The 56,191-nt window shown below is 73.1% G+C and carries 48 protein-coding genes and 3 pseudogenes (1 of these 51 only partly in view); 23 read left to right on the top strand and 28 right to left on the bottom strand.

The window, feature by feature from the left end; translation table 11 throughout:
- The first annotated feature begins 7 nt into the window (after window positions 1-7).
- Entirely contained in the window at window positions 8-1,810 is a 1,803-nt protein-coding gene (locus tag ACXNSR_RS03915) for a galactose oxidase-like domain-containing protein (protein ID WP_458640736.1), read from the top strand.
- Here the strand turns inward: ACXNSR_RS03915 and ACXNSR_RS03920 are convergent.
- From ACXNSR_RS03920 to ACXNSR_RS03930, 3 genes are read right to left on the bottom strand one after another with little or no spacing between them, the layout of a single operon-like run.
- On the bottom strand, window positions 1,807-2,406 hold the full coding sequence (locus ACXNSR_RS03920; RefSeq protein WP_458640737.1) for a HutD/Ves family protein: 600 nt from the start codon (window positions 2,404-2,406) through the stop codon (window positions 1,807-1,809). The genes ACXNSR_RS03915 and ACXNSR_RS03920 overlap by 4 nt on opposite strands.
- A complete protein-coding gene (locus ACXNSR_RS03925) occupies window positions 2,403-2,774 on the bottom strand; it encodes a DUF4180 domain-containing protein (protein ID WP_458640738.1) in 372 nt (123 codons plus the stop codon). The genes ACXNSR_RS03920 and ACXNSR_RS03925 overlap by 4 nt, the downstream gene beginning before the upstream one ends.
- A 16-nt stretch (window positions 2,775-2,790) precedes the next feature.
- Window positions 2,791-3,231 (bottom strand): MarR family winged helix-turn-helix transcriptional regulator, encoded by a 441-nt coding sequence (locus tag ACXNSR_RS03930; protein ID WP_458640739.1) that lies wholly within the window; start codon window positions 3,229-3,231, stop codon window positions 2,791-2,793.
- Window positions 3,232-3,385: 154 nt separating this feature from the next.
- Between ACXNSR_RS03930 and ACXNSR_RS03935 the strand changes: the two genes are divergently transcribed.
- Complete coding sequence (locus tag ACXNSR_RS03935) at window positions 3,386-4,882, top strand: MFS transporter (protein WP_458640740.1); 1,497 nt, start codon at window positions 3,386-3,388, stop codon at window positions 4,880-4,882.
- Between the two features lie 84 nt (window positions 4,883-4,966).
- Entirely contained in the window at window positions 4,967-5,485 is a 519-nt protein-coding gene (locus ACXNSR_RS03940) for a mycothiol transferase (protein WP_458640741.1), read from the top strand.
- Window positions 5,486-5,553: 68 nt separating this feature from the next.
- Here the strand turns inward: ACXNSR_RS03940 and ACXNSR_RS03945 are convergent, their stop codons facing one another.
- Complete coding sequence (locus ACXNSR_RS03945; RefSeq protein ID WP_458640742.1) at window positions 5,554-6,915, bottom strand: FAD-dependent oxidoreductase; 1,362 nt, start codon at window positions 6,913-6,915, stop codon at window positions 5,554-5,556.
- A 208-nt stretch (window positions 6,916-7,123) separates the two neighbouring features.
- Between ACXNSR_RS03945 and ACXNSR_RS03950 the strand changes: the two genes are divergently transcribed.
- The 3 genes from ACXNSR_RS03950 (at window position 7,124) to ACXNSR_RS03960 (ending at window position 8,958) form a co-directional block, all read left to right on the top strand.
- Window positions 7,124-7,315 carry a DUF5302 domain-containing protein gene (locus ACXNSR_RS03950; protein ID WP_458640743.1) on the top strand — a complete coding sequence of 64 codons (192 nt, stop codon included), beginning with the start codon at window positions 7,124-7,126 and terminating at the stop codon, window positions 7,313-7,315.
- A 169-nt stretch (window positions 7,316-7,484) separates the two neighbouring features.
- On the top strand, window positions 7,485-7,898 hold the full coding sequence (locus ACXNSR_RS03955) for a rodlin (protein WP_458640744.1): 414 nt from the start codon (window positions 7,485-7,487) through the stop codon (window positions 7,896-7,898).
- Window positions 7,899-8,043: 145 nt separating this feature from the next.
- Window positions 8,044-8,958, top strand: coding sequence for a glycoside hydrolase family 19 protein (locus ACXNSR_RS03960; RefSeq protein WP_458640745.1), 915 nt, complete (start codon window positions 8,044-8,046; stop codon window positions 8,956-8,958).
- Window positions 8,959-8,976: 18 nt separating this feature from the next.
- Here ACXNSR_RS03960 and ACXNSR_RS03965 read toward each other — a convergent pair whose 3' ends face one another.
- The 4 genes from ACXNSR_RS03965 to ACXNSR_RS03980 form a co-directional block, all read right to left on the bottom strand.
- Complete coding sequence (locus ACXNSR_RS03965; protein WP_458640746.1) at window positions 8,977-11,745, bottom strand: helix-turn-helix transcriptional regulator; 2,769 nt, start codon at window positions 11,743-11,745, stop codon at window positions 8,977-8,979.
- A gap of 213 nt (window positions 11,746-11,958) precedes the next feature.
- Complete coding sequence (locus ACXNSR_RS03970) at window positions 11,959-13,725, bottom strand: S8 family peptidase (RefSeq protein ID WP_458643555.1); 1,767 nt, start codon at window positions 13,723-13,725, stop codon at window positions 11,959-11,961.
- 459 nt (window positions 13,726-14,184) lie between these two features.
- A complete protein-coding gene (locus tag ACXNSR_RS03975) occupies window positions 14,185-14,934 on the bottom strand; it encodes a DUF1838 family protein (RefSeq protein ID WP_458640747.1) in 750 nt (249 codons plus the stop codon).
- 75 nt (window positions 14,935-15,009) lie between these two features.
- The gene (locus ACXNSR_RS03980) at window positions 15,010-15,552 is read right to left on the bottom strand and encodes a GNAT family N-acetyltransferase (RefSeq protein WP_458640748.1); all 543 of its coding nucleotides are present in this window, start codon (window positions 15,550-15,552) and stop codon (window positions 15,010-15,012) included.
- Between the two features lie 373 nt (window positions 15,553-15,925).
- Here ACXNSR_RS03980 and ACXNSR_RS03985 point away from each other — a divergent pair, with 373 nt between their 5' ends.
- Complete coding sequence (locus ACXNSR_RS03985; protein WP_458640749.1) at window positions 15,926-17,092, top strand: DNA gyrase subunit B; 1,167 nt, start codon at window positions 15,926-15,928, stop codon at window positions 17,090-17,092.
- A gap of 53 nt (window positions 17,093-17,145) precedes the next feature.
- Here ACXNSR_RS03985 and ACXNSR_RS03990 read toward each other — a convergent pair whose 3' ends face one another.
- Entirely contained in the window at window positions 17,146-18,102 is a 957-nt protein-coding gene (locus tag ACXNSR_RS03990) for a phosphotransferase family protein (RefSeq protein ID WP_458643556.1), read from the bottom strand.
- 151 nt (window positions 18,103-18,253) lie between these two features.
- Here ACXNSR_RS03990 and ACXNSR_RS03995 point away from each other — a divergent pair, with 151 nt between their 5' ends.
- The 3 genes from ACXNSR_RS03995 to ACXNSR_RS04005 all read left to right on the top strand — a co-directional run bounded on the left by ACXNSR_RS03995 (window position 18,254) and on the right by ACXNSR_RS04005 (window position 20,675).
- Complete coding sequence (locus ACXNSR_RS03995) at window positions 18,254-19,252, top strand: DUF1996 domain-containing protein (protein WP_458640750.1); 999 nt, start codon at window positions 18,254-18,256, stop codon at window positions 19,250-19,252.
- Between the two features lie 83 nt (window positions 19,253-19,335).
- Window positions 19,336-19,947 carry a sigma-70 family RNA polymerase sigma factor gene (locus ACXNSR_RS04000; protein WP_030725819.1) on the top strand — a complete coding sequence of 204 codons (612 nt, stop codon included), beginning with the start codon at window positions 19,336-19,338 and terminating at the stop codon, window positions 19,945-19,947.
- A complete protein-coding gene (locus ACXNSR_RS04005) occupies window positions 19,944-20,675 on the top strand; it encodes an anti-sigma factor (RefSeq protein ID WP_458640751.1) in 732 nt (243 codons plus the stop codon). The genes ACXNSR_RS04000 and ACXNSR_RS04005 overlap by 4 nt, the downstream gene beginning before the upstream one ends.
- A 444-nt stretch (window positions 20,676-21,119) precedes the next feature.
- Here ACXNSR_RS04005 and ACXNSR_RS04010 read toward each other — a convergent pair whose 3' ends face one another.
- The gene (locus ACXNSR_RS04010; RefSeq protein ID WP_458640752.1) at window positions 21,120-21,851 is read right to left on the bottom strand and encodes a DUF7873 family protein; all 732 of its coding nucleotides are present in this window, start codon (window positions 21,849-21,851) and stop codon (window positions 21,120-21,122) included.
- Between the two features lie 9 nt (window positions 21,852-21,860).
- Window positions 21,861-23,273, bottom strand: a complete 1,413-nt coding sequence (locus tag ACXNSR_RS04015; RefSeq protein WP_458640753.1) for a hypothetical protein — start codon at window positions 23,271-23,273, stop codon at window positions 21,861-21,863.
- Between the two features lie 150 nt (window positions 23,274-23,423).
- Here ACXNSR_RS04015 and ACXNSR_RS04020 point away from each other — a divergent pair, with 150 nt between their 5' ends.
- The 4 genes from ACXNSR_RS04020 to ACXNSR_RS04035 all read left to right on the top strand — a co-directional run bounded on the left by ACXNSR_RS04020 (window position 23,424) and on the right by ACXNSR_RS04035 (window position 27,192).
- Window positions 23,424-24,335 carry an ATP-grasp domain-containing protein gene (locus ACXNSR_RS04020; protein ID WP_458640754.1) on the top strand — a complete coding sequence of 304 codons (912 nt, stop codon included), beginning with the start codon at window positions 23,424-23,426 and terminating at the stop codon, window positions 24,333-24,335.
- A complete protein-coding gene (locus ACXNSR_RS04025; protein WP_458640755.1) occupies window positions 24,332-25,129 on the top strand; it encodes an ATP-grasp domain-containing protein in 798 nt (265 codons plus the stop codon). The genes ACXNSR_RS04020 and ACXNSR_RS04025 overlap by 4 nt, the downstream gene beginning before the upstream one ends.
- Window positions 25,130-25,239: 110 nt before the next feature.
- Complete coding sequence (locus ACXNSR_RS04030; RefSeq protein WP_458640756.1) at window positions 25,240-26,094, top strand: DMT family transporter; 855 nt, start codon at window positions 25,240-25,242, stop codon at window positions 26,092-26,094.
- Window positions 26,095-26,136: 42 nt separating this feature from the next.
- The gene (locus tag ACXNSR_RS04035) at window positions 26,137-27,192 is read left to right on the top strand and encodes a zinc-dependent alcohol dehydrogenase family protein (RefSeq protein ID WP_458640757.1); all 1,056 of its coding nucleotides are present in this window, start codon (window positions 26,137-26,139) and stop codon (window positions 27,190-27,192) included.
- A gap of 284 nt (window positions 27,193-27,476) precedes the next feature.
- On the opposite strand, the gene ACXNSR_RS04040 is transcribed toward ACXNSR_RS04035, so the two are convergent.
- The 8 genes and pseudogenes from ACXNSR_RS04040 to ACXNSR_RS04075 all read right to left on the bottom strand — a co-directional run bounded on the left by ACXNSR_RS04040 (window position 27,477) and on the right by ACXNSR_RS04075 (window position 36,438).
- Entirely contained in the window at window positions 27,477-28,205 is a 729-nt protein-coding gene (locus ACXNSR_RS04040) for a maleate cis-trans isomerase family protein (RefSeq protein WP_458643557.1), read from the bottom strand.
- A gap of 79 nt (window positions 28,206-28,284) precedes the next feature.
- Entirely contained in the window at window positions 28,285-29,193 is a 909-nt protein-coding gene (locus tag ACXNSR_RS04045) for a fumarylacetoacetate hydrolase family protein (RefSeq protein ID WP_458640758.1), read from the bottom strand.
- A 51-nt stretch (window positions 29,194-29,244) separates the two neighbouring features.
- Entirely contained in the window at window positions 29,245-30,357 is a 1,113-nt protein-coding gene (locus ACXNSR_RS04050; protein WP_458640759.1) for a cupin domain-containing protein, read from the bottom strand.
- On the bottom strand, window positions 30,354-31,385 hold the full coding sequence (locus ACXNSR_RS04055) for a carbon-nitrogen hydrolase family protein (protein WP_458640760.1): 1,032 nt from the start codon (window positions 31,383-31,385) through the stop codon (window positions 30,354-30,356). The genes ACXNSR_RS04050 and ACXNSR_RS04055 overlap by 4 nt, the downstream gene beginning before the upstream one ends.
- Before the next feature lie 20 nt (window positions 31,386-31,405).
- Entirely contained in the window at window positions 31,406-33,709 is a 2,304-nt protein-coding gene (locus ACXNSR_RS04060; protein WP_458640761.1) for an oxidoreductase, read from the bottom strand.
- On the bottom strand, window positions 33,691-34,068 hold the full coding sequence (locus ACXNSR_RS04065; protein WP_458643558.1) for an acyl-CoA thioesterase: 378 nt from the start codon (window positions 34,066-34,068) through the stop codon (window positions 33,691-33,693). The genes ACXNSR_RS04060 and ACXNSR_RS04065 overlap by 19 nt, the downstream gene beginning before the upstream one ends.
- 132 nt (window positions 34,069-34,200) lie before the next feature.
- Window positions 34,201-35,841 (bottom strand): annotated as a pseudogene (locus ACXNSR_RS04070) (AMP-binding protein); the annotation flags it as partial.
- A 15-nt stretch (window positions 35,842-35,856) separates the two neighbouring features.
- Complete coding sequence (locus tag ACXNSR_RS04075) at window positions 35,857-36,438, bottom strand: ATP-binding protein (RefSeq protein WP_458640762.1); 582 nt, start codon at window positions 36,436-36,438, stop codon at window positions 35,857-35,859.
- Between the two features lie 318 nt (window positions 36,439-36,756).
- Here ACXNSR_RS04075 and ACXNSR_RS04080 point away from each other — a divergent pair, with 318 nt between their 5' ends.
- Window positions 36,757-37,707, top strand: a complete 951-nt coding sequence (locus ACXNSR_RS04080) for an alpha/beta hydrolase fold domain-containing protein (RefSeq protein WP_458640763.1) — start codon at window positions 36,757-36,759, stop codon at window positions 37,705-37,707.
- 118 nt (window positions 37,708-37,825) lie between these two features.
- Window positions 37,826-38,587, top strand: coding sequence for a phosphatase PAP2 family protein (locus ACXNSR_RS04085; protein WP_458640764.1), 762 nt, complete (start codon window positions 37,826-37,828; stop codon window positions 38,585-38,587).
- A 54-nt stretch (window positions 38,588-38,641) separates the two neighbouring features.
- On the opposite strand, the gene ACXNSR_RS04090 is transcribed toward ACXNSR_RS04085, so the two are convergent.
- A complete protein-coding gene (locus tag ACXNSR_RS04090) occupies window positions 38,642-39,484 on the bottom strand; it encodes a MerR family transcriptional regulator (RefSeq protein WP_458640765.1) in 843 nt (280 codons plus the stop codon).
- Between the two features lie 124 nt (window positions 39,485-39,608).
- Between ACXNSR_RS04090 and ACXNSR_RS04095 the strand changes: the two are divergent.
- Window positions 39,609-40,841 (top strand): annotated as a pseudogene (locus ACXNSR_RS04095) (serine hydrolase domain-containing protein).
- Between the two features lie 76 nt (window positions 40,842-40,917).
- On the opposite strand, the gene ACXNSR_RS04100 reads toward ACXNSR_RS04095, so the two are convergent.
- The 3 genes from ACXNSR_RS04100 to ACXNSR_RS04110 all read right to left on the bottom strand — a co-directional run bounded on the left by ACXNSR_RS04100 (window position 40,918) and on the right by ACXNSR_RS04110 (window position 44,460).
- A complete protein-coding gene (locus ACXNSR_RS04100; RefSeq protein WP_458640766.1) occupies window positions 40,918-41,925 on the bottom strand; it encodes a LacI family DNA-binding transcriptional regulator in 1,008 nt (335 codons plus the stop codon).
- 126 nt (window positions 41,926-42,051) lie between these two features.
- Window positions 42,052-43,596, bottom strand: coding sequence for a carboxylesterase/lipase family protein (locus ACXNSR_RS04105; RefSeq protein ID WP_458640767.1), 1,545 nt, complete (start codon window positions 43,594-43,596; stop codon window positions 42,052-42,054).
- Window positions 43,597-43,710: 114 nt separating this feature from the next.
- Entirely contained in the window at window positions 43,711-44,460 is a 750-nt protein-coding gene (locus tag ACXNSR_RS04110) for a phosphatase PAP2 family protein (protein WP_458640768.1), read from the bottom strand.
- A gap of 667 nt (window positions 44,461-45,127) precedes the next feature.
- Here ACXNSR_RS04110 and ACXNSR_RS04115 point away from each other — a divergent pair.
- The 4 genes from ACXNSR_RS04115 (at window position 45,128) to ACXNSR_RS04130 (ending at window position 49,973) form a co-directional block, all read left to right on the top strand.
- Window positions 45,128-46,381 (top strand): MFS transporter, encoded by a 1,254-nt coding sequence (locus tag ACXNSR_RS04115; protein ID WP_458640769.1) that lies wholly within the window; start codon window positions 45,128-45,130, stop codon window positions 46,379-46,381.
- Between the two features lie 128 nt (window positions 46,382-46,509).
- Window positions 46,510-47,415 (top strand): 5'/3'-nucleotidase SurE, encoded by a 906-nt coding sequence (surE, locus tag ACXNSR_RS04120; protein ID WP_458640770.1) that lies wholly within the window; start codon window positions 46,510-46,512, stop codon window positions 47,413-47,415.
- Between the two features lie 136 nt (window positions 47,416-47,551).
- Complete coding sequence (locus ACXNSR_RS04125) at window positions 47,552-49,174, top strand: carboxylesterase/lipase family protein (protein WP_458640771.1); 1,623 nt, start codon at window positions 47,552-47,554, stop codon at window positions 49,172-49,174.
- A gap of 61 nt (window positions 49,175-49,235) precedes the next feature.
- Window positions 49,236-49,973 carry a class I SAM-dependent methyltransferase gene (locus ACXNSR_RS04130; protein ID WP_458640772.1) on the top strand — a complete coding sequence of 246 codons (738 nt, stop codon included), beginning with the start codon at window positions 49,236-49,238 and terminating at the stop codon, window positions 49,971-49,973.
- Between the two features lie 2 nt (window positions 49,974-49,975).
- Here ACXNSR_RS04130 and ACXNSR_RS04135 read toward each other — a convergent pair whose 3' ends face one another.
- Window positions 49,976-51,418, bottom strand: coding sequence for an amidase (locus ACXNSR_RS04135; RefSeq protein ID WP_458643559.1), 1,443 nt, complete (start codon window positions 51,416-51,418; stop codon window positions 49,976-49,978).
- 657 nt (window positions 51,419-52,075) lie between these two features.
- Here ACXNSR_RS04135 and ACXNSR_RS04140 point away from each other — a divergent pair.
- Window positions 52,076-52,156 (top strand): annotated as a pseudogene (locus ACXNSR_RS04140) (barstar family protein); the annotation flags it as partial.
- 201 nt (window positions 52,157-52,357) lie between these two features.
- On the opposite strand, the gene ACXNSR_RS04145 reads toward ACXNSR_RS04140, so the two are convergent.
- Complete coding sequence (locus tag ACXNSR_RS04145; RefSeq protein WP_458640773.1) at window positions 52,358-53,446, bottom strand: DUF2330 domain-containing protein; 1,089 nt, start codon at window positions 53,444-53,446, stop codon at window positions 52,358-52,360.
- An 86-nt stretch (window positions 53,447-53,532) separates the two neighbouring features.
- On the opposite strand from ACXNSR_RS04145, the gene ACXNSR_RS04150 reads away from it, so the two are divergent.
- Window positions 53,533-54,042, top strand: coding sequence for a hypothetical protein (locus ACXNSR_RS04150; protein ID WP_458640774.1), 510 nt, complete (start codon window positions 53,533-53,535; stop codon window positions 54,040-54,042).
- A gap of 9 nt (window positions 54,043-54,051) precedes the next feature.
- Here the strand turns inward: ACXNSR_RS04150 and ACXNSR_RS04155 are convergent, their stop codons facing one another.
- The 3 genes in view from ACXNSR_RS04155 to ACXNSR_RS04165 are tightly spaced (at most 26 nt apart) and all read right to left on the bottom strand, a layout consistent with a single transcriptional unit that may run on beyond the window.
- The gene (locus ACXNSR_RS04155; protein WP_458643560.1) at window positions 54,052-54,681 is read right to left on the bottom strand and encodes an HAD family hydrolase; all 630 of its coding nucleotides are present in this window, start codon (window positions 54,679-54,681) and stop codon (window positions 54,052-54,054) included.
- Window positions 54,682-54,707: 26 nt separating this feature from the next.
- Window positions 54,708-55,811 (bottom strand): ABC transporter ATP-binding protein, encoded by a 1,104-nt coding sequence (locus ACXNSR_RS04160; RefSeq protein ID WP_458640775.1) that lies wholly within the window; start codon window positions 55,809-55,811, stop codon window positions 54,708-54,710.
- 4 nt (window positions 55,812-55,815) lie between these two features.
- On the bottom strand, window positions 55,816-56,191 hold the 3' portion of the coding sequence (locus ACXNSR_RS04165) for an ABC transporter permease (protein WP_458640776.1). The gene runs 566 nt beyond the window's last position; only the last 376 of its 942 coding nucleotides appear in the window; the start codon falls outside the window, past its right edge; its stop codon occupies window positions 55,816-55,818.

A 56,191-nucleotide genomic window follows, 5' to 3' on the forward strand; every position in this document is an offset into this window, starting at 1 on the left:
GAGTCCCATGCCCCGCCCACGCGCCGCCCTGTCGGCACTGGCGCTCGCCACCGCCCTGGCCTTCGCCGTCTCCGGCCCCGCCCCCGCCTTCGCGGCGGCCCACCACACCGGCGACGAGGCCGGGGTGCTCGGCGAGGAACACGCCCGCGCCCACCAGCGGCTGCGCGAGGCGACCAAGGGCCCCCAGGGCTACCCGCAGTCGAAGCGCACGTCGAGCCTGGCCTCCCTGGGGGAGTCCCAGCGCAAGGGCAACGCGAAGTTCGACGCGGCCCGGTTCGGCCGGTTCACCCGGTTCTTCCCCTCCCCCGATTTCGGCGTCCACGTGGCCCTGCTGCCGACGGGCAAGGTGCTGCTCTTCTCCTTCGAACGCGTGGAAGCCGATCCCACCAAGGAGACCGGGCCCACCAACACGGTCGGCCGGACCAACGCGGGCCGCGCCTATCTCTGGGACCCCACCCGGGGGACCGGGGCCGGGGCCTTCACCAACGTGCCGCCGCCGGTGGTGCTGATGCCCGACGGCGCCTACGCCCCGCGCCCGGCGCCGTTCTTCTGCGCCGGCCACTCCTACCTCCCCAACGGAATGGTGGGGGTGTTCGGCGGCAACGTCGGCGGGAAGGGCGGCAGCGGCGCCAAGCTGTCCTTCGTGTTCGACCCGTGGACCGAGAAGTGGTTCCGCAACCGCGACATGGCCGTGGGCCGCTGGTACCCCTCGGTGGTGACCGGGCCGGACGGCCGGCAGATCATCATGTCCGGCCAGTCCGAGCGCGGTACGGGCACACCCACTCCGGTGGTGGAGCGCTTCCCCGCGCTCGGGCGGCCGGTGCCCTGGCGTTCCTACGACATCCCGGCGAACGTCCCCGCGGAGCGGCTCCGGTCACAGGCCCCCTTCCGCAACGACTACCCTCACCTCTTCTCGCTGCGGGACGGGAAGATCTACGGGCTCGGCCGCGACGCCGACCAGCAATGGCTCTTCGACCCGGTCGCGGACACCCGCACCGACCTGCCCCGGCGGCCCGCCGACTTCCGCGGCTACGGTTCGGCCGTGCCGCTGCCGGCCGGTTTCCGGGGCCCGGACTCCGTCCTGGTGCTCGGCGGCGACCCGCGCGACCCGCTCACGTACCGGCTGTCCGGCGGCCGCTGGAGCATCGAGGAGCCGAGGGCCTTCGGCCGGACCCAGGACGGGACGCTGATCCTGCCCGACGGGACCCTGCTCACGGTGAACGGCGCCCTGGACACCCGCGACTACGGCAACGGTCCCTTCAACCCGAAGGCCGACCTGAAGTACCGGCAGATCGAACTGCGCGACGCGCGCGGTCACTGGCAGCTGGGGCCGGCCCAGCGGCTGCCCCGCGGCTACCACTCCAACGCCCTCGTCCTGCCGGACGGCCGGATGATGGTCACCGGGGACGAGCTCCAGCAGATCGCCAACGACCCCGACATCAAGGACGGGATGGACGGCAGCATCGAGCTCTACGAGCCCGCCTACCTGCACCGGGGCGCGCGGCCGGCGCTCGACCGGGTCCCGGCGGGCGATCTCGGCCACGACACGGCCTTCCAGGTCACGAGCTCGACGGCGAAGGACGTCGCGCGGGCCGTGCTGCTGGCGCCGACGACCGTCACCCACTCGGTGAACACCAGCCAGCGCCATCTGGACCTGCGGATCACCGGCGTCCACGGCTCCACGATCGGGCTCCGCACGCCACCGGGCGCGGCCGACGCCCCACCCGGGTACTACATGCTCTTCCTGCTCGACGCCAAGGGCGTGCCCAGCACCGCGAAGTGGATCAAACTGGGCACCCGCACCCGCTAGGCCGGGGCCGGGGCCGGGGCCGGGGTGAACCGTACGACTGCCGCGCGCCCGCCCGTACGGACCCGGCAGTCGGCCGGTCCCGTCAGCAGGGCCGCGTCGTACGGGAGCAGCTCCGCGCGGTCACCGGCCCGTTCGAGGACCGCCGGCCCGTCCAGCGCGGCCACCAGCAGCGTCCCGCCCCGCGGGACCGCGAGGGCGAGCTCGCCCCGCACGACGGCGGTCTGCGCCTCCACGGCGCCCCTGCGGTACATCACGTTGAAGTTCACGACGGGCCCGGAGAGCAGTCGGCAGTCGGTCGGCTCGTCCCCGGGGAAGTCCTGCGGCGCGAACCGCTCGTCCACGATCCGGCGCACGCCCGCCACCGTGAGGTCCATGCCCGCTCCCTCGGCGAGGGTCAGGGTGCGTGCGATGCCGGGGAAGGCCGAGAACGGGCCGTCGGCAGCGACCTCGGCCAGGCTCACGCGCCAGCCGAAATCCTCCATGCCCGCACCCTCGGGCCAAGCCGCGATCTCCCGGGTGACTCCCCCGCCGTTCTTCCAGACGGTGGCGGTCCGGTCGGCCGCCCGAAGGACGCACAGCGCGCCGGCTCCGCTCATGCCGCCGGCCCGGCCAGTCGCTCGCCCAGCTCTGCGGCATCGGCGAGGAACCACGTCTGGGTACCGCGGTTGCACTCGCGGACGAAGTCGCGCAGCGCCGGACTGTCCTCCGTGTGGCGCGAGATGTCGCCCAGGACGACGATCCCGACCCGGTACTGGACGAACTTCTGGATGATCGCGCCGGCGACGCGGGTGCTCAGCCGGAAGAACGCGTCGTCGAACCGCCCGGCGGGGATGACGACCCACTGGGCACCCTGGTAGCCGGCGTCGCCGATGCAGTCGAGCGCCTCGCGTTCACCGGCGATGACCTCGCCCTCCGCCTCGCACATCAGCACGGACACGTCGTTGATCGTCTGCAAGGTACTCATGGAGGCCGAGGCTACTTCAGGCGCCCTTCTCCATCGAGGGGCGCAGGCGTCCCAGCAGTGCGTAGAGCGTCGCGCTCTCGGCCTCGTCGAGGGTGTCCAGCGCGCCGTGCATGGCTTGCATCTCCTCGCGCACGCGCCGGATGACCTCGCGGCCCGCGTCCGTCGCGACGACGTTCTTGACGCGGCGGTCGGCGGGGTCCGGCTCCCGGCGCACCAGCTCGCGGGCCTCCAGCCGGTCGACGATGCCGGTCACGTTGGAGGCGTCGCACACCAGCAGGGTGGCGAGGCCGCGCATGGGCACGGGACCGTCGAGCTGGGCGAGGACCCGGGCCTGGGTGGAGGTCAGGCCGTGCTGGGCCGCGGCGGCCGCGAACTCGCGCCATTGGGCGGTGCCGATCGCGGCGAGCAGCTCCAGCAGCTGGAGCTTGGTGGGGGTCTGCGTGACGGTGTCGCTCATACCCGGAGCGTACTCAGGATGCTTCACATTATCAATTGTTTACTTGACCACCTTAACTATCCACGTCTACCGTCGGTCGAGTTACTTGAGAAGGTCAAACATCTGCGTTCCGAAGCTCTTCAGCTCCGAAACACGAAGAAGGTTCACCCCAGCCATGAGCACCCCCTCCCCCGCCACCCCGGCCTCCGGGCACCGCAACGAGACGGTCATCGTCTTCGCGCTGAGCCTGGCCGCCATGGTCGTGTCGATGATGCAGACCCTGCCGGTCCCGATCCTCGGCCTCATCCGTGAGGACCTCGGCACCACCACGGCCAACGTGAGCTGGGTGACCACCGCCACCCTGCTGTCGGCCGCCGTCTTCACGCCGCTGCTGGGCCGGTTCGGTGACCAGCACGGCAAGAAGCCCACCCTGGTCGCCGTGCTCGGCGTCATGGTCGCCGGATCCGTCATCGCCGCGCTGGCGACCTCGCTGCCGCTGCTGATCCTGGGCCGGGTGCTCCAGGGAGCCGCCACCGCGATCTTCCCGCTGGCCCTGTCGGTCCTGCGCGAAGAGGTCCGGCCGCAGAAGCTGCCGGGTGCGATGGCCCTGGTCAGCGGCACGCTCGCGTTCGGCAGCGGGCTCGCGCTCGTCGCGACCGGGCTGCTCACCTCCGGCTCCGGCGCGGACTACCGCAACGCCTTCTGGATGGCGACCGGCTTCGCGCTCCTCGCCCTGCTCGCGGTGGTCTTCCTGGTCCCCGCGACCCGCCACAAGACCGGCGGACGCACCGATTTCCTCGGCGCGCTGACCCTGGGCATCGCACTGCTGCTGCTCCTGCTGCCGATCTCCCAGGGCCACGAGTGGGGCTGGGGCTCCGCCCGCACCCTGGGCAGCTTCGCCGGCGCCGCCGTCATGGCCGCCGTCTGGGTGCTCGTCGAGCGCAAGGTGCGCGAGCCGCTCGTCGACATGAAGATGTTCGTCCACCGCCCCGTGCTCATGGCCAACCTGGCCGGGGTCCTCGTCGGCTTCGGCATGTTCGCGAACTTCCTGGGCGTCTCGTACCTCGTCCAGATGCCCGAGGCCCTCACCGGCTACGGCTTCGACGCGTCCATCCTGCGCGCCTCGGTGCAGTTCCTGCTGCCCGGCGCCATCGTCTCCCTGCTCGCCTCGCCCGTCGGCGGTCAGATCGTGCGCCACCGGGGGCCGCGTACGGCACTGGCCCTGGCCGCGGCCCTCGGTGCGGCCGGCTTCGCCTGGCTGGTCCTGGACCACCAGCACAGCCTCTCGGTGATCGGCGCCGGCCTCGTCGTCGGCGCGGCCGTCAGCTTCGGCTACGCCGCCATGCCCGCCGTGATCATGTCCAGCGTCCCGCACCACCAGAGCGGCATCGCCAACGGCATCAACTCGATCTCCCGCTCCACGGGCAGTGCGATCGGCAGCGCCGTCGTCACCACGATCCTGGCCTCCAGGACGATCGAGCACCTGCCGGCGGGGGTCCCCCCGCTGCCCGCCGAGTCCGGGTTCACCCTCACCTTCGGGATCGGGGCGGTGGCCTTCGCGCTGGTCGCGCTGATCGGCTGGCTCGGCCTGCGCCCCGGGCAGGGCACCGTGGCGGCGGCAGCGCAGACGCAGCAGGCGGCGCCGGCCGAGAAGGCCGACGCGACCCGCTGACGTCACCCGCCCCGCCGGCCCGGCGGTCCGGCCCCCGCGTGTCGCTCGCGGCGGTCGGGCCCCCGGGCCTTGCATGGTGGGTGCATGAAGGCTACGGACGTCATCGCCGACGGTTTCGGACGCATCCGGGAGATCGTGCACGAGGTCCTGGAAGGGGCCCCGCCGGAGCTGCTCAACGCGCGCGTGGACCCGGCGGCGAACTCGGTCACCTGGCTGATCTGGCACCTGACCCGGATCCAGGACGACCACGTCGCGGACGCGGCCGGCACCGAACAGGTCTGGGACACCGGCGGCTGGTCGGAGCGGTTCGCGCTGCCCCTGCCCACCGGGTCGACCGGATACGGGCACTCACCGCAGGACGTCTACACCGTGCGGGTCGACTCGGGCGAGCTGCTGCTGGGGTACTTCGACGCGGTGCACGAGCGGACCGCGCGGTTCGTGCACGGGCTCGCCGCCACCGACCTGGACCGGGTGGTCGACGAACGCTGGGATCCGCCGGTCACCCTCGGGGTACGCCTGGTCAGCGTGCTCGGCGACGACCTGCAGCACGCCGGGCAGGCTGCCTTCGTACGGGGCGTGCTGGAGCGGGAGCGGGGCCTCTGAGGGAGCCCGTACGCCCCGCGGGACGTACGCGGGGCCGGGACCCCGTCCGGGTCCCGGCCCCACTCGCACTACGCGCCGCTCGCCTCGAGCATGCCCTCGCGCTCGACGATCTTCACGCGCTCGCGGCCCTGGGGCTCACCGAGGGCCTTCTCGGCCGCGTCGAGCTTGTACCAGCCCTCCCACGTCGTGTAGCGGACGCTGCGCTCGGCGAGGAACGCCTCGACGGCCTCCGGCGCGGGGGCGGCCGGCTCGCTCAGGCGGCCCTCCGCGTGGTCGGCGAGCAGGTTCGCGACGGTCTCGTTCGCGTCACCCTTGGTGTGGCCGATCAGGCCGACCGGACCGCGCCGGATCCATCCGGTGACGTACGTCGACTGCAGGTGGCCGCCGGCTTCGATCACGCGGCCGCCCTCGTCCGGAACCGTGCCGGACTCCACGTCCCAGGGGAGCTTGGGCAGCTCGTCGGAGAGGTAGCCGACGGCCCGGTAGACGGACTGGATGTCCCAGTCGGTGAAGTTGCCCGTGCCCTTGACGTTGCCCGTGCCGTCGAGCTCGGTGCGCTCGGTGCGCAGTCCGACGACCTTGCCGTCCTCGCCGAGGATCTCGACGGGCGACTCGAAGAAGTGCAGGAACAGCTTGTGCGGGCGCTCGCCGATGTCGCGGATCGCCCAGTTCTCCAGGGTCTTGGCGACCATGTCGGCCTGCTTGTTGCCCCGGCGGGTGGCTATGGAGCCCTCGTCGTAGTCGATGTCCTCGGGGTTGACGATGACCTCGATGTTGGGCGAGTGGTCCAGCTCCCGGAGCTCCATGGGGCTGAACTTGGCCTGCGCCGGGCCCCGGCGGCCGAAGACGTGCACCTCGAGGGCCTTGTTCGCCTTGAGCCCGTCGTAGACGTTCGCCGGGATCTCGGTCGGCAGCAGTTCGTCCGCGGTCTTCGCGAGGATGCGCGCGACGTCGAGGGCGACGTTCCCGACACCGAGGACGGCGACCTTCTCGGCCTCCAGCGGCCAGGTGCGCGGGACGTCCGGGTGGCCGTCGTACCAGGAGACGAAGTCGGCGGCGCCGTAGGAGCCGTCGAGGTCGACGCCCGGGACGGTCAGCGCGCGGTCGGCCGTGGCACCCGTGGAGAAGATCACGGCGTCGTAGAAGGACTGCAGCTCGTCGAGGCTGATGTCGTTCGGGTAGTCGACGTTCCCGAAGAGGCGCACCTGCGGCTTGTCGAGCACCTGGTGGAGGGCGGTGATGATGCCCTTGATGCGGGGGTGGTCGGGGGCGACGCCGTACCGGATCAGGCCGAAGGGCGCGGGCATCCGCTCGAAGAGGTCGATGGACACACCGGGTTCGACGGCCGCCTCGGACTTCAGCAGCGCGTCGGCGGCGTAGATACCGGCGGGGCCGGCACCGACGATTGCTACCCGCAGAGGGCGAGGCATGGCAGAGGTTCCCTTCGAGCGACGGCAAGGTGGATCAAAGGGAACCCTAAACGAAGGTAAACCTAACTCAGCACCCGGTGTCTCTTTATAGCCTCATAACCATAACTTATGACCTCTCCAAGCAGCCCTTGGGGCACAGGAGAACTCGCTGGTCAGCGCGGACGCCACCTGACAGACTGAAGCCGCTTGATCACCCCAGGAGGACAACATGGCTGACGAAACCGACACCCCTCAGGACGAGTCCCCGGCCGAGGCGGCCAAGCGCAGGTTCCGGGAGGCTCTGGAGCGCAACGCCGCGAACGCCCGGTCCCAGCAGTCCCACCAGAGCCGGGCGAAGGTCCAGGGTGCCAGCAGCGGCCCCAGCGGCAAGAACAAGAAGGTCCGCCGCAAGACCGGCTGACGCCCGGACCCGAGGAGCCCGCCCCCGCCACCGCGGCCGGGGGTGGCTCGATCCGGCATTGGGCCAGTCGGGTGAGTGGGGATAACCACGAGCGCCGTCGACAGTTGATCAGCACGTCCCGCCGAGGGCAGCCATCACACGCGACAGTGCGACCAGAAGGATCCCCAACATGCTCAAGAAGTTCATGGCCACCGCAGCCGCCACCGCCGCCGTGCTCGGCGCGGGTGCCGCAGTCGCCTCCCCCGCGATGGCGATCGGCAACGACAACGGCGTGAACACCGTCAACGGCAACGGTGCGACCCAGATCTACGGCAACCAGGAGACCCACGGCAAGATGAGCCCGCAGCTCGGTGCCATCCAGGGCTCGCTCAACAAGCTCTGTGTCGGCCTGCCGGCCAAGGTCAACGCCCAGTCCCTGCTCGCGGTCCTCGCCAACGTCGGCGTCCAGGACGTCAACGTCCTCGCCAGCCCGCAGAACCAGCAGTGCACCGAGAACTCCACCCAGGCCAAGGGTGACGAGGCCCTCTCGCACATCGCCAGCAACATCCCGGTCCTCTCCGGCAACCTCTCCGCGGGCAGCTGATCGGTTCGATTCCGCGCCGGTGTCACGCGTCACGCGTGACACCGGCGCGTTTCATTTGGTCTAGACCTTGACAGGTTCAGACCATTTTCGCTTCAGTGGGCACCGTTGCCCCCACGGCAAGTCCCCCCACTGAAGGAGCAGTTACGTGATACGTGCGCTTCGCCTCCGCGCCCTCGCACTCGCCGCCGCCTCGGCCCTCACGGCCGGCCTCGCCCTCACCCTCCCCTCCTCCCCCGCCGCCGCAGCCGCCCCCTGCGCCGGCGCATGGACCTCCTCCGCCGTCTATACGGGCGGCATGAGCGCTTCGTACGGCGGCCACAACTGGCAGGCGAAGTGGTGGACCCAGGGCGAGACGCCCGGCACCACCGGCCAGTGGGGCGTCTGGTCCGACCAGGGCGCCTGCGGCGGCGGGGGCCAGGACCCGGATCCGGGCAACCCCACCGGATTCGTGGTCTCCGAGGCCCAGTTCAACCAGATGTTCCCGAACCGGAATCCCTTCTACACCTACAACGGCCTGGTCTCGGCGCTCTCCGCCTACCCCGGGTTCGCCAGGACCGGCGACGACACCACCAAGCGGCGCGAGGCCGCGGCCTTCCTCGCGAACGTCTCCCACGAGACGGGCGGACTCGTCTACATAGTGGAGCAGAACACTGCCAACTACCCCCACTACTGCGACGCGAGCCAGCCCTACGGCTGTCCCGCCGGACAGGCCGCCTACTACGGCCGCGGCCCCATCCAGCTCAGCTGGAACTTCAACTACAAGGCCGCCGGTGACGCGCTCGGCATCAACCTGCTCGCCAACCCGTACCTCGTGGAGCAGGATCCGGCCGTCGCCATGAAGACGGCCCTCTGGTACTGGAACACCCAGAACGGCCCGGGCACGATGACCGCCCACGCCGCCATGGTGAACGGCGCCGGCTTCGGGGAGACCATCCGCTCGATCAACGGCTCCCTGGAGTGCAACGGCGGCAACCCCGCCCAGGTCCAGAGCCGCATCTCGAAGTACCAGAGCTTCACGCAGCTGCTCGGGGTGACTCCGGGGAACAACCTCGGCTGCTGAACGGCGGCACCGTGGTGGTCACCGCGCGCGCAGCGCGGTGGCCAGCTGGGCCCGTGAGCGGACGTCGAGCTTCTGGTAGATGCGGGTCAGCCGGGCCTCCACCGTCTTCACGCTGAGGAACAGCTTCGCCGCGGCCTCCTGGTTGCTGGCCCCCTGACTGACCAGCAGCGCGAGCCGGGTCTCGGCCTCGGTCAGGGCCGCTGCCGCCGGCACCCGGGCACCGGCGCCGTCGCCGGGGGCCGGTTCCCTGGCGAGCTCCGTCCAGGGGGCGGCCCCGGCCCGGTCGAAGACCTCGGCCGCGGCCCGCAGCGCCGCGCGGGCCGGTGCGCGCCGGCGTCTGCGGCGTTCCACCCGGGCGAGGGCGAGCAGCGTACGGCCGCGTTCCAGCGGCAGCCGCAGGGCGTCGAAGCGCTGGGCGGTGGCCTCCAGCAGGTGGACGGCCGCGTCGGCGTCGCCCTGTGCGGACAGGCACAGCCCGCGGGCCCGGTCGAGGGCCGCGACCACCCCGGTCCGGCCGAGACCGACGGCGACCGTGCGGACGGAGGACAGCAGCCGGGCCGCCTCCTCGGGTGCGTCGGCGGCGATCAGGGCCTCGGCGAGTTCCCCGTGCCAGCGCAGGATCGAGGGGTCCACCACCTGTTGGGCGGCCTCCAGCTCGGCGACCCTGCGCAGGGTGGCGACGGCCTTGGCCGCCTCTCCCGTGGCGAGTTCGACGAGACCGAGCGCGTGCAGACTGCGGGAGAGGAAGACCTGGTCCTGCTCCTCCTGCGAGGCCTGGATGCCGCGCCGGGCATAGCCCGCGGCCCGGGCGAAGCTGCCGCCCATGGCCTCGGCCATCGCGGCGACGTACCAGGCGGGGCCGGGCGAGAGCCCCGCGTCGATGGTGAGCTCCAGGGCACGGCGGGCGTGGGCGGAGGCGGCCTCGCACCGGCCGCTGCGCAGTTCGACCTCGGTGAGGCTGCGCAGGACCTCGAAGACGTCCTCGGCGGAGCCGGTGCGCTGGACCGCGGGCAGCAGGACCATCAGCTGGCGGCGGGCGTCGTCGAGGCCGTCGTCGAAGAGGGCGTGCCGGACGGCGAGGTACTGGGGCGCGTTGCGCATGCCGAGCGGCACTTCGGGGGCGGGCAGGGCGAGGGCTTCCGCCAGGATCGCCTCGGCTCCCGGATCGCCGAGGATGCGGCCCATGCGGGCCCGTACGGTCAGGGCCATGGCCTCGGCGACCTGGTCGCCGCCGAGTGCGGCGAGCGCCCCGGCGCGGGCCGCGGCGTCGCGGGAGCGGACCGGATCGCCGTCGCTGAGGTTGTGCTTCCAGGCGATCCGCAGCTGGACGGCGGCCTGGAGCGAGGGGTCCCCGGCGGCCTCGTCCATGGCGTACGCGATGGTCTCGTCGAGGGCGCCCAGGGCCTGCCCGGCGGCGTCGATCACGGCGAGCCGGGCCCGTACCCGGTCGGCGGGCGAGGCGTCGCGGGCCAGGACGGCCCCGGTGGCACGGCGGGCGAGGTCGGCGCGGCCGGACCAGCCGGCGTCCTCGGCGGCCGCGACCAGGCGGGCCAGTTCCTCGCCGGCCAGCCAGGACGGCGTACGTTCGGCGGCGAGCAGGCCCAGTTCGGCGGCGAGGGCGCGCTGGCCCCGGCGGCGGCAGGCCGCGGCGGCCTCGGTGATCTCCTCGGCGAGCCACTGGTCGGGGGTGTCCACGGCCAGCGCCCGGTGGCGTACGGCCTGGACGGGATCGTCGACGGCGGCGGCCAGGGCCGCGTGTCCGGCGGCGCGTTCGGGCCACCCGGCGTCGGCGGCCAGCGCGGTGGGCAGGGCTCCGGCGGTGAACTCCACGGAGCCGTCCTCCCCCACCCTGACCAGGGCGGCCCGTTCCGCCTCGGCCAGTTCGGCCTCGGCGTCGGGGCGGCCGGCGCGGCGCAGCAGGGAGATGGTGGGCCGGGTGGCGAGGGCGGCGAGCAGCAGGGTGCGGCGGGCCTGGGCGGGGGCTCCCGCGAGGAGCCTGCGGGCCACCTCGCGGGCCTGCCCGGAGACGGGCAGGGTGTCGGCGTGGTGGGCGCTGCTGTCGCGGGCCTCGGCGGCTTCGGCGAGGGAGTGGCCGAGGGCGAGGGCCAGGCGCGGGTTGCCGCCGCTGGCCTGGTGGATGCGGCCGGCGAGGCGGGCCGGGAGGCCGTGGCGGACGAGGAGTTCGGCGACCTCGTCGGCGCCGAGCGGGGGCACCCGGACGACGGGGACGCCGGGGCCGCAGAGGGGTTCGCCCACCGGGACCCCGCTCTGGACGCATTCGGCGACGAGGACCCGTACGCGGGGCGGGGTGAGGCGCAGGGCGAAGCGGAGGAGGTCGGTGCTCTCGGCGTCGAGCCACTGGGCGTTGTCCAGGACGAGCAGGACGGGGTCGCGTTCGGCGAGCGTGCGCAGCACCTCGACCACGGCGAGGCGCAGGGCGATGTGGTCGCGGCCGGCCCGGGGGGCGTCGGCCTCGCGGCGCAGGAGGGCGATGGCGGTGCGCTGGGGGCCGGAGAGCTGTTCCAGGGCGCCGCCGGGTACGGAGGCGAGGAGGGCGGCGGCGGACGCCTCGGGTATCCATTGGTCGGCGGCCTCGGGGGCGAGGCACAGCACGGTCTCGCGGCGCGCTTCGGCCGCGGCCGCGACGGCGCGCACGACCTCGGTCTTGCCCGCGCCGGCGGGTCCGGTCAGGAGCGCCCGGCCGTGCGCGGTGAGCGCGCGGTCGACCGCCTTGATCAGTTCTCCGTGTCCGACTCTTGTGTCAGCGTGCCCCGTCGCCGCCACCACGCACAGCCACCAGCCTCTCGGTCCCCAGCTCCGGCGCCCTTCCTGTGAGAGGCGACAATACGAGGTCGAGTGGCGGGCGGACACGGATTGTGACGCAGAAATCAGTCACGTGCCGGGAAAACCCGTCGGACCTGCCGATACGAGATGTATCAGCAGGTCCGCGGGTTCGCCTTGGTCCGTACTATCTGGCCGTCAGGCCGAGTTGGCTCCTGATCAGAAGGTCAGGTTCCAGGAGTCGATCTTGCCGGTGTCGCCGCCGGCGTTGTCGTTGACCCGCAGCTTCCAGGTGCCGTTCGCGACCTCGGAGGAGGCGTTCACGGTGTAGACCTGGTTGATGTTGGCCGTGCTGCCGCCGGAGCGGTTGTGCAGGTTGTAGACGCTGCCGTCCGGGGCGATCAGGTCGACCTTGAGGTCACCGATGTAGCTGTGGACGATGTTCACGCCGACCTTGAGGGCCGCCGGGGCGTTGCCGGTCACACCGGTGACGGTGATCGGGCTCTCCACGGTGGCGTTGTCCGCGATGGCGTAGTCCGTGGTGTTCTCGCGGCCCGAGGTGGGCGGGGTCGAGGTCACCGCGGCGACGGTCGCGGCCGCGTCGGCGAGGCCGGCGCCGCAGCCACCGGTGCAGGTACCGGCCAGCGGGCGGGCGTTGGTCTTGATCGCCGACTCGATCTGGGCCGGGGTCAGCGAGGTGTTCGCCGACTTCAGCAGGGCGGCCAGTCCCGCGATGTGCGGGGCGGCCATGCTGGTGCCCTGGTAGGGCTTGTAGATCTCGGCACCCGGGGTGGTGGTGCCGGCGTTCAGGGTGGAGAGGATCGCGTTCTCGGGGGTGGTGACGGTGCCGGGCGTGTCGGTGGCGCGGCGGGTCTCACCGCCCGGGGCGGCGATGTCGATGATCGACCCGTAGTTGGAGTAGTACGAGCGGTCGCCGGCGCGGTTGGTCGACGCCACGTTGATCACGTTGTTGCAGCTGGCGGGCGAGTAGCCGGACGCGTTGGCGTTGCTGTTGCCGGCGGCGACCACGACGGTCGTACCGCGGGCGACGGCCGCGTTGATGGCGTTCTGGTAGCTGGTGCCGCAGGCACCGGGGCCGCCGAGGCTCATGTTGATGACCTTGGCCGGGGTGGCGTTGGCCGGGACGCCCGCGACGGAGCCGCCGGACGCCCAGGTGATCGCGTCGACGATGTCCGAGGTGGCGCCGCCGCACTTGCCGAGCACGCGGACGGGCTGGATCTTCGCGCCGTAGGCGATGCCGGCGACACCCTTGGAGTTGTTGGTGGCCGCGGCGATGGTGCCCGCGACGTGGGTGCCGTGCCACGAGGAGGTGCTGGCCTTGGAGCCGACACCGCACTCGCCGTCGGTGGCGTTCCAGTCGCCCTCGTCGGCCGGGTTGGCGTCACGGCCGTTGCCGTCGCGGGCCTCGGAGGCGGTGGAGATGAAGTCGTAGCCGGAGACGATGTTCGGCGCGACGTCCGAGTGGGCGACGTAGCCGGTGTCGATCACGGCGACGGTGACGCCGGAGCCCGTGGTCTTGTCCCAGGCACCGGGGACGTTCATGCCGGCGGTGGACTCGAAGAGGTCCCACTGCTTGGCGTACTCGGTGTCGTTCGGGGTGACGGCCTGGGCGTAGGCGCGGGTGTCCGGCTCGACGTAGGCGACGTCCGGGTCGGCGCGGAACTGGGCCATCACGTCCGCCGCGTCGGCCGGGGCGGTCGCACCACCCAGGTTGACGAGAGCGGCACCGGTGCCGAGGCGGCGGTCGAACTTCGCCTTCTTGTTGCCGGCCTTCTTGCCCTTGGCGGTGGCGTCGTCGGCCGCCGCGGTGTTCGAGCTGGCCTCGGTGGCCGAGGCCTTGTAGCCGACGATGAGGTTCTCGACGGGCGCGGTGGGGGCGACCGTGGCGGCGGGGGCCGCGGCGGGGGTCTCGGCGGCCAGGGCCACGGAGGCGGTCGCGGAGCCGGCGAGCAGGGTGACGGACATGGCCACCACGGATATGAGCCGACGTCTGGAAGAGTGCACGTGTTCCCCTTCGAGGGCCGTTTCCGGACGTGCCGGAGCGGCCGGTCAGTGCAGTGTGGGAGGTTCCGGCGGCCGCGGGACCGGGAGCGAGTTGGTCGAGCTCGCCCCGGCTCCGCCGCGCGCCACGTCGCCCGAGCCGCAACAGCGGGGCTGGGCAACGGCGGTCCCGGCTCTCCCCCCGACCGGTACGGCCTTCACGCCATGTGGGGTTGGCGTGTGTGCCGTAGGGTCAGGGGAAGATCGCCGGTGGGCAGACAGTAGGCAACACGGGGATGAACTCGATACGGGGAAAACCCTTGTCCGCCCCCTGCGGCTCCCCCCGGGATTCCCTCGGCGAGGGCGCTGACCAGGCATGTTCGACGTCCGCGCACGTGCCGCGCAGGACGTGGTCCGAGACGGGGGCCGGAACCGGAGCCGGCGCTACCGCGGCGGGGAGAGCCTGCGGAAGTACGTCCAGCTGGTCTCGTTCGGCTCGCTCCACTTCTCCGGCGCGTGGGCGAATTCGGGGTGGTGCCCGGCGACGTACGCCCGGGTGCGCTCCGGCACCTGCTCGTACGAGTCCAGCTTGCGGCCGCGGCAGTGGAAGGTGAGGCCGCCCGGGCGCTGCCCCTGTTCCATCCAGGGCAGCCACGGGGACATCCGGGTCCAGGACATCGTGGCGGGGACGCTCACCGCGTCGGTGGTAAGGGTGGCTGCGGGGGCGAAGAACTGGAACAGCTCCAGGGCCCGGTAGGTGTCGTCGGCCGAGTGGGCCGGGTACCGCGCCACCGGCAGGGGCGAGGGGTAGGCCAGCGGGATCTCGAGGCTGAAGCAGACCTGGTCGCCCAGTTCGGTCAGGGGCACCGGGAAGGGCCGCCACTTCTGGTTCGCCGGGTCGTTCCAGACGTGGACCACCGGCTTGTCCTGCCAGGTCTCCAGGATCTCCCGGGTCCCGGGGTCGAGGTAGAACGCGGCCTCCCTGGACAGGAGCTGGTAACCGCCGGACTCCTCGTCCGCCACGAGGCGCGCGACGTTGAGCCCTTCGAAGCCGAAGAGCCGCCGGTAGGGCTCGCCGGGGGCCCAGGAGTGGACGTCCCCCGTCCACCAGTAGGTGACCTCGGCTCCGTCGAGCGAGGCGCGGGTGCGGGCGAAGGCGTGGAGGAGCTCGGTGGGTGTCAGCTCTGATGTCATATGGCCCACTGTGCGCGGTCGCCGCACGACCGGACAAGCACCCCCACGGCCAACCCGGGCCCCGCCCGTGACGTGTCAGGCAGCCGCGCGGCGCACGTGCAGATGGCCGTCGAGCGGGAAGTCGGGTGGCGCGGACGGCAGCGTCCTGTCGTACGTGTAGCCGCACTTGGCCGCGACGCGGCAGGACGCGGGGTTGTCCACCTGGTGGAGCAGTTCGAGCCGCTCCAGTCCGTCGGCCCGGAAGGCCTCCAGGGCCCAGGCGGTGAGGGCTTCCAAGGCTCGTGGAGCCACGCCCCGGCCCCGTGCCTCCGCCGCCGTCCAGTAGCCGACCTCGGCGGAGGCCTTGCCGGGCGCGACCTCCTTGAGCACGACGTTGCCCACCAACCGCGCCTGCGCCGCGCCCCGGGCCGCCTCCAGGACGGCGAATCCGAACCGGACCCCTGCCGCCCAGCCCCGCTCCTGGGCCCGTACCCATCCCAGTCCGTCGTCCTCGCGCTCCAGCCCGGGATCCGGGGAGGCCTCGACCAGTGCGGCGACGTCCTCCACGCGCCAGGGCCGGAGAACGAGAGCGGGAGCGGTCGGTGTGGCGGCGGCCCCGAGCGTGACGGAAATGATCATCGGCCGATCGTAGCCAACGCGGCCGGGCACGCGGGGTTCGCAGGAAGTCGGCGAAGGCAACCACGCCCCCGGCGGACGCCGCTGGGTGACCACCTGTCGGAACAGCGGCGGACCGCGCTGACGGAGGACCTCGCGCCGGGCTGAAGCGCGCACCGGAATCGGGCACCTCGGGGGCGCCGGGAACAGGGCCGTGCACGGCCCCGGCGGGCCCGCGGCCGCTATTTCACCGTAGTGCGCGACCCCGTGGAGGCCCGGCTCCGGGCAGCCGCTCACCCTTTCGTCCAGGGGCTCGACAAACCGCCTCTGACCTGGCCTTTCCCCATGATTCGCCTAGCCTGGTGGCATCACCTGAACACCATCGGAGGGGGACTTCGTGAGTGACGAAGCGATCGAGTACGACGCCAGCCACATCCAGGTGCTGGAGTGGCCCGAAGCAGTGCGCAAGCGGCCCGGGATGTACATCGGCTCGCTCGACGAACGCGGCCTGCACCAGCTGGTCTTCGAGGTCGCCGACCGGGCGGTGAACGGGGTCCTGACGGGCCGCGCGAACTCGGTCGGGGTGACCCTCATGGCCGACGGCGACGTGCGGGTCGCCGACGACGGGCCGGGCATCTCCTTCGGAGTCGCCGAGGACACCGACGGCCCGGGGCTCGAAGCCCTGTTGACCGAGCTGTCGGCATGGGCGAGGCCCGGCCACCGCCGCGGCGTGACCCTGACCCTCTTCGGTCTGGGGCCCGCCGTCACCAATGCCATGTCGAGCCGGCTGACGGCCGAGGTGCGGCGCGAGGGGGTCCGCTGGGTCCAGGAGTACGCGTGCGGCGTCGCCATCGCGCCCCCCACCGCCGCGGGTCCGGCGACGGGAAGCGGGACCACCATCACCTTCCGGCCCGACGCCACGCTCTTCGAGACGACGGAGTGCTCGTTCGCCGTACTGGCGGAGCGCTTCAGGGAGCTGGCCTTCCTCAACCGGGGCCTGGACATCTCGCTGACCGACGAACGCCCTCCCGGCGGCCCTCAAACGGCGCGGTTCCGGTTCCTGGGCGGGGTGCGGGACTTCGTCGCGACCCTCCGGGCGCAGGCGGGTACGCCCGTGCACGCGGACGTCATCGGCTTCGAGCAGGAGGACCCGCGGATGGCGGGGACGATGGAGGTGGCCCTGCAGTGGTGCCGCTCCCGCCAGGAGCGGATCCGGAGCTTCGTCAACAGCACGGCCACCCCCTACGGCGGCACCCACGAGGCGGGCCTGCGCGAGGGGGTGGTGGCCGCGCTCGACGCGTACGCGCGGGCGCGGGGGTTGCTGACGGCGGCGGAGCCCGGCCTCGGCGCCGACCGCATCGGCGAGGGCCTGACGGCGGTCGTGTCGGTCAAGCTGGACCACCCCGAGTTCGTCGGCGCCACCCACGGAGAACTGGACAACGCCCCGGTGCGCGCCTGTGTCGCGGAGGCCGTGCGGGAGCACCTCGGTGACTGGCTGGAGCAGAACCCGGGGCAAGCGGAGTCCGTCGTCACCGAGCTGCTCCGGGCCGACGCCCTCGGCTGAGTGCCCGTCGCGTCCCGGCCGGCATCGGCGAAGGCAGGCCGGGACGTGAGGGTTCAGGCATACCTCTCGAAGAGGGCGTCGATGTAGTCCTCCAGTCGCTGCGTCAGGACACGGGCCGTCAGGTCGGTGCGGCCCAGTTCGCGCCAGGGCACGGCGACCTTCTCGGCGTCCGGAGCGAAGCCCAGGGCGTCCAGGAGGCGCCAGTAGAGGTGGGCGGCGCGGTCCTCGGCCAGGGTTCCTCCCGCGGCGGCGTAGCGGTCCGCGAAGCCCATCCCCGCGGGAACCCCGTGCAGCAGGGCGAGGGCCGTCGAGCAGTGCGCCACGTCCAGGTCGGCGGGTCCCCATGAGGTTTCCACCCAGTCGACGACGCCGCTGATCCGGAGGTCTCCGTCCGTGCCGGTGAACAGGACGTTCCCGGGGTGGAAGTCCCGGTGCAGGAAGCGGCCCCGGTACTCCGGCGGATCCCGGCGGATGACGTCGACCGCCCGCCGCCAGAGCCCGGGCCGCCCGGTGGCCGCGGGCGGCGTCACCCGCTCGGGAGACGCCCAGGCCTGATAGGTACGGGGCCGCTGGTGCGCGGCGATCGGCAGCTGGTGGATGCGCACCAGCTGGCGGGCCAGCAGTTCGGCGCGGCCGTCGGCGTTCCGGTCCTCCAGGCGCACGGTTCCCGGCAGCAGGGACATCAGCAGGGAGGGGTGGTCGCAGTGCTGCGCCGGCGCGTCCACCGCCACCAGCGCGGCCGCGGGCACGTCCGTGTCACCGAGCAGGCGGAGGATCGCCGCTTCACGGGTCAGCAGGCCCTCCGCGTGCCGGACGTAGAAGGGCTTGACGAAGGACCGCAGGACGAGCGAGCGGCGGCCGTCGGGGCCGCTGAGGTCCAGGCGCCGCATCTGCGAGGTCCAGCCGCCCCGCAGGCGTACGACCTGCTCGATGCGTTCCGCCGCGGGCAGCCCCTTCTCCACCCAGGAGCGCGTGGCGCCCCAGTTCTCGTCGTCCGGATCCACGCCCATGCCCTCGGCCCCCTCGCCCGCGTTCACGGAGCCAGACTATCCGTCATATTGAATCACTGGCCCCCGCAGCGGAACGTACGAACGACGGCACCGCGCCCGTCATGCGGATGACCGGTTGACGGCAGGGGCGCCACCGGCAAACGTGGCCGCCATGGGGAACGAACACCGGCTGCTCACTCTCGCCCTCTGCCTGGTCCTGGGCGGCGGGCTGATCGCAGCCGTACTGGGGGCGTCGCGGGCGGCCGGTCCGCGCGCCGGGGCGGCGGACGGGCGACCGGTCGCGTCCGACTACGTGGACATACGCGATGTCCCGCGCCTCCCGGCGGCCGCTCCCGCAGCCGGGGCCGAGGGATCCGCCGGGTCGATGGTGGTGGATTGCGGCCGCAACGAGCAGCGTCACTACAACGAGGACAACCTCGTGGTGTCGCCCGGGCTGGTGGGCGGCGCCCATCACACGCACGCCTACGTGGGGAACCTCTCCACCGGCGCGCTGTCGACGGAGGCCTCGCTGGACGCGGCCGCCACGAGCTGTGCGGGCGGCGACCGGTCCACCTACTACTGGCCCGTCCTGCGCCGCCCCGACCGCCCCGGCACCCGCCCGCACGAGGATTCGGCGGGGCACGGAAACGTCGGCGAGATCGTCCCGGAGACCTCGGTCCGCGTGGAGTTCCGCGGAAACCCCGTGAGCAAGGTGGTGCCGATGCCGCGCTTCCTGCGCGCGATGACCGGTGACGCCGTCGCGTACACGGCGGGCAGCGAGGCCGACGTCCGGGCCCGCTGGGGGTGTTCGGGCTCCCCGGACCGGGCCACCACCCGCTATCCACGCTGCCCCGCGGGCGAGCGCGTCACCCGCACCCTGGTCTTCCCGAGCTGCTGGAACGGCCTCGACACCATCGGCGTCACGCACCGCTCACACCTTCGATTCGCCGCCGCGAACGGCGTCTGCCCGAAGGACACGTTCCCGGTGCCGGAACTGCGCGTCTCCCTCGCCTACGAGATCCCCCCGGGGCTGAACGTGGCCCTCGACTCCTTCCCCGAGCAGCGGCACAGTCCGAAGACCGATCACGCGATGTTCGTGAACGCGATGACCGACCGGCAGATGGCCGGGGTCGTCGGCTGCCTCAACGAGGGCCGCGACTGCCGGACCTGAGTGACGCAGGTCACGTGAACCGAATCCGTCCCGGTGGCGTGTTCCGACCGCACCACATATGCGAGGAAGACGGAGAGGGTGAGATGGCCGGACCACTGTGGCCCCGAACTCGGCGGGGCTCGACCGATGAGGCACTGATCAAGTCGGTGTACGAGGAGCACGGTCACGCCCTGCTCGCGTACGCCACCCGGCTGACCGGAGACCGGGCCGCCGCCGAGGACGTCGTACAGGAGACGCTGATCCGGGCCTGGCGCCACTCCGAGGTGCTGGTCAACGGAAAGGGATCGGTGCGCGGCTGGCTGCTCACGGTGGCCCGCAACATCATCACCGACCGCTACCGGGCCAAGGCCGCCCGGCCGCCCGAGGTGTCCGGGGCGTCGTCCGCTCCCCCGGTGGAGGCCGACCACGCCGATTCCGTGGTGGACAGCATGACGGTCCTGGGGGCCCTCGACCAGCTGTCGCCGGAACACCGGGACGTCCTGAAGGAGTTGTACTACCGACAGCTCAGCGTCGCGGAGGCGGCCGACAGCCTCGGCATCCCGGCCGGTACGGTCAAGTCTCGCTCGCACTACGCCCTCAAGGCGCTGCGCGACGTCTTCAAGAGCGACGGATTCAGGGACATCGGTTCCCGAGAAGGAAAGCGATCGGGCAGGCCGCCCCAGCAGCCCGCCGGACTGCGTGAGGTGGTGGCATGAACCGGCAGAGGCACGAGGAGGAACTGCTCGGCCCCTACGTACTCGGCGTCCTGGACACCGAGGAGATCCGCCGGGTCGAGGAACACACGAGCGGATGCGTGCAGTGCCGGGAGGAGGTGGCCGCGTTGCGCGAGATGGAGGCGGCTCTGGGCGAGGTGCCCGACGAGGCGTTCCTCGACGGACCGCCGCAGGGCGGTGACCTGATGCTCCAGCGCACCCTGCGGCAGATGCGCGGTGAGCGGGCCGGTGAGTCGCGCCGGCGCGCGGGACTCGCGGGCCTGGCGGTGGCCGCCTCGCTGGCCGCCGTGTTCTGGGCCGGCACCCAGCTGGGTACGGGCGATCCGGATGCCGTCGCGCTGCCGGCGCCGCCGTCCCCGACGGCCACGGCGAACCCTTCGCCGCCGCCCGCCGGGACCAAGACGCTCTCGGCGACCGATCAGGTCTCGGGCGCGCGGATGACCCTGCAGATGACGCCCGCCACGAAGTGGGTGCGGGTGCGCGCCGCGGTCACGGGAGTGCCCCCGGGCGAGCGGTGCAGGCTGATCGTGGTCTCCAAGAACGGTACGCGCACCACTGCCGGAAGCTGGGTCGTGGGCGGCCAGGAGAACGGCGAGGGCAAGGGCGCGGCGCTGGAGGGTTCGGCGGCCGTGGACCCGGCGGACGTCAAGGCGGTCCTGGTCGAGAACGAGTCGGGCCGGACGTTCGTGTCCGTACCGGTGCCGGTCTGACCGGAGCACGGGTCGGAGCACGGGCCGGAACGCGGCCCGGGGCTCGGGCCGGAACGTGACGGAGCCCGGGAGCATATCCAGCTCCCGGGCTCCTGTTTGCCACCCAATTGCGCACACCGGCACGTTTAAGAGTCGCGGATCATTCTTAGATCGACGTGTTCTGCCTTTGAACTACCGCGCCACGAGGAGAGGCGCAGGGGGGACTTGAACCCCCATCCATCGATGATCGTCCACGCTCGGTCGATCCGGTGTTCGGCGGCGAATACTGAGACTGGAGCGATAATCTGAGATTGAAGGGCCGCCTCTACCAGCTTGGGCCACCCCGGCTCGAAATGCCGGGGGAGGGATTCGAACCCCCAACTGACACCCTCGTTCAGCTTCAACATCAGTTTCAGCTTGCGCTCTCGCGCACCTCCCGCAGACATACGGGAGGGGTTCTGTGGGCTACCTGAACAGGTAGCCGAAGACCGCGTCCCCGACCCTCTGGTCGGTGACCTCGGCGCTGTTGGCCTCCTCGCGGGCGAACTTGACGGCCTGCTGGAGCTTCTCCACGCGGTCGATCAGTTCGTTGACCCGCCGGGCAGGGAGGGCACCGGAGAACTTCACGGTCGTCCAGTAACCGACCGGAACGTCCTCGTAGTACACCTCGACCTGCGCCGGGTGCTTCTCGGTTGCCTCGGCCTTGACGTGGTTGCGCGGCACCTTCTTGGTACGGATGGTGCGCACCGGGTCCGTCTTCCAGGAGTCCGTGGACGGGTCCAGGTTCCAGGATTCGGAGGCGTCCAGTACTGGCAGCTTCCGCACGAAGGTGTGCATGTCGGTGAGCTGCTTCTCCAGGAAGAGCAGGTAGGGCACGGGCACCTGCGCCAGCAGGACCGTCCCGTCCACGACGACATCGGCGGCCGCGGTGCGGTTGGCCCAGTCCTTGGTGGCCGTCACGTCGAACAGCCGCGTCAGCGTGCCCGCCGTCGCCCGCAGCACGTCCTCGGCCTTGATCTGCACCCGGGTGGATTCGGGCGGCAGCTGCTCGCCCTCCTCGTCCTTGGGCTGGTAGGTCCGGGAGATTCCGGCCAGCAGGGCGGGCTTCTGGACGTCGTGGTGAGCCTGGGTGAGCTCCTGGAGGGACTTGGACTTGACGCCCTTTTCCACTGCGATGATCTGATTCAGCTTCGGCACTTGATCAACCTAGCAGCCGATTGTCCGATCATTCATCCGGATTTCCGGCACCTCCGCCCGGTCCAGCAGCCGGCGCATGTCCTCGGGCGGGAGCGCGGGATTGGCAGCCGCGGCGGGGGCGGTTTCCGGGTCGGCGAGCAGCTCGCGGATCCGGGCCACCGGGAGCCGGGGGTCCCGGCCGGCGGAGCCCCGCGTATCGGGGTCCCGGCTGAGGCGGTCGAGGAGTTCCGGTTCCAGGCCGGGGTCGCGCAGGGCCAGCAGCCGGCGCCGGGGGTCCGGTGAGTCGCCGAAGCGGGCGGCGAGCCCGGCGGCGGGGAAGCCCGGCCGGGTGATGAGCATGGCCACGGCCCGGTGGGTGCCGTTCAGGTAGAGGTCGAGGAGCAGCTCGGGGGGCGGTTCCGGGTGGAACTCGGCGAGCAGCAGCCGCACGGCGAAGTCCTCGTCCGCCGCGAGCAGTTCGACGGCGTCGGCGGGCAGCCCGGGGCACACCGCCGCGCTGCGGCGCAGCCAGGTGTGCGCGGACCGGGCGCACCGCCGCAGGAAATCGGCGTCCTCGCGCCGCTCCCACACCCAGTCGAGCGTGCCCAGCCGGGCCTCGGCGTCCACGGTGTGGTCGATGGCGGCGCGCTCGGCCTCGCCGAGTTCGGGCCGGGCCGAGACCTGGAGCCGCACGCGCGGGTCGGGGTCGACGGCGAGGCGTGCCACCAGGCCGGGCGGGAGGCCGGGGTTGGCGGCGAGCTCCACGAGCCACCGGCCCCGCGCGACGAGGCGTTCGGCGAGTTCGGGCGCGAGCCGCCCCCTCGCCAGGATGTCGGCCGCCTCCCACGAGTCACCCGCCTCCTCGACCAGCCGGGTGGTCGCCTCCTCGTCCTCGTGGCAGACGCGCAGGGCGGCTTCCCGGCGGACACCGGGGTCCTCGTCGCGCAGGAGCCGTTCGCGGGTCTGCCGCGCGAGCAGGTCCCAGGCACGGCAGGACGCCCGGCGGAACACGGGGTCCTCGTGGTCGGCGAGGGGCGCCAGGACGTGGCCGGGTGTCGCGCCCGACAGGATCAGTTCGTAGCGCACGAGGCTGCGCGGGTGGGTCAGCAACCGTTCGTACGCGTGGTCGGGCAGGGGTTCCGCCCGCCGCCGGTACGGGGTGGGGCCCATGGCGAGCGCGAGGACGACGCGCGGGTCGGGATCGTCGAGCAGCCGGGCGCGCAGGCCGGGGTCGGCGTCGGCGTTCTCCGCCAAGGCCGTCCGCACCCGGCGGTCCGGGTGCACGAGGATCGCGTCGACCACCTCCGGCGGGAGGTCGATCCGGCGCGGAACCACCCATCGCAGCCACTCGTCTTCGAGGCCGAGCAGCCGGATCAGCACGTCCGCCGGTGCGGCCGTGTTCCCCACGAGCCCGTGCAGCACCTCTGTCCACCGGTCGTCCATGCCCCGACCCCTCCCCCGTCGATCCGGAGCGGGCAGCGTAACAAGGAAGCCCACAGCCGGACCGATCATCACATTGCGGTCCATGACATCCTGTGACGTCACGACTCGCCGGACGTATCGGCGGACGTCCGGGGAATATGGGGAAGGTCCATGAGGCTCTGCTTCCTGGTGGAGGAGCACTACCGCCACGACGGCATGCCGAACGAGGTGATCCGGCAGCTGACCGCGTGGGGGCACCGCGTGGACGTCGTGCGGCCGGGCGGCTCGCTCCTGCGCATGACCGAGGTGGTGGACGCGGGCGCGCACGACGCGTGGGTCCTCAAGACGGTTTCGGGCGGCCCGGGTCTGACGCTGCTCGAAGCGGCCGCCGCGGCCGGGACGACCACCGTCAACGACGCCCGGTCGATCCGGGGCGTACGGGACAAGGCACTGGCCGCCGCCCTCGGGCGGGGCCGGGGGCTCCCGCTGCCGCCGACGTACGCCGTGGCCCGCCCCGAGCTGCTCAGGGAGGTCCCGGCCGCGGAGTACCCGCTCGTCGTCAAGCCCGCCGACGGCAGTTCGGGGCGGGCCGTGCACCTGGTGTCCTCGCCGGAGCGACTGGAGTCGCTGCTGCCCGTACTCGCGGGCGAGGGCCTGCTCATCGCCCAGCCGTACGTCCCCAACTCGGGCACGGACATCAAGGTGTACGCGGTCGGCGGGGAGCTGTTCGCGACCGAGCGGTGCTCGCCGCTGCACCCGGACCCCTCGGTACGGGAGCGCCGCGTGCCGCTGTCGGCCGAGGTGGCGGCGATCGCCGCCCAGGTGGGTGCCGTCTACGGGCTGGACCTGTACGGCGTGGACGTGCTGCTGGGCCCGGACGGGCCGGTGGTCGTGGACGTGAACGACTTCCCGAGCTTCCGTCAGGTGCCGGACGCCGCCGCGCGGGTGGCCCGGGCGGTCCTGGACCTGGCGCGGGCGGGCGGCTCCGCGCAACCGCCGACGCCGGCACCGGTGGCGCTGCCGTACCCGCGACCGCTGTCGATTCCGGCGCAGGTCTCGGCCGTGGGGGGCGACGGCGCGTGAAGATCGGTCTGATCACCCCGGAGCCCGGGCATCCGCTGCTCGCGGACACCACGGCCCTGCTGGCCCCGGACCACGAGGTCGAGACCCTCGACCCGGAAACCGTCGGGGCCGTACCGCTGCCGCTCGCCGAGGTGTACCTGCTGAAGTCGCGGACACCGAACGCACTGGGTCTCGCGCGCTACCTGACACGGCGCGGGGCCGTCGTGGTGAACTCCGCCTCGGCCACCGCCCTGTGCCAGGACCGGACGAAGATGGCCGAGCTCGCCCTGCGGGCCGGACTGCCCTTCGCCGCGACCCGTACGCACGACTCCTTCGGGGCGTGGGCGGCCGGGGCCCGGCTCGACGCCCCCGTGGTGGTCAAGAGCCGGTACAGCCGCCGGGGCGACCTCGTCGCCCGCGTCGACGACGTGGCACGCCTGCGGGAGTTGGCGCGGGACCGGCCGCACGAGCCGGTCGTGGTGCAGGAGTACGCGCCCAACAGCGGCTGGGACCACAAGCTGTGGGCCATAGGGGACCAGGTCTTCTCGGCCCTGCGCCGGTCCGAGCTGTCCCCCGGGGGCCGCGGCCCCACCCGTCCCCTGCCCCTGGCGGAACTTCCGTCCGGCTGGGCCGATCTGGTGCGCGAGGCTGGCGCGGTGTTCGCACTGGACGTCTACGGCGTGGACATCATCGACACCGGCGGCGGAACACCACTGATCGTGGACGTCAACGCCTTCCCCGGGGTCCGGGGCCAGGCCGGCGCCCCGGAGGCCCTCGCGGCACTGACCCTGCGCCGGGCCGCGGGGCGTGTTTGAGGGGCCTGGACGGCCCAGGGGCAGGTCCGGACGGGGGATTGCGCGGGGCATGACGGCCGTGGCCCGGTGTCGTGGCCCGGAGGGGCGGCGGGCGCCGTGAGGATCGGGGCATGGGCGTCGTCCTGCCGGTCCTCTTCGCGCTGTTCGCGGCGTTCAGCAACGCGCTCGCCACCGTGCTCCAGCGGCGCGCCGCGCTCACCGTGCCGCAGAGCGACGGCTTCCGCCCCGGCCTGGTCCTCGATCTGCTGCGGCGCCCGCTGTGGATCGGCGGCATCCTCGCCGTGATCGCGGCGGGGGCCGGGCAGGCCCTCGCGCTGGCCACCGGTGCGCTGGCGCTCGTACAGCCGCTGTTCGTGCTGGAGCTGCCGCTCGCCCTGCTGATCGCCTCGCTGATGACGCGGCAGCGGCTGCCGCGGGCGAAATGGCTGGCCGTGGCGGGGGTGGTGGCGGGGCTCGGGGTCGCGCTCGTGGCCGCCTCGCCCATGGGCAACCGGACGCACGTGCCGCCCGAGCGCTGGGTGGTGGCCCTGTCGGCGTGCGCGGTCGTCGTGGCCGCCCTGGCCGTGGCCGGCCTGCGCCTGCCGCCCGGCCGCGCCCGGGCCGGCTGCCTCGGCGCCGCCACCGCCGTCTGCTACGCGCTCACCGCCGCGCTGATGAAGTCAGCGGTGCACGTCCTCGACGACGACGGCTTCGCCGCCTTCCTGACGACCTGGGAGACGTACGCCTTCGGGGCGAGCGGCATCTGCGCCCTGCTCCTGCTGGAACACGCCATGCAGGGCGGCCCGCTGGTCGCCTCGCAGCCCGCGCTGACCCTCGGCGACGCGAGCATCAGCATCGCGCTGGGCGTGGTGCTGTACGAGGAGCACCTGCGGTCGGGCTGGTGGCTGCTCCCCCAGCTGCTGGGCATCGCCCTGATCTGCGCGGGCGTCCTGGCACTGGCCCGGGCCGGGGAGGGCGCGCCGTGAGGCCCGATAGCCTGCCGGTCGGTCGAGCGGAGGGCGGGATCCATGCGAGCGGTGGTCTTCGAGCGGTACGGCGAGCGGGCCGAGGTACGGGAGGTGGCGGAGCCGGCTCCGCCGGCGGGCGGGGTCCTGGTGCGGGTGGAGGCCACCGGGCTGTGCCGCAGCGACTGGCACGGCTGGATGGGACACGACCCGGACATCGTGCTGCCGCACGTCCCCGGGCACGAACTCGCCGGTGTGGTCGAGGCCGTGGGGACCGGCGTCGTGAACTGGCGGGTCGGCGACCGCGTCACGGCGCCGTTCGTGTGCGCCTGCGGCAGCTGCGCGGACTGCGCGGCCGGTGACCACCAGGTGTGCGCGCGGCAGACGCAGCCCGGGTTCACGCACTGGGGTTCCTTCGCCGAGTACGTGGCCCTGGACCACGCCGACGTGAACCTGGTGGCCGTGCCGGAGGAACTCTCGTACGCGACGGCGGCCGGCCTCGGCTGCCGCTTCGCGACGGCGTTCCGGGCGGTGGTGGCGCGGGGCCGGGTGGCGGCGGGCGAATGGGTGGCCGTGCACGGCTGCGGTGGGGTGGGGCTCTCCGCCGTGATGATCGCGGCGGCGGCCGGGGCCCGGGTGGTCGCCGTGGACACGGCACCGGGGGCGCTGGAGCTGGCGCGGAAGTTCGGCGCCGTGCACTGCGTGGACGCCCGGGACGGCGCCGATACGGCGCGGGCCGTCCGGGAGGCGACCGGCGGGGGCGCGCACCTGTCCCTCGACGCGCTGGGATCACCGGCGACGGCGGCGGCCTCGGTGTCCGGGCTGCGCCGGCGCGGGCGGCACGTACAGGTGGGACTCCTGCCGGCGGCGGCCGGCGCGGCGGCCCTGCCGATGGACCGGGTGATCGGCTGGGAGCTGGAGGTCCTCGGGAGCCACGGCATGGCGGCGCACGCCTATCCGCCGATGATGGAGATGGTCCGCGGCGGGGTGCTGCGGCCGGACCTGCTGGTCACCTCGACGATCCCGCTCGAGGCGGCCCCGGCGGCGCTGGCCGCGATGGGCACGGCGGCGGGGCGCGGGGTCACGATCATCCTCCCGGGGGCGGATGCCCGGACCTGACGCACGGTCACCCGAACCGTCGGGACCGGTGGCGGCGTCCGATGCCATGGGCCTCCCCGGGCCCGTCAGGGCCGAAGGGAGGCATCGCAGGACCGAGGAACGTCCGCGCCCGCGTACTGGACGTACCCGGGCGCGGCGCCGGGCGCCGCGTGCCCGGCGGGATCCGGGAGCGCCGGACCAGGGGGGCGCCCCCGGCGCGGGCCGTGCCGGTCCGGGGAAACCGGGGCCGGGGCCGCGCGCTCGGCGCCGCCAGCCGCCCCTGCTCCCCCGCCGCCCCGCGGGGCTCAGGCCGCCGGCAGCGGGGCCCGCGCGTACGCGCCCGACAGCAGGTGACCCGCCCCCGGTGCCACCGCGTCCAGGTCCAGGGACCGGAGCATCTGGTGGGCCGTGCAGACCGCCGCGGACACCACCGGCTTGCCCAGGAGCTGCTCGGCCTCCTCGATGGCGCCGAGCGAGGGCATCTGCACGCACGCCGAGAGCACGACCGCGTCGGCGTCGGCGTACTCCAGGGCCCGGGCGAGGCCCGGCAGCCGGGCCGGGTCGTGGGCGGCGACGTCGAGGTTGTCGGGGATTTCCAGGGCCTGGTGGTCGAGGACCTCGATGCCCTCGTACGTCAGGTAGTCCACGACGGTCCGTGTGAGCGGGCGCATGTAGGGGGCCAGCAGCACGATCTTCCGGGCGCCGATGGTGTGCAGCCCGTGGACGAGGGCCCCGGCGCTGGTGACGACGGGCGCGGGCGCGCCGTTCTCGGCGGTCCGGGCGTGCAGGCGCTGCTCGGAGGTGCGGTGGTAGCCGAGGCCCGTGCTCATGATGGCCACCAGGCAGGCGTAGCCCAGTACGTCGACCCTGGCGTCGGAGAGTTCCACGGCGCAGCGGTCGGAGTCGGCGTCCATGGCCTTCAGCTGTTCCGGGGTCACGTGGGTCATGCGCATCCGGCTGGAGTGGAAGGTGAAGCGCTCGTCGGGTACGACGGCCTCGCGGGCCCGGAGGACGGCCGGGACCTCCGTCTCCATGGTGACGTTGGAGCTCGGCACGATCTGGCCGATGCGGTAGGTGCGGGGTGACACGGGTACTCCTTGTGGGCCGGGCGGGTCAGCGGGCGTCGATGACGGGGTTGGTCAGGGTGCCGATGCCTTCGACCGTGGCTTCGACGGTGTCACCGGGGCGCAGGAACTCGGGCGGGACCATGCCGGCGCCGACGCCGGACGGTGAGCCCGTCGCGATGACGTCGCCGGGCTCCAGGGTCATGCCGGAGCTGATGTCGGCGATGAGTCGGGCGATGGGGAAGAGCATGTGCCGGGTGTTCGACTTCTGCTTGGTGACGCCGTTGACGCGCAGCGAGAGGTCGAGGGCCATCGGGTCGGGGATCGCGTCGCGGGTGACGACCACCGGGCCGAAGGGGGCGTAGGAGTCCTGGCCCTTGGAGAAGAACCACTGGCCGGAGCGGCGCTGGTCGCGGGCGCTGATGTCGTTGAGGATGCTGAAGCCGAAGACGTGGTCGTACGCGTCCGCCTCGCTCACCCGGAAGGCGGGGCGGCCGATGACGACGGCCAGTTCGCACTCCCAGTCCAGCTGGGTGGTCAGGTCGGCGTTGTGCAGGATCGGCTGTCCGGGGCCGGTGACGGCGGTGGCGGGCTTGCCGAAGAGGACGGGGCGCGACGGCAGGTCCTTGTCGGTGTCGAGGCTGCGGCTGGACTCCTCGACGTGCTCGATGTAGTTGAGACCGACGCCGATGATCTTGCCCGGACGCAGGGGGGCCCGCAGGGACACCGCCTCGGTCCGGTGCACGGCTTCGGCCGGCCAGGCCCCGGGTCCCGCGGCCAGCAGTCCGCGCGCGCTCTCCTGGGCGGCGGCGCCGGCCCGGATGAACGACAGCAGGTCCGGGGGCAGTTCCGTACCGGCCCGCCGGGCCAGGGTGGTGAGGTCGACGACGAGGTCGTCGACCTGCGCGCCGAGTCGCACGTCAGCGTCTTCGTCGAGGGTGTAGCTGACCAGCCGCATGGGGGCTCCTTGCGTATGAGGGGAGGGTGCGCGGGGATGGGTCGGGTCGGTTCAGGTGGCGGGCTGGTGACCGCCGTTGTCGGCGTACGCCTCTTCCCGGTGGAAGCCGAGGGAGCGCATGACGGGGAAGTCGTTGAAGGAGAAGAGGCAGGCGTCCTCGGCCGGGTCGAGGTTGTGGTGCTCGTGCCAGGCCCAGGACGGGACGCAGAAGATGTCGCCCTGCTTCCACTCGAAGCGCTGTCCGGCGATCACCGAGACGCCGTGGCCCTTGGCCGCCGTGTAGATCACCGAGCCGGTGTGGCGGTGGGCGAGGGTGGCCTGGCCGGGGCGCAGCAGCTGCATGTGGGCGCCCATGGTGGGCATGACCGGGCCGCCCGTCACCGGGTTGGTGTACTCGGCGATGACCCCGTCGTACGGGGAGCCCTCGGTCGCCTTCGCGAGACCCCGCAGGGCCTCGTAGGTGGGCTCCCAGGGGTAGGCGAGCAGCGGCGAGTAGGGCCGGGTCCACTTCTGCACGCCGTAGGGCAGCAGGTTCGCCGCGTAGGTCAGCACCGAGGAGTTGATGACCTTTCCGGGAGCCTGGTACAGCTCGGGGTGGACCTCGTAGAACCCGGCGTCCAGGGCGTTGACCAGGGGGATGTCCAGTCCGTCCTGCCAGATGACGGGAGCGTCCTCGGCGTCGTTGCCGTGCTCGTGCCAGGTGCCGTTGGGGGTGATGGCGAAGTCGCGGGGGCCGACCTTCAGCTTCTGGCCGTCGACGATCGTCCAGGCCCCGGTCCCCTCGTGGACGAAGCGCAGGGCCGCGGCCTGGTGGCGGTGGGCGGTCATGGCCTCGCCGGGGCCCATGATCTGGAGCCCGGTGTAGAGGAGCCCGGCGGCGGCGCTGACCTCCTTGCGGCCCGGGTTGACGAGCATGACGACCCGGCGGCCGGCGTCGTCGCCCTTGACGAGGCCGAGGGCCTTGTGGACCAGGGGGCGCAGGTCCGCGTAGCGCCACAGCACGGGCACGGACCGGGGCTGCGGGTACCAAGGTTCGATGTCGTTGGCGACGGTCCACAGGGCGCCCGCGTCGAGGGCGCCGAGCTCCTCGTAGTACGCGGTGAGCTCGGGGGTGTCGGACACCCGGGCGCGGCCGAGCATGGTGTCGTCCTGCTCGATGGTCATACGTCCTCCTCGGAAGCGGCGGGAGCTGCGGGAGCTGCGGGAGCGATGGGCGCCCCGGTGGGCGCGGTGAAGGCGACCGGCGGCCTGGGGCGGTTGTCCACTTCGAGGCGGAAGACGTCGAAGCGGTTGTAGTGGCCGACGATGTCGTGCATCTGCTTGGGCCCGACGCACCGGGCGAGGTCGATCTCGCCGTAGACGATGCCCTCGTCGTCCACGAGGGGCTCGGTGACCGGGCGGCCGTCGGGGCCGAAGATCCCGGACAGGGCGCTGCGCGGGCGGGTGAACTGCTTCCGCAGCTCCTCGTCGTCCCCGGCGACGGCGTCCACGATCTCCGGGGAGACGGTGGAGCAGGCGACGACGGAGAAGACCTTGCCCTCGAAGCTGTGGGCGGCCGTACGGACGGCGATCGCGTCGGCCATGTCGTAGTCGGCGGGGGCGACGGGCAGGGCGATGTAGCAGGAGGCGTGCACGAGTTCGCCCTGGGCGAGGAGGGCGAAGCGGGCGAGGGTGTTGGTGTTCTCGCCGCAGGCCAGTGCGCCGAGGGGGCCGACCGGGGTGTCGTGGACGACCAGCGAGCTGCCGTCGCCGCCGGTCCAGGTGAGCTTCTCGGCCCAGGTCGGCACCAGTTTGCGGTGCACGCCGAGCAGTTCGCCGTCGGGCCCGATGGTGAGCAGGGTGTTGTGGAGGACGCCGAGGCTGTGCGCGGCCCGCTCGTTGACCCCGATGACGAGGACGACGCCGTGCCGGCGGGCCGCCGCGCGCAGGGTGTCGACGTGCGGGCCGGGGATGTCGACGGAGGCGCGGCGGAGCCGCTCGAACCAGGGGGAGCCCTGGACCGGGTTCATCGTCCAGTTCCAGTAGGGGTATCCGGGGACGAACACCTCCGGGAAGACGACGAGTTCGGCGCCGCCCGCCGCGGCCTCGGCGATCAGGGCGACGGCCTTGTCGACGGTGGCTGCGGGGTCGAGGTAGACGGGCGCGGCCTGGACGGCCGCGGCCGTGAAGCGGGGCAGGTGGTCCCTGTCCATGGGCGTGGGTACCTCCGGGCTCATCGGTGGGCGGGAACGGCCGCTCGGGGCAGCCAGCGGCGGTGGACGGACCCGGCGGGCCGGCGCAGGAGTTCGAGGCGCGGCGGGATCCGGTCGGTGCGTGCCGCCGGGGGCCGCCCGCTGCCCGCCCGCCAGGCGCGGGCCCAGGGCGCGGCCGGTCCCTGGTAGCCCTGGGCGGCCGCGGCGTGCAGGGTCCACAGCGGGTCGTGCAGCTGGGCGCGGCCGACGCCGCACAGGTCCGCCCGGCCGGCCAGGATGATCGAGTTCACGTCGTCGTACGTGGAGATCGCGCCGACGGCGATGGTGGGGACCCCGGTGGCGTTGCGGATGAGGTCGGCGTACGGGGTCTGGTAGCTGCGGCCGTAGCGGGGCTCCTCGTGGGCGACGACCTCGCCGGTGGAGACGTCGATGGCGTCGGCGCCCGCCTCGGCGAGCGCGCCCGCGATCCGCACGGCGTCGGCCTCGGTGGTGCCGCCCTCGGCCCAGTCCGCGGCGGAGATCCGCACGAGGAGCGCCTTGCCGGCGGGCCACACCTCCCTGACGGCGCGCAGCACTTCGAGGGGGAGCCGCAGCCTCCCGTCCAGATCGCCGCCGTACTCGTCGGTGCGCAGGTTGGTCAGCGGGGAAAGGAAACCCGACAGCAGGTGCCCGTGCCCGTACTGCAGTTCCAGCGCGTCGAAGCCCGCCCGGTCGGCCCGGCGGGCCGCGGCCGTGAAGTCCCGTACGAGCGCGTCCATGTCGGCCCGGTCGGCCTCGCGCGGCACCGGGCCGCGCTCGTCCCAGGGCAGTGCCGAGGCGGCGACCGGCTGCCCGCCGCCGTGGGCGGCCGCGCGGCGTCCGGCGTGGGTGAGCTGGATGCCGAGGCAGGTGTCGCTCTGGCCGTGGACGAAGTCGGTGAGACGCCGCCAGGCCGCCTCCTGTTCGTCGTTCCACAGGCCGGGGCAGCCGGGGGTGGCCCGGCCGTCGGCGCTGACGGCCGTCATTCCCGCGAGGACCAGCCCGGCGCCGCCGATGGCCTGCGTGCTGAGGTGGACGAGGTCGAAGTCGCCGGGGATCCCGTCGCGCGCGGTGTGCAGGGCGGTGGGCGGTACGACGACCCGGTTGCGCAGCAGCAGGCCGCCCAGCGGGTAGGGGCGGAACATCGGCGGCACGGCGGAGGAGCGGTTGACCGCCGTGGTGAAGCCCTCGTCGCGCACGCGCAGGTTGTCGTAGGTGACGCGGCGGCTGCGGGTGAGGAGGTTGAAGGCGAACTGGTGCGGGTCCTGGCCGGTGTACCGGTCGATGTGCTCGAACCACTCCAGGCTGGCCTGGGCGGCGCGCTGGGTGGATTCCACGACAGGCCTGCGCTCCTGCTCGTAGGCGGCGAGGGCGGTCGGCACGTCGGGGTGCTCGTGCAGGCTGGCCGCGAGCACGAGGGCGTCCTCCATGGCGAGCTTGGTGCCGGAGCCGATGGAGAAGTGCGCGGTGTGGGCGGCGTCGCCGAGCAGGACGACGTTCTCGTGCCGCCAGGTCCTGTTGCGGACCGTGGTGAAGCGCAGCCACTTGGAGTTGTTGGGGATCAGGCGGTGGCCGTCGAGGTGGGCCGCGAGGAGTTCCTCGCAGCGCCGGATGCTGTCCTCGTCGCTGGTGCCGGGCGGATGGTCGCGGTCGGCGAACTCCTCGAAGCCGGCGCGCCGCCACGCGTCCTCCGCCATCTCCACGATGAAGGTGGAGCGGGTGGCGTCGTAGGGGTAGGCGTGCACCTGGAGGGTGCCGAAGTCCTGCTCGTCGACGATGAAGGTGAAGGCCTCGAAGACCTTGTCCGTGCCGAGCCACATGTAGCGGCCGGAGCGCTCGTCGAGGTCGGGGGCGAAGGTGTCGGCGTAGGCGGCGCGGGTGGCCGACCGGACGCCGTCGCACGCCACCACCAGGTCGTACGCGGCGGCGAGTTCGGCCGCGGGCGGGGACTGGGTGCGGTAGCGGACGTCCACGTCCAGGTCGGCGCAACGCTGCTGGAGGATCCGCAGGAGGTGCTGCCGGCCGAGGGCGGCGAAGCCGTGGCCGCCCGAGGTGAGGGTGCTCCCCCGGTGGCGGACGTCGATGTCGGCCCAGCGGGCGAACTCGGCCGACATCGCCTCGTAGATCTCGTGGTCGGCCCCGGCGATGCCGTCGAGCGTCTCGTCGGAGAAGACGACCCCGAAGCCGAAGGTGTCGTCGGGGGCGTTGCGTTCCCAGACGGTGACCTCCCAGTGCGGGGAGAGCTGCTTGGTGAGGGCCGCGAAGTACAGTCCGCCGGGCCCTCCTCCTATGACTGCGACGCGCACGGCGTGCCTCCTGCTGATGGTGCGGTGGTGAGTAGTTCCGGTTGCTGCGGTCCCGCCGTGCCGAGCAGGTCCCGTACCTCGGCGGGCCAGGGTGTCGACCCGGTGGCGTGGGCGGCCGAGTGGGCGATGACCATGCGGCCCCTTGCCGCCTCGCCGCCCTGCGCGCCCCGTACCGTGAAGGCGTAGTGCAGGGAGGCCGTGCCGACCTTGGTGACCTTGAGCTCGGTGCGCACGGCGTCCCCGAACCAGAGGCGGGCCCGGTAGTCGGCCTCGAAATGGACCCGGGGCGTGCTGCCGAACAGGTGCGAGAGGCCCAGGCGGTGGAGCAGGACGGCCTCGGCCGCCTCGACCCAGCGCACGACGGTGGAGTGGTGGTAGTGGCCGGCGGCGTCGGTGTCGGTCCACTCGACGCGGCGTTCGACGACGACGCCGGCCGGCCCGGCGGGCGCCGGGGCGGGCGCGGGCAGGGACGCGGGCGCGGGGGTGGCAGCGGAGCCGGGGGCGGCTTCGGTTCGGGCGCGTTCGCGCAGTTCACCGCGCCGGAGCTTGCCGGTGCCGGTGCGCGGGAGCGCGGCGACGAACTCGACGGCGCGCGGGTACTTGTACGGGGCGATGGTCTCCTTGACGTGGGTCTGGAGCTCGCGGACGGTCGCCCCGTCGGCGGGGACGCCGGCCGCCAGGACGACGTACGCCTTCACGAGCATGCCGCGCCGGGCGTCCGGGGCCCCGACGACCGCGCAGTCCTCGACGTACGGGTGGGTGACGAGGGCCTTCTCGACCTCGGGGCCCGCGATGTTGTAGCCGGAGGAGACGATCATGTCGTCGCTGCGGGCGACGTACCAGAAGTAGCCCTCCGCGTCGCGGATGTAGGTGTCGCCGGTGATGTTCCAGCCGTTCCTGACGTACGAGGCCTGGCGCGGGTCGTCCAGGTAGCGGCAACCGGTGGGACCGGTGACCGCGAGCAGGCCGGGCTGCCCGTCGGGAACGGGGTCGCCGTTCTCGTCGACCACGGCGGCGCGGTAGCCCGGGACGGGGCGGCCGGTGGAGCCGGGCCGGATGTCCTCGTCGGCCGCGGAGATGAAGACGTGCAGCATCTCGGTGGCGCCGATGCCGTCGATGATGCGCAGGCCGGTGGCGGCGTGGAACTCGTGCCACACCGCGGCCGGCAGCGGTTCGCCGGCGGACACGCAGCGGCGCAGCCCGGCCAGCCGGTCCACCGCCCCCGCCTCCATGATCGCGCGGTAGGCCGTGGGCGCGGTGAACAGCACGGTCACACCGTGCTCCGCGACGAGGTCGGCCAGCTGCAGCGGAGCCGCCTGCTCGATCAGCAGGGTCGCGGCCCCGGCGTGGAGGGGGAAGACGACCAGCCCGCCGAGCCCGAAGGTGAAGGCGAGCGGCGGTGAGCCGGTGAAGACGTCGTCCGGGCGGGGCTTGAGGACGTGCCGGGAGAACGTGTCGGCGTTGGCCAGGACGTCGCGGTGGAAGTGCAGGGTCGCCTTCGGGCGGCCGGTGGTACCGGAGGTGAAGGCGATCAGCGCCACGTCGTCCGCGGCCGTGACCACGGTGGTGAACCGGCCGTCCTTGGCGGCGCAGCGCGCGGCCAGGTCCTCCGGCCCGAGGCCCCCGTAGGTGAGGACCGGCAGGACCGGCGGACCGGGGCGGCGGCCCGGGTCGAGCTCGTCGGTGTAGCGGTGGTCGCACAGGGCGAGGGAGGGCCGGCTGATGTCGGTGAGCTCGGCGAGCTCCGCGGCGCGCAGCAGCGGCATGGTGGTGACGGCGACCCCGCCGGCCTTCAGGACGCCGAACCAGGCGGCGACGAGCCAGGGGTTGTTGGGGCCGCGCAGCAGGACGCGGTTGCCGGGCCGGAGGCCGAAGTCCTCGGTGAGGACCTGGGCGACCTGGTTGGCGCGGTGCTGGAGTTCGCCGTAGGTCCAGCGCTCGGTCGGGGTGAGCAGACAGGGGCGGTCGGGGCCGTGCCGTTCGACGGCGTCGTCGAGCAGGCGCTGGGCGCAGTTGAGGCGGTCCGGGTACTTCAACTCCGGTAGTTCGAAGTGGAGTTCGGGCCAGAGGGGGAAAGCCGGAAGCCGATCGCGACAGAAGGAATCGGCGTACGCGGAAGGGGAGAGCTCCATGGGGCGGCACCTCGATCAGGGAGCAGCGGGGAGACGGCTGCACCGTATGTCGAATATTTGGCGCCCGTCAATATCTCGCGATATCCGGTGGCCGCGGGAACCCTTCGAGGCCCCTTCCGGACCCTCCGGACCCTCCGGGTACGGTGCCGCACTCCGGGGAGCGGGGACGCGGACCCGGACGGACTTGCCGGACTCGCGCGCCACGACGGAGAGTTCACCCCCCAGCTCGATCGCCAGCAGGTGGACCATCAGCAGCCCGCGCCCACCCTCGGAGTCCGGATCGGCCTCCGCGCGGGGCGCGGGGAGCCGCGGCAGCCCGGAGCCCCGGTCGGCGACCTCGAGCCGGAGCCAGCCGCCGCCCTCCGCGACGGCGACCCTCATCCGCCCGGCGCCGCCCGCGTGCCGCACGACGTTCCCGACGAGTTCACTGACGACCACCAGCAGGGCGTCCACCACGTCACCGGGGAGCCGCCAGGCGTCGAGGGTGGCGCGCACCCGGGACCTGACCCGCGGAACGCTCGCGGCGACCGGATCGGAGACCCAGTGGACGAAGCTCCTGACCGCGGGACTCGCGGAGGGGTCGGCATTGGTGAGCATGGAGCGCTCCCGGAGGGGAAGGCGGCGGCGCCACTGCAGTAGCTCGTGTAACCGATCCCGAATTCGGATCGCCTCTGGGCTTGTGGGCAGCAGAAACGCGTCGCTAGAGTCCTTGATTACACGTGTAACACGCTACGCCTCCCCCGATGGCTCGCGCAAGCATTCCGGACAAACGGCGCGAAACCAGCGTCTGTCCGACAGGCCGCAGCGCCGACGGGCCACCGAGCCACCGCTCGACCCGGAAGTCCGGGACACGAGCACACGAGCACGCCGGGACACCGGGACACCGGGACACCTCCGAACACCGAAAGGGCCGCAATGACGCAATCCCCTCCCGCCGGGATCGACATCGCCGACATGACCTGGCCACCGCCGCCGTACCGGTCCCCCGTACCGCCCGTGACGGGCGCGGACGGCGTCCGCCGCTTCGACGGGATCACCTACGCGACCACGCCCGGCTACCGCCCCCGGCTGCTCGACGTCCAGGTGCCCACCGGCGAGGGCCCGTTCCCGGCGGTCGTCTGGATCCACGGCGGCGGCTGGCTGGACGGCGACCGCCGCTACCCGCCGCCCACCGTCCCCGCCGAGCTGCTGCACGGGGCGGTACTGGCGGCCGGTCTCGCACTCGTCTCCATCGACTACCGGCACAGCCTCGAAGCACCCTTCCCGGCCCAGCTGCACGATGTGAAGGCCGCGATCCGCTACGTCCGCGCGTTCGCCGGTGACCTCGGCATCGACCCGGACCGGATCGGCGTCTGGGGCGAGTCGGCAGGCGGTCATCTGGCCGCCCTGGCCGGCCTCGTCGGCCCCGGCAGCCCGCAGGGCGCGGCGCTGGAGGGCGCGGAGGGCGTCGGCTCCGGCGGGACCGGGGTCCTCGCCGTCGTCGACTGGTACGGCGTGGCCGACCTCGTCAGCCTGTCCGAGCACCCCATGCCGGCGATGCCCGGTACGGAGTTCCCCGATCCCTACGAGGCCCTGCTCGGTGCCACCGTCGCCGAGCGGCCGGACCTGGCGCGGGCCGCGAGCCCGGTGACGTACGCGGAGGGCTCGAATCCGCCGCCGTTCCTGCTCGTGCACGGCACGCACGACGGCCTGGTCCCGTACAGCCAGAGCGAGGCCCTCGCCACGGCCCTCGAGGGCGCCGGGGGCGAGGTCACCCTGCAACCCGTCGAGGGCGCCGACCACATCTTCCTCGGCTCCTCCGCCATCCCCGACATCGTCGCGGGGGGCGTGGCCTTCCTGGCCCGGCACCTCGGTGCGGAAGCCTGACGACGCCGGTCCCGGACCACCCCGGTCACGCAGCGGGGGCGCGGCCGCGGCCGCGCCCCCGCGTTCCCTCCACAGCACACCCGGCCGCGGGCCCCCGCCGCGGTCACGAGAGGCAGCCATGTCCGGCAACCCGACCACCGCCACCCCGCACGGCAGACCCCGCGGACCGCACCGGTCCCCCGGCACCGGCCGACGCGCCGGGGCCGGGGCGCCGCGCGCCCGCGGCGCCCTCGCCGCCGGCCTCCTGCTCCTGGGGACCGCCGTCCTGCCGGCCCTCGTCGTCCGCGCCGACGCCGCGCATCCGCCCTTCCAGGGGCTGGACGACCGGTGGCTGATATGGATGGGCGGCCCCCACGAAGGGCCTTACCGGGCCGCCGCCACCGCCCTCGACCTGTTCGGCGGCCCGGTCGGGTCCCTCCTCCCGCTCTCCCTGCTGATCCTGCTGCTCGTCCGCAGGCGCTGGGTCTCGGCCGGCTTCCTGCTCGCGGCCGCCCTCGGCGGCAACATGCTGGTCGTCCAGGGCCTCAAGCACCTGGTGGACCGGCCGCGCCCGGCCGACCCGCTGGTCCGCGTCGACCACGGTTCGTTCCCGTCCGGCCACGCCGCCACGGCGGCGCTCCTGGTCGTCGTCCTCGGGGCCCTGCTGGTGCCGGCCGCCCGCCGGCGGGCGTGGTGGATCGGGGGCGCGGTCTTCACTCTGGCCATGATGTGGAGCCGTACCTGGCTGCACGCGCACTGGCTCAGCGACACGGTGGCCGGGGCCGCCGCGGGCGCCGGGGCGGGACTGCTGGCGTGGTGGCTGTTCGGTCCCGCGCTCGCCCGGGAACGTACCCGCGCCCACGACCGCCGGGGGGCGGCCGCGGGCGCGGGTACCGCCTGAGCGAACGGGCGGGCCGTCCGGCACGCACCCCGGCCGGACCGCGCCCGGGCGCCGTCACTGGTAGGGGACGTCGATGCCGGCCGCCCGCAGGTTCGCCTCGACCAGTGCGTTCAGCCGGGCGATGGCCGGCGCCCGGTCCTCGCGGTGGTGGTTGACCAGTCCGTACCGGGAGGCGGTGTCGGACCGGCCGCGGGACCCGGTCGGCATCGCCAGGAGCGCCCGGTCGGCCAGTAGCCTGCCGGTCAGCAGGGATGCCAGCTCCTCGATCCGCGGGTCGTCGGGATCCCAGGACGCCGCGTCCGCGCCGCGCTTGGTCAGCTCGACGTACTCCGGGTCGTCGAGCGAGTGGTGGAGCCGGGTCAGGAAGCTGTCGAAGACCTCCGGGAGCAGCGCCCGGGCCAGCACCAGGGCTTCTCGTTGCGCGGCCACGTAGTCGGGACCGAAGCCGAGATCGGCCAGTCGGTCCAGGGCCGCGCAGGCCCGGTCGGGCAGCAGCGCGCGATCGCCGTCGGTGAGCCGGTGCAGCGTGTCCCGACGGGCGGTCAGGTCCTCGATCCGTTCGGTGAGTCGGCTGCGTACGTCGTCCAGGGCGGCGGCGAACCTCTCCGGATCGGCGTCGAGCAGCTCGACCGTCTCGACCAGCGGCACGCCGGCCGAGGCCAGGGTCCGGACCTGGACCAGCCGGAGCAGGTCGGCCGAGCGGTAGCGCCGATAGCCGGAGCCGTCCCGCTCCGGCTCGGCGACCAGGCCGAGCCGGTGGTAGTGCCGCACGGTCTTGATCGTGACGCCGGCGAACGCGGCCGCCCGACCGATCGTGAGCCCGTCCGCCATCGGTTCCACGCACCTCCTGCTCATGGGATCCCGGGCGATCACCGAAGCGATCACCGAAGCGATCACCGGGCGAGCGTAACTCGCATCGGTCCATGTCCGCGATGGGCGTTGACCTTGACCCTGGGTCAGGGCCGAAGGTCGACGCACGGCCACCTCGAAGGGGTCGTCGACACCGTGAACAAGGGGAATCATGAGGCGAACGAGCGACAGCGGCCTGTCCGGAACCGCACAGCGCAGACTGCGCGAGGTGCTGACACGGCACGTCGAGTCCGGGCGGATCCCCGGGCTCGTCGCCCTGGTCGGCCACGGCGACCGGACGTTCGTCGAAGCGGTCGGGACGATGCGCCACGACGGCGGCCCGGCGATGCGCCGGGACACGATCTTCCGGATGGCGTCCACGTCGAAACCGGTGACCATGGCCGCGGCGATGGTCCTGCTCGACGAGTGCCGACTGCGGCTGGACGACCCGGTGGACCCGTGGTTGCCCGAACTCGCCGACCGGCGGGTGCTGAAGCGGCCCGACGGCCCTCTGGAAGACACCGTTGCGGCCCGTCGGCCGATCACCGTACGGGATCTGCTGACCTCCACGTTCGGGCTCGGAATGGACTTCGACCTGATGGACTCCCCGATCCGGGCCGCGACCTTCGCGCGGACCGACTACAGCGTGGCGTCCGGGCCGGCGCCCGGGCCGGACGAATGGATGCGCCGCCTCGGCGAGCTGCCGCTGTCGTACCAGCCCGGCGAGCGCTGGCAGTAAGACCTCAGCAACGAGGTGGTCGGTGTGCTGGTCACCAGGGTCACGGGCCGGCCGTTGGAGACGTTCCTGCGCGAACGCGTCCTCGATCCGCTGGGGATGAAGGACACCGGCTTCCACGTGCCCGCCGACAGGATCGACCGGCTGCCGCCGCTGTACGGGCCCGATCCGCGGACCGGAGAGTTCCTCGTCTGGGACGAGGCCGCCGGTGGAAGAGCCGCCCGGCCCCCGGCGTTCCAGGGCGCCGGCGGCGGGCTGGTCTCCACCGTCGACGATTACCACGCCTACTTCCGGATGCTGCTGAACCACGGCGTGCACGACGGCGAACGGATCCTGTCCCGGGCCGCCGTCGAGCTGATGACCACCGACCGCCTCACGTCCGAACAGCGGGCCGCCCGGGACCGGATGTACGGGAACATCGCCCCCATGACGGTCGGACAGGGACTGCACGGCGGCTGGGGCTTCGGAATGGCGGTGCGCACCCACCGCAGCGGCTACGCGCCCGTCGGCCAGTTCGGCTGGGACGGCGGTACCGGCACCACCGCCTACGCCGACCCGGAGCATCGGCTCACCGGGATCCTGCTCACCCAGGTCGGGATGTCCACTCCGGACTCCTCGCGGCTCGCGCACGACTTCTGGACCACCCTCTACCAGGCCGTCGAGGACTGACGGAGGCCGGCGGACCAGCAAGTCAGGAAGCCAGGAGGCCAGGAGGCCAGGAGGCCAGGGGCAGCAGGACAGGAGGTCAGGAGGTCAGGCGGTGGACCAGGACCGGCTTCACGGCCGGTACCGGCGCCGCCGTGCCGGTCTCGATCAGCTCGTGCACCGCGTCCGCGATCTGCGCGGGGGACGGCATGTCCAGCCGGACCGTGGTGAGCGCGGGCTGCTGGAGAGTCGAGAGGACGAGGTCGTCACAGCCGACCAGGGCGACCTCGTCCGGCACGGTGATGCCCTCGGCCTGCAGCGCGTGCAGCAGCAGGGCGGCGTACTCGTCGTTGTAGGTGAAGGCGGCGTCCAGGCCGAGGCTTCGCCAGCGCCGGGCGAGCTCGCCCGCGGACTCCCGGGTGTAGGACAGTTCCACCGGGGTGACGGTGGCCGGGTGCCGGGCCGCCACCGACTCGGCGCCCGCGAGGCGGGGTTCGGCGAAGGTCCCGAGGCCGCGTTCCTGGGGCATCACCACGCCGATCCGGGTCCGGCCGCGCGCGATGAGGTGCTCGGCCGCGGTGGCACCGATCCGGGTGTGGTCGAAGCCGACGGTGTGCACCCCCTCGACGGGGTGGGACGCGAAGGCCAGCAGGCCGCGCACCCCCGCGCGGGCCAGTACCTCGGCCGCCCGGGCGGTGAAGCGGTCGCCGTCCAGGGCGACGACGGCCGCCGGGCGCAGTTCGGCCCAGGCCCGGGCGGCGTCGAGGGGGTCGGCGAACCGGCCGGCGTGCAGAACGGCCGTGTAGCCGAAGCGGTCGAGCTCGCTGTGCAGATCGTCGACCCAGTCGCTGACGAGGCGGCCGATCGCGGAGATCGACGAGGGCATCAGGACGAGGTTGCTGCGGCCGGCGCGCAGGGACCGGGCGGCCGCGTGCGGTACGTAGCCGAGCTGCTTGGCCGCGTCGAGCACCCGGGCACGGGTGCCGGCGCTCACCCGGTGGCCCTGGGTGTCGTTCAGGACGAAGGAGACCGTGGCACGTGACACCCCGGCGAGGCGGGCCACGTCGGCGCTGGTGATGGATGCGGGGACGTGCGTGTCTTTGGTCATGACGCCCCTCGACGCTCCTTCTGCTCGGACGACCGGGCATCCGATCGAGCACCGGTACGAGCGGTATGAGCACCGGCACGGGCCCGGTTTCGGTCGGGTGACTCCTTCCTTCTCAGGTTACACGAGTCAAATCAAGGGGGCGGGGGTGTGCAGGAGCCTGGAGGCTCCGGCGAGGTCGCCGAGGGCGGTGACGACCGAGTCGAAGCGCATCGTGGTGCGGTTGCGCGTGTCGTACGGCCGCCACTGCGGCAGGTCGGGGTGGTTGGGGTCGCCGGTGCGGACGAAGGCGATCCAGGCCCGGTGCATGGCGTGGGCCAGGCCGTCGCGGACGGCCGGGGCGAGGCCGGCCAGGAAGGGCGCGTGCGACCACTGGTCGAAGTTGTCGAAGACGAAGGGCAGTTCGAGGCAGTGCGCGGCACCGAGCCGACCCTCGTACGCGGGGGTCGGCAGGTCGAACTGGTAGGCCCACACCGGACTGCCCGTCTCGGCGCGCGCCTCGGCCAGCCGCACCGCCGGCATCCGGAAGAGCTCGTCCGTGATGAGGTCCATCAGGACGTCGGCGGGCCGGGCTCCGGGCCGGGCCCGCTCGTACGCCGCGTACACGCCCGCCGCGGCTTCGCTCCCGAAGGTGTCCGCGATCCGGTCGGTCACCTGCTCCCGGGTGGCGGCGTACCCCTCGTCGAGGGCGAAGCCGAAGTTGGCCTCCTCCCGCGTCCAGCCGATCATGACGTCCACATCGGCAGCGGCCCCGCCCAGCAGGGCCTCGGCGGGGTGGCCGGAGAGGGTGACTCCGTCGATCACGGGCAGGAAGGGCGTCGGCCAGTACCCCCACCGCGCGGTCTGCGCGAACAGCCCGGCGGCCGCTGCGATCAGCTCGGGCCAGGGCAGCGTACGCAGCTCCGCCAGGTCCTTGGCCCCGGCCAGTTCGAGGTAGGCGGCGGTGCGCTCCAGATACGCCTCCGGGCCGGGGAGGTCCAGGCCGAAGGGCGGGCTCTGCAGGATCACCCGCCGGATCAGGCCGTCGGTCTGCGGGTGGCCCGCGAGGGCGGCGGTGGACACCGCGCCGCCGGACTGCCCGGCGACCGTGACGCAGTCCGGATCACCGCCGAAGGAGGCGATGTTCTCCTTCACCCAGCGCAGGGCGGCGAGCTGGTCGGTGAGCCAGAAGTTGCCGCCCTCACCCGCCCCGCCGCCTTCCCCGTCGCCGGGGTAGAGGTAACCCAGCGGACCGATGCGGTAGTTGATGCTCACGACGACGAGGTCGCCGTCGCGTGCGAAGGTCTCGCCGGAGTAGCCGGGCAGCGAGCCGGAGCCGGACACGAAGCCGCCGCCGTGGATCCAGACCAGGACCGGGCGCCGGGCGTCGTCGACGGCAGGTGTCCAGAGGTTGAGGGTCAGGCAGTCATCGTCGAAGGGGGGCGAGCCGTGGCCGCCGAGCACCGGGTCGCCGCCCTCCATGTACAGCTGCGGGGCGCTCGGGCCGTCGGCGGTGGCATCCCGCGTGCCGCTCCAGCCGGCGTGCGGCTGCGCGGGCCTCCAGCGCAGGTCGCCGACGGGCGGGGCGGCGTAGGGAACGGCCCGGAAGACCGTGAGCCCGCTCTCGTTCGCGCCGCGCAGGCGCCCTGCGGGCAGGTCCACCACCGTCCGGTCCTGGCCTGGGGGGTGAGACATGAGCCGTTCCTTCCTGACTGCCGCGCGCTGGGTGCGCGCCGCCGGTCGAGAATATGGCGGAAATTTGCCGAACGTCAACATTGCTCAATATTTTGAGGGTCCGGGATGCACACCTCACAGCCACAGGCTGTTCGAGGCCATCCGCTCCGACTCCGTCTCCAGCAGCGGAGCGAAGGCCCGCCACAGGACGAGGCAGGATCCGGCGCCGACGAGGACGCCGGCGACGGTGTCGCTGAGCCACTGGGCGTGGAGCCAGGTCCGGCTGCCCATCACGGCGAGGACGTACACGACCCCGAACGCCCACCACCAGCGTCGCGCACGCGGCGGGAACAGCACCACCGCGACGGAGACCACCAGCGTCACCGCGCCGAACACCTGCCCGGAGGGGTATGAGCCGTCACTGACCAGCACCCACGGGTGCGGCGGACGCGGCCGGTCGGCCAGCTGCTTGAGGGGCAGGAGCACGACGAGGTTGGCGACGACGGTGACCGTGAAGACGAACAGCCCCGAGCGCCAGCGCCCGTACACGCACAGGCAGCCGATCACCAGCAGCGGCAGGACCGTACCGAGCGGGCCGCCGAGCCGGTCGAGGACGGTGGTGAGGCCACCGAGGCCGTCACCTCCGGCGCCTGGGGACCCCGCGGCGGCGGAATCGTTCACCGAGGCCGCCCAGCGGTCGTCCAGCTCCTGGAAGAAGGGCCGCCGGTCCAGCCGGAGCAGCAGCCCGGCCAGCAGCGGGAGCACGAGGAGGGCGACGCCGAGACCGAGCGCATGACGCGGTGGGGCCGCAGGAAGGTGATGCCGGGGCGGGCGGACCGGCAGGGGCGGCCGGGACGGCGGTACGGAGGAGGGCGAGGGGAACACGGCGGGCCTTTCACGGTCGCCTCCCCGAGCGGTGGGGGCACGCGGAGAGCAGGCACGGGACGGTGGAACGCGAGCGAGGGCGCCCGGGGGCGCACCGTGGAGCGCCACGGGGAACGCCACCGGGGGGACGCGGTCGGCGAACGGCGTCGGGATACGACACCGGGGTGCGGCCGGACGCCGCGGGGAGCCACGGGAAGGCGGCAACGGCGCGCGGCACCCGACGGCGGCGGGGCGGGCGGCAGGCCCGTCGGCGACCGGATCGTCGCGGTGCGGCACGGAGTATTGCCGATGCGTCACGACCACCACAAGAGCAAGAGGGTTTCTCGACACACATGCCGTGCCGGATGGCCGGCGGCCGATGGTTACACGTCATGGCACGCCGACTCCCTCGACGGTCACGATCTGCACAACGACCCGCCGCGGACTCTGGCGGAGCCCGGAAATGGGTGCTACACAGTGTCCACCGCACTTGGTGACACGTGTAACAACATCACGTTACGAACGATGTCCGCCACCGCACGCCCCGACGGCGGCGCCGTCCCGCGCCCGTTCCCGGGCCACCCTCTCCCGCACGCCCCCCCGCATGCCACATCCCGCACGCCACCTCTCGTGCGCCGCCCCTCTCCCTCGCACGCCACCTCCCCGTCCCGTCCCCCGAGGAGTCGTCATGGCCACGCCCGAAGTCGTCGAACCGTCCGTACCCCCGACCGGGGAGCCCGCCCCCCGGCGTGGTCTCCTGTCCCTCCTGCTGGTCGCCAACTCGGCGATGATGGCGCTGTACATGGGCGTCGGCTCCGTCCTGCTGCCCACCCAGGTCGCCGCGATCGCCCCCGACGACAAGGTCGCCGTACTCGGCCTGATCGGCGGCGTCAGCGCGGTCTTCGCCACCGCCTTCAACCCCATCGCCGGCGCCCTCTCCGACCGCAGCGGCCGCCGCAACCCGTGGATCGTGGGCGGCGGCCTGGCCTCGCTCGTCCTCCTCGCGCTCCTCGGCAGCGCGAGCACGGCACTGCTCGTCGGCATCGGCTGGTGCCTGATCCAGGCGACGATGAACGTCTACCAGGCGGCCGTGACCGCGATCGTGCCCGACCGGATCCCAGCGGCCCGCCGGGGCACCGCGTCCGCACTGGTCGGGCTCGGCCTGCCGATCGGCGGTACGGTCGGCGTGCTCATCGCCTCCCGGACCGCGGACCAACTGCGCACCGGCTACCTGGTCCTCGGCGCCGTCGTCGCCGGGTCCGCCCTGCTGCTCAGCGCCTTCTGCCGGGACGTCCCGCGCACCGGGCCCGCCGCCGAGGCGCCCGCCCGGCCCAAGGGCGCCCAACTGGCCGCCTTCCTCTCGGCCCTGGCCAACCACGACTTCCGGTGGGCCTTCATCGGCCGGGCGCTGATGGTCCTCGGCTACTTCTCCGTCGTCGGCTACCAGCTGTACATCCTCGGCGACCACATCACCCTGCCCGACGGGCTGACCCCGCCCGCCGCCATGGCCGTCCTCACCCCGGTCTCGATGGTCGCGATGGCCGTCTCCACCGTGGTGGGCGGTCTGCTGTCCGACCGCTGGAACCGCCGCAAGGTGTTCGTCGGCGTATCGGCGGCCCTCGCGGGGCTCGTCATGGTGGTCCCGGTGATCAGCCCGACCTGGACCGGCATGCTCGTCTTCAGCACGCTCAACGGACTCGCCTTCGGCTGCTTCATGGCCGTCGACACCGCGCTCGTCACCCTGGTCCTGCCGCGTGCCGAGGACGCCGCCCGCGACATGGGCGTCCTCAACATCGCGAACGCCGGGCCGCAGATCATCGCCCCCTTCGTCGCCTCGGCCGTCGTCACCGGCCTGGGCGGATACACCCCGCTCTTCCTCGTCGGCGGGGCCCTCTCGCTGGTCGGCGCGCTCGCCATCCTCCCGATCCGCAGCGTGCGCTGACCCCTCCCCGGGCCCGCCCGTCCGCAGCTCCGGCGGGCGCACGCCGAGGGTCGTGCGCCCGCCGGTCCCCACCCCTGTTCACCCTCGACTCCCTCCCCTCCCCTCCCCTCCCCTCCCAAGGAGCACCTGTGAGACGCAAGCGAGTTCTGCCGCTGGCCGCGCTGCTGCTGTGCACGCCGGCCCTGGCCGGCACGGCCCCGGCGGTCGCCGCGCCGCGGACCGCGCCCGTCGGCCCGTTGCGGATCCTGCTCACGAACGACGACGGCTACAACGCCCCGGGCATCCGCAAGGCCTTCGAGCGGCTGACCGCCGCCGGGCACGACGTGACGATCGTCGCCCCGCTCACCAACCAGAGCGGCACCGGCACGAAGATGATGAGCGCCCCGACGATCACCGTGAAGCACCCCGAGCCGAAGGTCTGGGCCGTCGACGGCACTCCCGGCGACTCCGTCGCCTTCGGGCTGGCCGAGGTGTTCGCGGGCGACGCCCCCGACCTGGTCGTCTCCGGCACCAACTTCGGCCCCAACGTCGCCGGTCTCGCCACGCACTCCGGTACGGTCGGCGGCGCCGTCGCCGCGCTGGAGCACGGCGTACCGGCCATCGCGCTGAGCACCGGGGGCGTCAGCGCGCCCGACCCGGTCACCACGGTCAACGCGATGGGGCCGACCCTCGACTTCGCGGTCAAGCTGATCGACCGGCTGCGGACGCGGGCCCGTTCCGGGCCGCTGCTGCCCGAGGGCGTCGGCCTGAACGTCAACCACCCGGTGGTCGGCGCGGACGGCAGGGGAACGGCCGCGGGCGTTTCCGCGACCTTCCAGGATCCGCAGACCGTGCTCGAGCCGGACTTCACCGACGCGGGCGACGGCACCTGGAAGATGACCGTCAAGGTCGACCTGCGGCCCGCCGCCAAGGGCGGTGACGTGGAGGCCGTGACCGCCGGCCGGATCGCCGTCAGCCCGATGAACGCCGACTGGAACACCGGGCCGGTCGACCGGGCCGTGGCCTCTGCACTGATCGCCGGAATCCGCCCCTGACGGTCCCGGCCGGGGCGGAGCCCGCACCCCGCTGCGCTCCGCCCCGGCCGGACGGGCCCCGGAGCCGCTCCCGGACCCACCCCCGCACGGCATCGGCACGACATCGGCACGCACCGGCGACATTCCAGGAGGACGGATGAAGCGGCCCGGAACACGGCTGCCCTCGGCACGGTCCCTGCTCGGTACGGCACTCTCCCTGGTGGCGCTGCTCGCCTGCGCACCACCCTCGGCGGCCTCGGCGCCGCCGTCCGGCGGATCACCGCACCCGGTGGTCACCGTCACGCAGGGCGCCCTGAGCGGCCGGTCCCGCGACGGCGCGCAGGAGTTCCTCGGCGTCCCCTACGCCGCTCCCCCGGTCGGGGACGCACGGCTGCGGGCCCCCGCGCCCGCGCCCCGGTGGCACGGGGTGCGGGAGGCCACCCGGCAGTCGCCCGCGTGCCTGCAGTTCTCGCCCTTCGGTCTGAGCGATCCGGCGGACGTGAGCGAGGACTGCCTGTACCTGGACGTGTACCGGCCCCGGACCGCCCGTCCCGGTGCCCGGCTCCCGGTGATCGTCTGGATGCACGGGGGTGCGTACAGCCAGGGAACGGGCACCCAGTTCGGCGGACGGACCATGGCCGAACTCACCGGGAGCGTGGTGGTCAGCATCAACTACCGGCTGGGTCAGCTCGGTTACCTCGCGCTGCCCGAGCTCGGCCGGGAGAACGCCCTGCGCTCCGGGTCCTTCGGGCTGATGGACCAGCTCGCGGCGCTGCGCTGGACCCGGGAGAACATCGGCGCGTTCGGCGGGAATCCGGGCAGCGTGACGATCTCCGGGCAGTCGGCGGGCAGCGGTTCCGTCTGCGCGCTGCTCGCCGCCCCGTCGGCCGCCGGCCTGTTCCACCGGGCCGTGCTGCAGAGCGGTCCGTGCACGCTGCTCGGTACGCCGGACAGCGCGGCCGCCGAGGGTGAGGCGCGGTCCTTCGCCGCGCGGGCGGGCTGCACCGCGACCGCCGAGATCGCCGCGTGCCTGCGCGCCGCCGCCGGTACGGCGCTGGTCGAGGCGGCCGCCGCGCTGCCCACGCGGGGTCCGGCCGCCGGTGACGGGCTGCTGCCGGTCGCTCCCGCGCAGGCCATCGGGAGCGGTGCGTGGAACAAGGTGCCGGTGCTGATCGGGAGCACCCGCTCCGAGGCCCGCTTCTTCGTCGCCCTCACCCAGCCGAACCTGACCGCCGAGCAGTACGCGGCGCAGATCCTGGCCGGTCATGGGGCGGCCGGGCCCGAGGTGCTCGCGCGCTATCCGGTCGCCAAGTACGGCTCGCCGTACCTGGCGCTGTCCGCGGTCATGACGGACTCGACCTTCGCGTGCCACACCGCGTGGACGGCACAGCTGTTCGCCGCCCAAGTTCCGACGTACGTCTACGAGTTCGACGACCCGCGGTCGCCGACGCTGGCCGGCGCGCAGGTGCCGGGCCTGGACGAGTCGAACGCACACAGTGCGGAGCTGGCCTATCTGCACGACTTCACCATGGGCGACCGCCCGCTGACGCCCGCGCAGGTCGCTTTCGGGAACCGGATGAAGCGCTACTGGGCGGCGTTCGCCCGCTTCGGCGCCCCTGTGGTGCCGGGCCAGGCCCCGTGGCCGCCGACCGGTGCCGGAGCGGGAGACGGAGCCGCCACGGTGCTCACCCTGGACCCGGCGGCGACGCGGCCGACCACCGCCTTCGGGGCGGAGCACGGTTGCGCGTTCTGGCGGACCCAACCTCCGCGCCCGCTCTGAGGTCCTGCCCCGACCGACCGGTCGGGGCAGTAGAATTGGATCTTCAGGAGAGGGGGGCCGGATGGACCGGAACATACGCACGGTCGAGGACGTACTGAAGCTGCTGGACGGCCTTTTCGCACCGGAGGCCGACCGATGGACGGACGACGGGGCGTCCTGGTGGGACGGTTTCTACGCGGACCGCTCGAAGGCGGTCCCGTTCTTCGTGCCGAAGCCGGACGAGAACCTGGTCTCGTACCTCGACCGGGGCCTGATCGCCCCGGGCCGCGCCCTCGACCTGGGCTGCGGTCCGGGCCGCAACGCGCTGCACCTCGCCTCACTGGGCTTCGAGGTGGATGCCGTCGATCTGTCGCCGACGGCCCTCGCCTGGGGCGAGGAACGGGCCCGTGCGGCGGGGGCCGAGATCAGGTTCCACCGCGGGAACGCCTTCGAGCTGGCGGCGACCACCCTCAGCGGCCCGTACGACCTGATCTACGACTCGGGCTGCTTCCACCACCTGCCGCCCCACCGCCGCATCAGCTACCTCGCCCTCCTCGAACGGTCCCTCGCGCCGGGCGGCCATCTCGCGCTCACCTGTTTCGCGGCCGGGTCGATGGGATCCGAGATCCCCGACGTGGAGTTCTACCGTGAGGCGGGCCTGCAGGGCGGACTCGCCTACACCCCGGAGTCCCTGCGGGCGATCTTCAGCGACCTGACCGAGGTCGAACTGCGCCGCATGCGGGACGAGCCCGCCGAGTCCCCGCTGTTCGGCGAACCCTTCCTCTGGACGGCCCTGCTCCGCCGCCCCACCGGGTCGTAGCCCTACGCGGACGGGGGCCGGGGGCGTCGCTGTGCCCACGGCCGGACCTCCTCCAGTTGTGCCGCGACCCGCAGGAGGGTCACCTCGTCGTCCCGGCGGCCCACCAGTTGCACGGCGAGCGGCAGACCGTCCTCGCCGAGGCCCGCCGGGACGGAGGCGGCCGGGTGCCCCGTCACGTTCCACAGTGCGGTGTAGGCGACCATCGGGCGCGAGCGTGCCAGCGCCGTCAGCAGCCCGGCGCCGTCCAGCGCGCCCACCGGGCGCGGGCGCCCGGCGACGACCGGGGTCAGCAGCAGGTCCATGGTGGTGAACATGCGGTCGGCGCGCTCCGCCAGCCGCTCCCCCGCCCGGATCCCGCGCTCCACGGCGGACTCGGGGACCAGCCGGGCGAGCGTGAGGGTCTGTCGGGTACGCCGTTCCAGCAGGTCGGGACGCTCGACCGCGTCGGCCTCGGCCCGCACGCCACCGCAGAACTGCGCGGCGAACGGGGCCGTCGCGTCGGGGTAGCGGGGGTCGACCTCCCGTACGTCGTGGCCCAGTTCGCGCAGCGCCCGTACGGACTCCAGGACGGCCCCGACGTGTTCCGGATGCGGGCGCACCCCGGGCACGGCCGGCTTGACCGAGTAGCCGATGCGCAGCCGGCCGGGCGGGGTCTCCAGGGCTGCCACCCAACCGGTGGTGGCGGGGCGAGCGCTCCAGCGGTCGGCGGGGGTGGTGCCGGCGAGCACGTCGTAGAGCAGGGCGGCATCGCCCACGCTGCGGGTCAGCGGCCCCACGGTGCCGAGGGCGTACCAGAGGTGCGGGTTCGGGGCGGTGGAGACCCGGCCGCGCTGGGGTTTGAGGCCGAACAGGCCGCAGCAGGCGGCCGGGATGCGGATGGATCCGCCGCCGTCGCCGCCGAGGGCCGCCCCGACCAGCCCGGCCGCGACGGCGGCGGCGCTGCCGCCGCTGGAGCCGCCGGGGGTGCGGGTGGTGTCCCAGGGGTTGCGGGTGTGGCCGTGGGCGGCCGACTCGGTGAAGGGCCACTGGCCGAACTCGGGCATCGTCGTCTTGCCGATGACGACGGCACCGGCGGCGCGCAGGCGGCGTACCGCTTCGGAATCGGCGGTGACGGGGGTCCGGTTGGCGGAGCCTCCGAAGGTGGTGACCTGGCCCGCGACGTCCAGTTCGTCCTTGACGGCGATGGGGACGCCGTGGAGCGGGCCGGCCGGCTCCGCCGCGTCCCGGGCGTCGGCCTCGGCGAGGGCCTGCTCGGCGAGGACGACGCGGAAGGCGCCGAGCACGGCATCGGTCCGGGCGATGCGGCGCAGTGCGGCCTCGACGAGGGCGCGCGAGGTGGTCTTGCCGGTGCGCACCAGCTCGGCCTGGCGCGCGACCCCCTGGAACATCAACTCCGCATCGTCCTGGTCCTGTTGTTCGTGCAGCCGCACGCCGCCCTCGTCCATGGACACCACCCGTCTCCCCTTACCTCTCGGTAACTCCGGTGCAAGGCTGGTGTCCCGAGGCCCGCGCGTCAACCCCGGCACGGGGGTGGCCGGCACCGGACCGGAAGCGGTCCACGAGGCGGTCCACGAGTTCTTCGCATCGATTGCGTCGGCCTCACGCGACTCGGCGATACTCCATGCCGACAGGACGCACGGCGAGCTCGTTCGGAGGGCCCCTACCTGATCGGACGGCGAAGGTGAGATGGAAGCGACAGGCGCGCGGGAAGAATTCAGGTACTCCCTGACCGGCGACGACGACGAGGACACCCCTTGGGGTTTCGCTCACGATTGCACGGGCCTGTTCACGCCGCTCAAGCATGACTACCAGTTGGTCGAGTTGCACGGATGCGCACCGGAGGGAGGGCTGCTGACCGCTGTCGGCCGCATAGGTGGACGTAAAGCCTGTGCCGGTAACGCCTACTTGAACCTGCTCGATGCCGCCGGCGCCACGATGGGCTCCTACTTCGTCGGCGAAGTCACCGTGACAGCTGTCAAACCGTCAGCTCTCGGCGAGGGCCTCTTCGATGTCACGGTCCGGCTCTGGTGCCAGAATGCGCTTCCTGGCTCCGCAGGGGTGTGGGAGCTGATGCGTACCGGGCAGTTGAACCGAAATGGACTGTGGAGATCCATGGGCCCGGCGGGTACTTCGGATGGAACCTCGACGCCTTGGTCGACTGTCTCGGCGGAGGCTGGGGTGCCTCTCCTCCGTTCACGCTGGAATGGCAGCACTCGGAGGTGGCCAGGACACGGCTCGTGAGGAACCGTGCACTGCACCGGGGCACCTCGACGTTCTTCGAGGTTGTTCTCGAGATCTTCGCCGACCGCGGGGTCGAGGTCGTCCTGCAGTGAGGCGGCGACCGCCCGTGGCGCTCCGCACGTCCGGGGGCGAGGCCCTCCGGGTCAGGGGGCCTCGGCCGGACCCGGGTGGCGGCGGGCGCGGATGCGCAGGACCGCAACGGACGTGGCCGTCAGCGCAGCCACCGCGGCCGCCAGTGTCAGGAGCCAGAGCGGGACGCCGCCCACCGTGAGCAGCCGGTCGTGGTAGATCGCCCTGCGGTACGGGGTGTCCTTTGCGGTGGCGCGCAGTTCGTGGTCGGCGTCGATGCGGCTCGGTACGGGGAACCGCTGGTCGATGGCGGTGAGGAAGACGGGCTCGGCGCCCGCCAGTTCGGCGAGCGGGCCGGTTTCGGGGTGGACGACCCCCGCGAAGGTCACCTCCGGTGCGGAGCCGCCGATCGGGGACGCGGGCTCCATGCGGTGGTCGGCGAGGACGTACAGGCCGAGGGACTGCGGTGTCTTCGCCATCCGGGAGAGCCGCATCGGGTAGACCAGCCGGTCGCTGTCGAAGCGGATCCGCAGCGGGTCCAGGTCGCCGCGCAGCGGCTTGCCCCCCGCGCGCGGGGCGAGCCGTACCGCCACGTACTCCCAGTGCTGGTCCACGTACGGCCCGACCTCGGTGGCGAGGCGGTCGGGGAGCTTGAAGCCGTTGCTCTCCAGCCAGTTCTTCAGGGCGTCCGGGTCGGTGGCGGTGAGGCGCGCGACGTCGAAGTCGCCGAGCTGCTCGCGGCCGACGACGCCGACCGGTGGCGCGGCGGCGCCGGGCGCCGGGGCTCCGGCGCCGTCCCGCATGCCCGAGGAGAAGGGCCAGTCGTGGTCGCGCGGCCAGAAGTAGCCGCGGTTCTTGTGTTCGGGCGCGGTGAGCCGGCCCAGTTCGTCGAACATCCTGCCGTCGCCGAGCTCCACCGTGGCCCGGCTCGGTACCGGCATGATCCAGGCGGCCCGGTGGGCGTCCCCGCCGACCGTGAACCGCATGACGATCTGTTCCGTGCGACCGTCCCAGCGCACGACGGAGGCCTCCCGGTCGACTCCGATCCGGGACTGGCCGTCGGGAACCATGGCCCCGCACCCGCACGCGTAGGCGGGGTTGACCAGAGCGCCCAGCTGGGTCGCGAGCAGGGCGAACAGCAGTGCCGCGATTCTTCGTCTCATCCTCACGGGGTCTGTGACGAAGGCTCCTGCGATCCGGTTCCGACCCCCCTCGCCGACCGCCGCGACCTGGCCTCATACTGTGCCCCATGACGGGGAGCGAGAAGCAGCAGCAGGCTCTGCTGCGCCGGTCCGCGGCGCTGCGCAGCCCGCTGGTGCCGGATGCCGTGGTGCTGGAGATCGCGCGGCACGACTGGGAGTCCATCGAGTGCGGCTGCGGCCGCCCGGCGGGCCATCTGGTGGACGCCGTGCGGGATGCGGCCGAGGGGCATCCCTCCGCGTTCCACGCGCTGGAAGGGCACGTCTTCTTCGCGGAGCACCTGAAACCGCCCGCCCCGGCGGTGTGCGGTGTGCTGATGGCCGCGTGGGCCGCGTACCCGCCCCGGCGGGCGACCCGCGAGGCCCTGTTGTGGACCCTGCTGGCCCTGCTGTGCACGGTGGACGACGGCGGCACCCACGAGGCCGGACTGCACGGGCAGTGCGCCGCGTTCATCCGTACGGGTGTCGACGGCTTCCGCCGTGAGATCGCCGCCGACCCCGGCTCCGGGAGCGCCGCCTACGCGGAGGCCATCCTGGACATCCTCGGTCTGCCCGCCTGAATCCGCAGGTCAGCCGGCCGTCGTCAGGCAGCGCCGCAGCCGTGCCACGGTGACCTCTTCCAGGGACTCGGCAAAGGTCCGCGGCGGTGATGCCGGGACCGCCAGCAGGGACGGGACCACCAGTACCGCGCAGCCGGCTGCCTCCGCGGAAGCGGCGCCGTCCGGCGAGTCCTCCACCGCGACGCAGGCCCCGGGTGCGAGGCCGAGGCGCGCGGCGGCCGACCGGTAGGGGTCCGGGTGCGGCTTCGTGCGGGCGGTGTCGTCGGCGGACAGGGTGAAGGCGAAGGGCACATGGGCCAGGGAGCCCCCGACCACCGAGTCGACGACCACCCGCGGTGACGCGCTGACCAGGGCGAAGGGCACGCCCTCCGCCTCCAGTGCGGTCAGCAGCCGCTGGGCGCCGGGCCGCATCGGCGCCCCGGCCTCCACCCCGCGGAAGAAGGTCTCGGTGAGCGCCGCCGCCACGTCGGCCGGGTCCCCTCCGCCGGAGACCCGTACGAGGTGGGCGGCGGTGTCCTCCACCGCCCGGCCGACGACCTCCGGCGCGTCGGCGTCGGTGAGCCGGTGGCCGAGGGCGCCGGCTATCTCCTCGGTGGTGCGCCACCACAGCACCTCGGTGTCGACGAGGGTGCCGTCCATGTCGAACAGGACCGCGGCGAGGGTGCTCACGCGGACCCGGCCACGACGAGCACCGGCCGCTCGGCCAGCCCCACGGCGGCGCGCGCTCCCGGCACCAGGGCTCCGGCGTCCCGCGAGGCCAGGTCCGCCTTGACGCCCACCCCGCCCGGCAGTTCCAGGTGGAGCCGGGTCACGGAGCCGAGGAAGGAGGCGGAGGTCACGGTGGCCGTGCCCTCGGCGTCGGCGGTGACGGTGACGTTCTCGGGCCGTACGAGGACCTGCACCTGCGGCGTCGTGGGCACCGGGCCGTCGACGGGCAGGCGCGCTCCCGCCACCTCCACCAGTCCGGAGTCGGTGAGCCGGCCGGGCAGCCGGTTCATGGTGCCGACGAACTCGGCGACGAAGGGGGTGGCCGGGCGGTCGTACAGCTCGGCCGGGGCGGCGCACTGCTCCAGCTTCCCGGCGTTCAGGACGGCGACCCGGTCGGCCATCGACAGGGCTTCCTCCTGGTCGTGGGTGACGAAGACGGTGGTGATGCCGAGGGAGAGCTGCAGGCGCCGGATCTCCTCGCGCAGGTTCGCCCGGACCTTGGCGTCGAGCGCGGAGAGCGGCTCGTCGAGCAGCAGTACGCGCGGGCGCAGGGCGAGGGCGCGGGCGAGTGCGACGCGCTGCTGCTGTCCGCCGGACATCTGGTGCGGGTAGCGGTCGCCGTGGTCGGGCAGGCCGACCAGGTCGAGGAGTTCGGCGGCGCGTTCGCGGCGCTCGGCCGCGCCGACCCCCCGCACCCGCAGGCCGAAGGCGACGTTGTCGCGGGCGCTCAGGTTCGGGAAGAGGCTGTAGGACTGGAAGACCATGCCGGCGTCGCGGCGGTTGGCCGGGATCCGGGTGATGTCCTGTCCGTCGACGAGGACCTCGCCGGAGTCGGGCTGTTCGAAGCCGGCGACGACGCGCAGGGCGGTGGTCTTCCCGCAGCCGGACGGGCCGAGCAGGGCGAGGAGTTCACCGGGTTCGACGGTGAGGTCGAGCCCGTCGAGGGCGACGGTGGACCCGAACGCCCGGCGCAGGCCGCGGAACTCGACGCGCGCGCCCGCGGGCCGGTCGGGATCCGCCGGCTTCCTGGCCGCGGGCAGGGTGGTGGGCGTGGTGGACATGGACTCAGGACTCCTTGCGGGAGGTGGTGGCGGGTGCGGCCGCGCCGGTGGAAGGGGCGGTCCCGGCCCGGGAGAGGGCGATCAGCAGCAGCCAGGTGATCAGGAGGCTGAGGATGGAGACGGCCACCGACATCCGGGCCTGTGCCCCGGAGATCGAGACGATCCACACCGCGAAGGGCTGGAACCCGAGGAGGGAGGCGATGGTGAACTCACCGAGGACCAGGGCCAGGGTGAGGAAGGCGGCGCCGGCGAGCGAGGCCCGCAGGTTCGGCAGCAGCACGCGCAGGACGACGTACGGCCAGCTCGCGCCGCAGTTGCGGGCTGCCTCGACCAGAGTCGGTACGTCGACGGCGCGCAGTCCAGCGTCGAGCGAGCGGTAG

The sequence above is a fragment of the Streptomyces sp. NC-S4 genome, assembly GCF_054353315.1.

Coding starts and splice junctions, on each gene's coding strand:
- ACXNSR_RS03935 (WP_458640740.1), top strand. CDS start 3,386: ATGAGCACCCCCTCCCCCGCCACCCCGGCCTCCGGGCACCGCAACGAG.
- ACXNSR_RS04155 (WP_458643560.1), bottom strand. CDS start 54,681: ATGGACGGCACCCTCGTCGACACCGAGGTGCTGTGGTGGCGCACCACC.
- ACXNSR_RS03995 (WP_458640750.1), top strand. CDS start 18,254: ATGGGGAACGAACACCGGCTGCTCACTCTCGCCCTCTGCCTGGTCCTG.
- ACXNSR_RS04045 (WP_458640758.1), bottom strand. CDS start 29,193: ATGCGGCTGGTCAGCTACACCCTCGACGAAGACGCTGACGTGCGACTC.
- ACXNSR_RS04135 (WP_458643559.1), bottom strand. CDS start 51,418: ATGGACGAGGGCGGCGTGCGGCTGCACGAACAACAGGACCAGGACGAT.
- ACXNSR_RS04100 (WP_458640766.1), bottom strand. CDS start 41,925: ATGACCAAAGACACGCACGTCCCCGCATCCATCACCAGCGCCGACGTG.
- ACXNSR_RS04115 (WP_458640769.1), top strand. CDS start 45,128: ATGGCCACGCCCGAAGTCGTCGAACCGTCCGTACCCCCGACCGGGGAG.
- ACXNSR_RS04160 (WP_458640775.1), bottom strand. CDS start 55,811: ATGTCCACCACGCCCACCACCCTGCCCGCGGCCAGGAAGCCGGCGGAT.
- ACXNSR_RS04000 (WP_030725819.1), top strand. CDS start 19,336: ATGGCCGGACCACTGTGGCCCCGAACTCGGCGGGGCTCGACCGATGAG.
- ACXNSR_RS03940 (WP_458640741.1), top strand. CDS start 4,967: ATGAAGGCTACGGACGTCATCGCCGACGGTTTCGGACGCATCCGGGAG.
- ACXNSR_RS04035 (WP_458640757.1), top strand. CDS start 26,137: ATGCGAGCGGTGGTCTTCGAGCGGTACGGCGAGCGGGCCGAGGTACGG.
- ACXNSR_RS04015 (WP_458640753.1), bottom strand. CDS start 23,273: ATGGACGACCGGTGGACAGAGGTGCTGCACGGGCTCGTGGGGAACACG.
- ACXNSR_RS03920 (WP_458640737.1), bottom strand. CDS start 2,406: ATGAGCGGAGCCGGCGCGCTGTGCGTCCTTCGGGCGGCCGACCGGACC.
- ACXNSR_RS03975 (WP_458640747.1), bottom strand. CDS start 14,934: ATGACATCAGAGCTGACACCCACCGAGCTCCTCCACGCCTTCGCCCGC.
- ACXNSR_RS04005 (WP_458640751.1), top strand. CDS start 19,944: ATGAACCGGCAGAGGCACGAGGAGGAACTGCTCGGCCCCTACGTACTC.
- ACXNSR_RS04085 (WP_458640764.1), top strand. CDS start 37,826: ATGTCCGGCAACCCGACCACCGCCACCCCGCACGGCAGACCCCGCGGA.
- ACXNSR_RS03925 (WP_458640738.1), bottom strand. CDS start 2,774: ATGAGTACCTTGCAGACGATCAACGACGTGTCCGTGCTGATGTGCGAG.
- ACXNSR_RS03930 (WP_458640739.1), bottom strand. CDS start 3,231: ATGAGCGACACCGTCACGCAGACCCCCACCAAGCTCCAGCTGCTGGAG.
- ACXNSR_RS04125 (WP_458640771.1), top strand. CDS start 47,552: ATGAAGCGGCCCGGAACACGGCTGCCCTCGGCACGGTCCCTGCTCGGT.
- ACXNSR_RS04030 (WP_458640756.1), top strand. CDS start 25,240: ATGGGCGTCGTCCTGCCGGTCCTCTTCGCGCTGTTCGCGGCGTTCAGC.
- ACXNSR_RS03945 (WP_458640742.1), bottom strand. CDS start 6,915: ATGCCTCGCCCTCTGCGGGTAGCAATCGTCGGTGCCGGCCCCGCCGGT.
- ACXNSR_RS03980 (WP_458640748.1), bottom strand. CDS start 15,552: ATGATCATTTCCGTCACGCTCGGGGCCGCCGCCACACCGACCGCTCCC.
- ACXNSR_RS04040 (WP_458643557.1), bottom strand. CDS start 28,205: ATGGAGACGGAGGTCCCGGCCGTCCTCCGGGCCCGCGAGGCCGTCGTA.
- ACXNSR_RS04150 (WP_458640774.1), top strand. CDS start 53,533: ATGACGGGGAGCGAGAAGCAGCAGCAGGCTCTGCTGCGCCGGTCCGCG.
- ACXNSR_RS04050 (WP_458640759.1), bottom strand. CDS start 30,357: ATGACCATCGAGCAGGACGACACCATGCTCGGCCGCGCCCGGGTGTCC.
- ACXNSR_RS04055 (WP_458640760.1), bottom strand. CDS start 31,385: ATGGACAGGGACCACCTGCCCCGCTTCACGGCCGCGGCCGTCCAGGCC.
- ACXNSR_RS03990 (WP_458643556.1), bottom strand. CDS start 18,102: ATGGGCGTGGATCCGGACGACGAGAACTGGGGCGCCACGCGCTCCTGG.
- ACXNSR_RS03955 (WP_458640744.1), top strand. CDS start 7,485: ATGCTCAAGAAGTTCATGGCCACCGCAGCCGCCACCGCCGCCGTGCTC.
- ACXNSR_RS04130 (WP_458640772.1), top strand. CDS start 49,236: ATGGACCGGAACATACGCACGGTCGAGGACGTACTGAAGCTGCTGGAC.
- ACXNSR_RS03970 (WP_458643555.1), bottom strand. CDS start 13,725: ATGTCCGTCACCCTGCTCGCCGGCTCCGCGACCGCCTCCGTGGCCCTG.
- ACXNSR_RS03950 (WP_458640743.1), top strand. CDS start 7,124: ATGGCTGACGAAACCGACACCCCTCAGGACGAGTCCCCGGCCGAGGCG.
- ACXNSR_RS04145 (WP_458640773.1), bottom strand. CDS start 53,446: ATGAGACGAAGAATCGCGGCACTGCTGTTCGCCCTGCTCGCGACCCAG.
- ACXNSR_RS04075 (WP_458640762.1), bottom strand. CDS start 36,438: ATGCTCACCAATGCCGACCCCTCCGCGAGTCCCGCGGTCAGGAGCTTC.
- ACXNSR_RS04020 (WP_458640754.1), top strand. CDS start 23,424: ATGAGGCTCTGCTTCCTGGTGGAGGAGCACTACCGCCACGACGGCATG.
- ACXNSR_RS03915 (WP_458640736.1), top strand. CDS start 8: ATGCCCCGCCCACGCGCCGCCCTGTCGGCACTGGCGCTCGCCACCGCC.
- ACXNSR_RS04080 (WP_458640763.1), top strand. CDS start 36,757: ATGACGCAATCCCCTCCCGCCGGGATCGACATCGCCGACATGACCTGG.
- ACXNSR_RS04105 (WP_458640767.1), bottom strand. CDS start 43,596: ATGTCTCACCCCCCAGGCCAGGACCGGACGGTGGTGGACCTGCCCGCA.